Below are 57095 nucleotides of genomic sequence, written 5' to 3' on the forward strand. Positions count from 1 at the left end.
AGCATGACTTCCACCTGGGCAACGGCGGTCGCCTGACCCCGCGCTTCAGCGGCCAGTACCAGACCGACCAGTATCTGAGCGTGTTCAACCTGGGCGATGGCGACAAGCAGAAGGCGTATTTCCGCGGCGATCTCGCGCTGCGCTACACCGAGCCGCAGGACCGTTGGTGGGTGAATGCCTACGTGCAGAACTTCACCGATGGTCGCGTGCGTACCAGTGCGGGTCGCTTCCAGATCACGCCAGGCGTGTACCAGTACGTGTCGCAGTACCTCGCGCCGCTGACCTTCGGCGTGCAGCTCGGCGTCTGGTTCTGAAGATAGGGCGGCGTCCACCGGATACGCGCCGCTGACGGTTTGCCGTTCTATTGATCCTGCCCCGGGTGAGGGGCAGGATCTCCCTCCCCAGAATGGCATTTGGCCGGGTCCCGGTGGGGGACCCGGTCTCTTTCACGATCATGCGGTTCGCGGCAGCGGATGCCGCCATCACCGAGGGGTGCATCCATGTCGCGGCTGAAGAAAGTGCTCGTGGTCGGCGGCGGTACCGCCGGATGGTTGGCGGCCTGCTATCTCGCCAAGGCGATGAATGCGGTCGATCCCGAAGCGGTGCAGGTGCACCTGGTGGAATCGAGCAACATCGGCTTGCTGGGTGTCGGCGAGGCGACGTTTCCTTCCATCCGCGGCACGCTGTCGGCCATCGGTCTGGACGAGCGCCGCTTCCTGGTGGGCGCCACCGCCACCTACAAGCAAGGCATCCACTACCGTCACTGGGTACGCCCCCCGGGCACGCCTGGCAACGACCATTTCTTCCATCCTTTCAGCTTGCCGAGTCAGAAGCCCGGCAGCCCGGAACTGCTGCCGTACTGGTTGCTCGGCGAAGCGCCCCAGGGCATGGCGCTGGCCGATGCGGTGAGCATGCAGAGCCGCCTGGTGGACCTCAATCGCGGTCCCAAGCGCGTGACCGATCCCGATTACCAGGGGCCGATGAACCACGCGTTCCATTTCGACGCTGCCTGTTTCGCCCGGGTGTTGGCCGAGCATGGACAGGAAGCGCTCGGCGTGAAACGCCACGTCGCCACCGTCGAACGCACCGAGCTGGATGAGAACGGCGCCATCGCATGCGTGATCACCACGGAGCTGGGCGAACTGACGGCCGATCTGTATGTCGATTGCACCGGCCTGCGCGGCTCGCTGATCGGTAGCGTCATGCAGTCGCCGTTTCGCAGTCGACGTGATGTGCTGTTCGCCGACCGCGCCGTGGCCATGCAGGTGCCCTACGAGCAGCCGGATACACCGATCCCCTCGTATACGATTTCGACCGCGCAGGAGGCGGGCTGGATCTGGGACATCGGCCTGCAGAAGCGACGCGGCGTGGGTTATGTGTACTCCTCGCGGCACAGCGACGAAGTGCGCGCCGAGGAAGTCTTCCGCCGCTATCTCGGCCCCGCGGCGGACGAGCTCAAGCCCATGCACATCAAGTTCGAGACCGGCTATCGCCCGGAGCATTGGCGCAAGAACTGCGTGGCGGTTGGCCTTGCCGGCGGTTTCGTGGAGCCGCTGGAATCCACCGGCATTGCACTGATCGAACTGGCCACCTACCTCCTGACGCACCTGCTGCCCGCCGACACCGACGACATGGAACGTGCGGCGCGTCACTTCAACGAGATGATGGTGGCGCGCTACGACCGCATCATCGACTTCATCAAGATGCACTATTGCCTCAGCCAGCGCCGCGATTCGCCGTTCTGGATCGACAACTGCGACCCGGCCAGCATTCCGCAGACGCTGCAGGACAAGCTGGCGCTGTGGAAGCATCGCCCGCCGCACCGCCTGGACTTCGTGACCGACCTGGAGATGTTCATGGTCTCCAGCTGGCAATACGTGCTGTATGGCATGGAGTTCAAGACCGACCTGGAACCGATGCGCCACATGTATCCGCACGCCGCCGATGCGCGGCGCGAATTCGCGATGATCCAGCAGGTGGGCGAGCACGCGGCGAAGGACTTGCCCGGGCATCGCGCGCTGGTGGAACAGCTGTGCCGCGAATACCACGCGCGCGCGGGGAAGGCTGTGGTGGACAAGGTCATCGCCTGACACATCGCGGCTTGCTGTTGCCGTGATCCCGTTTCGCGACGGCTTGTGGCACGTGGCCGCAGGCCAGCCACATGCGCACGTGCTGGCTACAATGTCGCAGCAAACTGATTGCGATAGTCAGGCCACGTGTCCATGGATACCCATACCAACCGCATTGCGCCAGGGCCGATCGTTCGATCGACACAGAGCGGCGACGAAGCCACGTTCTGTGGCACCTGCGCGTTTTCCGAGGCCTGTCTCTCCAGCGGCTACGGCAAGCAGGACCTGGCGGCATTGCATTGTCTCGTGGAGCACGTGCAGACCCAGCGTGCGGGCGAACACGTGTTCCGACGTGGCGAGCCGTTCAAGGCGCTGTACGCGGTGCGCTCGGGCAGCGTGAAGACGTTGATGTTCAGTCGCGACGGACGCGAACAGGTGCTGGGTTTCTACCTGCCGGGTGAAATCATCGGCCTCAACGGCATTTATCCGGATCTCTATCCGTGCGATGCCATCACGCTCGAAAAGACCGAATTCTGCCGGTTTTCCTTCCCGGCGATGAGCAGCCTGGCTGCCGTGCTGCCCGTGGTGCAGCAGCATTTGTTCCGCCTGCTCAGCAAGGAGCTGGGCATGGTGAGCCTGCTTGCGGGCGAACATACGGCCGATGAGCGGGTGGCGGCGTTTCTGGTGGATTTCAGCGAGCGCCATGACAGGCGCGGACTGCAGTCCTCGCGTTTTCGCCTAAGCATGTCGCGCAGCGACATCGCCAGCTATCTGCGGCTCGCGCCGGAAACCGTCAGCCGCGTACTCACTCGTTTTCGCCAGCAGGGTTGGGTGGCGATCGAGGGGCGGCATGTCCAACTGATACGCATGGATGCGTTGCGTGAAACAGGCCTGGCCATGCGGCAGGCGATGCCCGCCGGCTGACTGCGCGTTCAGTGCGGCTCGCTTTCTTCCGCGGGCGCTGGAGGGGTGGGAACGTCGGGGCGCACCGGGTCTTCCTCCATCAGGGGAAGGACGCCCGGGCTGTCCAGGTCGTCGAACTGCTGGTGATTGACGGCCCAGAAGAAGATGCCGATCGCCACGATCACGATCAGCAGCGTCACGGGGATAAGTACCAGGATGATGTTCATGCGTGCAGCACCGGAGGCTGCTGGTCCTCGCGACCTATGCGCCAGGCATTGAGCACCACCGCCAGGGAACTGAGCGACATGCCGATCGCGGCAAGCCATGGCGGTAGCAGCCCGAGCGCGGCGAACGGAATGGCGCACAGGTTGTAGCCCAGTGACCAGCGCCGTCCTTGCGCGATCACCTGGCGGATCTGGCGCGATATCTCGCGCGCCTCGACCAGGCCATGCAACCGGCCATGCAACAACAGCAGGTCGGCGTGGGCCTGGGCCAGGTCGGTACCCGTGGCGATGGCTGCGGAGACATCGGCGCCGGCCAGTACGGGCGCGTCGTTGGTGCCGTCGCCTACGGCAAGGGTGACATGGCCATCATGGCGCGCCTGCTGCAATCGGGACAGCTTGTCCGCGGGTTTCTGTCGTGCATGCCACTCGACGATGTCCAGCATCTGCGCGATGCCGGCCACGCGTGTCGGCGCATCGCCGCTGGCCAGCACCGGCGTGATGCCATGCTGGCGCAGCGCATCCAGCGTTCGTGCGGCGTCGGCGCGAAGTTCTTCGCGAAGGCAGAAAGCTGCAAGAGCGCCATCGTCGTCGGCAAGCCATACGCGCTCATCGAATGCCATGCCGGCGGGCAGCGCGAATTCGACGCGTCCCAACCGAAGGTCGCGGCCGTCGAGCCGGCCACGCACTCCCTCGCCGGGCACGACGAGTACGCCATGCGCCTGCAGCCACGTGTGCGACACGGAGGCCTGCGCGATGGAGCGGGCAACAGGATGGGAGCTTTCGCGCGCCAGTGCTGCGGCCTCGGCGAGTCTCGTGACGGGGCTCGTGTCGCCAAACACTTCGACATCGGCCAGCGCAAGTTGGGACGTGGTCACGGTGCCGGTCTTGTCGAACACTGCCAAGTCCACCCGTTCGAGCCGTGTCAGCGCGGCACTGTCGGTGACGAGTACGCCGCGCTGCGCCAGCACGCCGAGCGCACGGGTGAGCGCGGCTGGTGCGGTGAGGGCGAAGGCGCACGGACATGCGATGACGAGCACGGCAACGGCCGACGCGAACGCCCGCGCAGGATCGACCAGCAACCAGCCGATCGCAGTGGCGAGGGTAAGCAGCAGCACGCGGGCAACGAACAGGCGCAGCTGCAAATCAGTGCCGGGCAGGACGGCGTCGCGGGCCTGGCGGGCACGTGTACTGAGCTCGCCGATGCGGGCGACTACGGTGTCATCGCCGAAATGCTCCACGCGCAACTGGCCCGGCCCGGTCAGCAGCACGCTGCCGGCCACCAGGCGTTCGCCTCGGCGCCGCGTGACGGGTAGCGATTCGCCGGTGAGCAGCGATTCGTCCACGTCCACCACGTCGCATTCGAGAACGCCGTCCGCGGGAACCACCGAGCCTTCGGCGATATGTACCCGGTCGCCGGCGAGCAGCTCGGCAGCGGGCACGGTTTCCAGCCGGCCGTCCGGCGCGCGGCGTTCTGCCAGCAGGGGTGTGCTGTCGATCACGGCATCGCCCAGGGACACGCTGCGATGCCGTGCGCGCAGCTCCACATAGCGTCCCGCCAGCAGCAGGAAGACGAACATGCTCACCGAGTCAAAATAGATCTCGCCAGCACCACGCAGCGTGCTGATGGTGCTGGCGATGAAGACCAGCCACACTGCCAGCGCCACCGGCAGGTTGATACCGAGCCGCCGTTCGCGCAGCTCGCGCACCGCGCCCATGGTGAACGGGTGGGCGGCGTAGAACACCACCGGCACGGTCGACAGCATGCTCAGCCAGCGGAAGAGTCCTCGCGTGGTGAAATCGACGAAGTCGACGACGCCGATGTAGATAACGAAGGCATACGTCATCACCTGCATCGCGAACATGCCCGCGACCAGCAGGCGCTTGAGCATGTCGTGGGCGTCGCGTGCGCGGGCGTCGATGGCACTGTCGCTGCGCAGTGGACGGGCATCGCAGCGCATCGATGCAAACGCCTTCAGCAGCGCGGGCAGGGACGTGCGGTTGCTGTCCCACACCACGCGAACGCGCTGCGCCGCTGCATCCACGCTGACCCGACGGACGCCAGGCAAGCCATGGATGGCCTGCTCCAGTCGCAATACATGCTGCGCACCCTGCAGTGAGCCGACGCGCACGGTCACCTCGCTCTGGCCGTCACGCCGGGTACGCAGCACCTGCGCCGCCAGGCGCGGATGCGCCCACGCGTCGTAACGGCTCATGGCGAGGGGCCGTGGCTGCTGTGCGAACTGGAGGGCACGCCGAAAACCGCGTGCGGCGCATCGACGGGTTCATCCGCATGCCGCGCACCAAGGACGATCATCCATACGCATCCGGCCAGCGAAGTCGCGAAGATGGCAGCCCCCAGCCAAAGTACCGGTTGTCGGTACCACGGCGAGGGGGCGGTTGCGGTTCTAGTTGCTGGCATGATCGGTGTGGGACAGGTGGTACACGTACGAGGCGAGCACCCTGATCTGGTCATCCGTCAGGCGTGGGCTCCATGCGGGCATGTGGCCCTGGCGTCCGTCGTGGATGCTGTGCTCGATATCAGCCGCGGTGCCGCCATGCAGCCAGGTGTTATCGGTGAGATTCGGCGCGCCAAGTGCAGGATTGCCCTTGCCATCGGGCCCGTGGCAGGCCGCGCACGTGGCAAACAGAGGCTTGGCGACCTGCGCCTGTTGCTCGTTGTGCGGAGCGCCGGAAAGGCTGAGCACGTACTGCACGAGGTTCTTCACGTTGTCCTCGCCCAGGCTGGCCCACGGCGGCATGACGCCGCTGCGTCCGTCGTGGATGGACGTATAGATGTCCTTGCCGTCGCCGCCGTACAACCAGTCGCTGTCGCTGAGATCGGGCGCGCCCAGCAACACGTTGCCCTTGGCGGCGCGCCCGTGGCAGGCGGCACAGTTGTCCTGGAACAGGCGATCGCCCAGCTGCTGGGCCGCGGGGTCATTGGACAGCTGCTCTATCGGGTACAGCGAGAAACGCTTCATCAGCTCGCCAAGCTTCGCCTCGTTGGCTGCGGTGGCCTCGGCCAGTTCTTCGTGCGAGGTCCATCCCAGCACGCCCTTGAAGGCGCCAAATCCCGGAAAGAGGGCGAGATAGGTGAAGCCGACGATGAACATGGCGGCGGACAACAGCACCCACCACAGCGGCAGCTTGCGCACGCCTTCGCGCAGCACGCCGTGAGCCCACACGTGACCACTGGTGCCGTCTTCCTGCACCGGGATCTTCGCGCGTGGCGCCCACAGGAAAAGGAACAGCGTGATGCCAAGGTTGAGCACCACCAGGAACATGATCCACACCGACCAGAACAGGCTCATGGCTGCGTGTCCTTTGCGTGGGTGTCCGCCGAATCGTGGTTACCCTCACTGTCGTCTTCCATCGGAAGCATGGCCATGCGGGAGAACGATCGCTTGTGACGACCGCTCCAGGCCCACGCCCAGATGCAGATGAAAGTGACCATCATGAATACGATGAGCACACCGGTCAGGTGGCCCCACAGTTCCTGCATCATGGCGCACCTCCGTCATTGGCTGGTGCGGCGTTGGCCTGTGCCGATGCCACGGGTTCGTTCTTGATGCCCAGGCCTTGCAGATAGGCGATCAGCGCGTCCATTTCGGTCTTGTCGTTGACGGCATCGGGTGCGCCTGCGATGTCCGCGTCCGTGTAGGGGTCGCCCAGCTTGCGCAGGCCGCGCATGCGCGCCTGGATATCGGCGGAGTCCAGCTTCTTCTCGGCCAACCAGCGGTAGCTCGGCATGTTCGACTGCGGCACGACCTGACGCGGATCCATCAGGTGCAGCAGATGCCACTGGTCGGAATACTTGCCGCCCACGCGGGCAAGGTCCGGGCCGGTGCGTTTGGAACCCCACTGGAACGGCCGGTCGTAGACGGATTCCTCGGCCACGGAGTAGTGGCCGTAGCGCTCGGTTTCCGCACGCAGCGCGCGGATCATCTGCGAGTGGCACAGGTAGCAGCCTTCGCGCACGTAGACGTCGCGGCCGGCCAGCCGCAGCGGGTCGTACGGTTTCACGTTCGCAGGCGCCTTTACGGCGTGGGCCTCCATGAACAGCGGGGTGATCTCGGCCAGTCCGCCGATGGACACCATCACGGCGGTGAGGATGCCCAGCAGGCCCGCGTGCTTTTCGATCGCTTCGAAATGACGATAGGACATGACGCGCTCCTCAACCGACCGCCGGGAGCGGAGCGGGAACCTGGTGCGGTTCGGGCTCGGGAATCGGCACGGGGATCGGCTTGATCAGGCGTGCACGCGCGTCCGCCGCGGTGTGCCACAGGTTCCAGGCCATCACCACCATGCCCGCCAGCACCAGCACGCCGCCAAGCCAGCGGATCAGGTACATCGGCTTGATGGCTATGAGGCTGTCCAGGAACGAATAGGTCAACGAACCGTCCGGCTTCGTGGCGCGCCACATCAGGCCTTCGGTGACGCCTGCAGTCCACATCGAACCCACGTACAGCAGCAGACCCATGGTGTGCAGCCAGAAGTGCACTTCCATGCCCATGCGCGAGTACATCGCCTGCTGGCCCAATGCACGAGGCGCCATGGCGTACAGCGAACCGATGGTGATCATCGCGACCCAGCCGATGGCGCCGGAGTGTACGTGGGCGATCGTCCAGTCGGTGTAGTGCGACAGCGAATTCACCGTCTTGATCGCCATCATCGAGCCTTCGAAGGTGGCCGCCGCATAGAACACCAGCGACAGCACCATGAACTTGGCGGCCGGATCGGTTTTGAGCTTGTGCCAGGAGCCGTTGAAGGTGAGCAGGCCGTTGGCGGCCGAGCCCCAGCTCGGCATCAGCAGGATCAGCGAGAACGCCATGCCCACCGATTGCACCCAGTCGGGCAGCGCCGTGTACATCAGGTGGTGCGAGCCCGCCCACATGTACACCGAGATCAGCGCCCAGAAATTCACGATGGAGAAGCGATAGCTCCACAGCGGCTGCTGCGCCTGGCGCGGCACGAAGTAGTACATCATGCCAAGGAAGCCGGCGGTCAGGAAAAACGCGACCGCGTTGTGGCCGTACCACCATTGCACCATGGCATCGACCACGCCGGAATAAACCGGATACGACTTGGTCAGGCTGATCGGCAGCGCGATGTTGTTGACGATGTGCAACAGGCCCACGGCGATGATGAACGCCCCGTAGTACCAGTTGGCCACGTAGATGTGGCGGATGCGCCGGCGCGCAAGGCTCGCAAAGAACACCACGCCGAAGGACACCCACACCACGGCAATCAAGATGTCGATGAACCACTCGGGCTCGGCGTATTCCTTGCTCTGGGTGATGCCCAGCGGCATCGTGGTCATGGCCAGCACGCAGATCAGCTGCCAGCCCCAGAAAGTGAGGCCTGCGAGCTTGGGCAGCGCAAGGCGTGTATGGCCGGTGCGCTGCACGACGTAATAGCAGGTGCCCATCAGGGCCGAGCCGCCGAAGGCGAAGATGACGCCGAATGTGTGATCGGGTCGGATACGGCTGAAGGTCAGCCAGGCCGTGTCGAAGTTCAGCGCGGGCCACATCAGCTCTGCGGCGGCATAGACGCCCACCGACATGCCGATGATGCCCCACACCGCGGCCGCCAGCAGGAACCGGCGGACGACCTTGTCGTCGTAATACTCGGTATTTGGCATACGGAAACCACCCTGGGAATGAAAGGATGTTGCCCTTCTGAAACGTCGCGCTTCGATGACGCAAGTCAAATTCTCCACGCGGCCTACCGTATTGCCGGCGTGGTGCATTGACGCAGATCAGATGCCCCATCCGGATGATGCGACTTTCCCAAGTAGGTTGCCACCGAGTTTCTACTGATGTGAGTCAGCGAGGCGGCTGTGGGAGACGGCCACACTACGCGGTCAGCGCAAGAGGTGTTGCATGGCCCACGTCGTCACCGAAAACTGCATCAACTGCAAGCACACCGATTGCGTCGAGGTCTGCCCCGTCGACTGCTTCCACGAAGGCCCGAACTTCCTGGTCATCGATCCGGACGAATGCATCGACTGCACGCTGTGCGTGGAGGAATGCCCTGTCGATGCGATCTATCCGGAAGGAGAGGTCCCCGCCGAGCAGAGCCTGTTCGTTCTGCTCAACGCCGAACTTGCGCGTCAATGGCCTGTAATTTCCGTCAAGATTCCCGCGCCCGATGACGCTGCACAGTGGGACGGCAAGCCGGGCAAACGCGACCTGTTGATCCGCTAGCACCGGCAGGAGAAGGTAGTCCGCTGTGTATCAGGGCAGGATGTGCAGCGGGCCCAGCACGCGCGACGGATGGTCCAGCGACAACCTGCCCAGGTTCATGCCCATGCTCAGCCCTTGCGCCACGCGCTCCGCCGAACCGATGAACAACTCCGCCGCGGGTGGCTCGAATACCTCGTGCGCGGTTTCGCGCCACAGCTCCAGCCAACGATGGAAGAGGGCCTGCGGAAAGGCGGGCAAAGCGCGATGCACGCCCATGGGATTGCCGTGATAACGCCGTGAACGCAGGACCATCGACGACCAGAAATTGCGCAATATGACCTTGTGCGCTGGCCAGTCATGGATGGCCATGTTGAACACTGGGCCGAGCTCGGCGTCCGCGCGCACCTTGTCGTAGAACCGGTCGACCAGCGTGGCGATGCCTACTTCGCTGGCCTGTTCAAAGATTGCCATGTACGGGGTTTCCTGGTTGCTGGCCGGGTCAGCCCGGCTTGCCGTCCTTGCGGGGCGTGAGATAAATCCAGGCCGCACGCACGACCCATGGCGCGAGCACCAGCAGCCACAACGCGGCCGCGGCGAGGTACCAGGGCCAGGGATGTCGCGTGGCGTCTGCCAGTACGCGGACCACGGCGGTGGCCTGCATGCCGATGAAGGCGATCCACGGTATCGCGCCCATGGCCAGCGGCCGACCGGAGTGCCCATGCGTCACGCGGGTCACCATTGCCACCAGCATGGAAGCGAAGAAACCGATGGTCAGCGCGTGCAGGGGCGCCCGCGCCCAGCCGCTGCTGCCGTGCCAGGCCAGCGCAATGCTGTCGGCGGCAAACAACGCGAACGAAAGCGGCAGCCAGGCCAGGGCGACATACAGCACGGACAGCAGGCCCGGGCGGCGTGCTTTCCACGGTTGCCAGGCGAGCCACTGCCACAACAGCAGGCAGGCCAGTGGGACATCGGCGATCCAGCGCCATGCGCTGGCGTCGCACAGGTCGAAGGCAAGATGAGCGAGCGTCAAAAGCCATACCCCCGCCAGCGAACCCAGCGGGCGCACCACGCGGTAGCCGGGCACCACGTTGCTTGAGAAGAACGGCACCATGCGGTGCGCGACGGTGAAGTAGACCGGCACCAGCAGGCCGAACGTACCCATCGAGATGGATGCCTGCATCCATCTCGCCGGTGCCCCGCAGGCGAAAGCCAGCGCAAGGACGAGCCCTGCCGCACCAAAAGCCAGCGCGGCGTAGGCCGATACGGCCCACCGATCCTTGCCGTGGTTCTGCAGCAAGCGCTGACCAAGCACCGTCATAGCGACCAGCCAGCCTGCCAGCATGGCGGCGAAACCGAAGGGCAGCAGGCGGGGCATGCCGCTGTGGGCGCCAAGCACGAGCAGGCCTCCGCCCAGCACGAGTGAGAAGACGGCGGCGTACACGGGCTTGGGGATGTCGCGGAGATTGAGCCAGCGCGGGAAGACGGTGAGCAGGAAGCCGAACACGAAAGGCGACAGCGTGGCGTACTGCATGAGGAAACCATGCGCCCACGCCGACGGCATCGGTTGCGGCGCGAACGGAAGGCCAAACCACGCGGCCGACAACACCCCGGTCCACCAGATCATGTTGGCCAGCAGGGCCAACGCGCCGATCAGGAACATGGCCCGGTGGGGCGCCGCCAGCAACATGCTCAGATCGGCGGCGCGTGGCTTGTCGGATGTAGCGGCATTCATGGGGAAAGACGGGGTCCGGGAGGCCGCAGGCGGGGCGCAGTCTGTCAGCGCTGTCCGTGCCACGACTATGATCTGGGTCAGAAATACCCTTCGCGACCCACACGATCACGCCATGTGGGCCGCGCTTGAGTGTACTCAGGGTGCTGGCTGTTGGATGAAACCGACCCTGGACGAGAATGCTTTGTTCCGGTGCCTCTTCCTTCAGCCAGTGGCCCGGGGCTTTGACGATTACGCTCGTCGCCGCGCCGGGCGTTTGCAATTACAACTGGCTCATGCCGCCGTCAGCCACGATTTCGGTACCGACGATGAAGGCGGACTCGGGCGCCGACAGATGCAGGACGGTGGAGGCGATCTCGGCCGGCTTGCCGAAACGGCCGAGCGGAACCTGCGACTGGATCTGCGCCGCGGTGGCTTCCAGGGTGGCCTGGTCCATGCCGAGCTTGCCGTAGAGCGGCGTCTCCACCGGGCCGGGGCTGAGCACGTTCACGCGGGCGCCCGCGGGCAGCAGTTCGGCGGACAACGTCTTCGCCAGGGAGATCACTGCGGCCTTGCTTGCGGCGTACACGGACGAGGCGGGCATGCCGATGTGGGCGTTGATCGAGCCGTTGATGACGATCGACGCACCCGCGTTGAGCAGTGGCGCCAGCGCCTGGATCTGGAAGTAGGGGCCTTTCACGTTGGTATTGAAGGTGAGGTCCCACAGCGACTCGTCCACGGCGTCGAGCGTCGCAAACTTGGCCACGCCGGCGTTGAGGAAGACGGCGTCGAGCTTGATGCCTTTGGCGGACAGCGCATTGGCCAGTTCCCGCGAGCCGGCGATCGAGGCGGCGTCGTTGCGAATGGCGAGCGCATCGGCGCCGAGCGACGACGCAGCTTGATCGAGCGCGGCCTGGTCGCGGCCCGTGACGATTACGCGGGCACCTTCCGCAGCGTACGCCAGGGCGGTTGCCAGGCCGATGCCGCTGGTGCCACCGGTGACGAGGACGTTCTTGTTCTGGAAGCGGTTCACGAGCTTTCTCCTGAGAGGTGTTTGGATCGATGGATGCATGCTGCGCTTTCATGGGTTCGCTGCCGTACCGCCTTTTTGGCGAACACGTTCGAAAGGTGCGAACGTGTTGAAGCGCGCATCAGCACCGCAGATGTGCAGGTTGCGTAGGCGTGGTGTCCACCCTGCGTGCAGAAAAAGTCCGAAGCAGGTGCAGAGCGCGTCCTGCCGTGGACGACATTGATGACCGCACGTGCAATGTCTGCGCATCGCGGTCACGGCATGCGGACCTTGCGTCGACATTTCGTCCCCTAGGTTCCCGTCACCGCCCAGGGAGATGTTCTGATGATTCGATGCACACCGTTCCGCCGCCGCGGCGCTTTTGGCGCACTTCTCGTTCTTGGTACAGCCTGCAGTGCTCCGGCATTCGCCGATACTTCGCCAGCGCTCGATCGTGCAAGTATCTGGATCGGCGGCTTCTACGCCGATACCGAAACGCGCATCGGCGCCAGCGACAAGAGTGGCCAATACGGCGGTTCGTTCGGCCTGGAAGACGACCTCGGGTTTCGCAAGCACAAGGCCGTGCCACGAGCGCGGCTGGACTTCCTCATCGGCGACCATCAGGGATTTTCGTTCGACTTCTTCGGCATCGACCGTACGCACAGCCGCTCGATCAGCCGCGCGATCGATTACGACGGCAACCACTTCGATGCCTCCGCCCGCGTCGACAGCAAGCTCAACTTCAACTTCGGCAGCGCCTCGTACCGCTGGTGGTTCGGCCAGAGCAATGACGTCTTCGGCGTGGGCATCGGTGCCGCGTATTACGGCGTAAAGGCGGGCATCGCGGGTGAGGCATCGCTGGACGGGGAGACGGCGCAAGCGTCGGCGCAGACCCATGAAACCGCGTGGGCGCCCGTGCTGCAACTTGGTTGGCGTCATGCCTTCACGCGCGATTTCCGCATGTACGTGGATGCCTATGGCGTGAAGAAGAACGGAGGCAATCTGGCGGGTCACATCTACAACGCCGCGGTGGGACTGGAGTGGTTTCCCATCGAAAATCTCGGCATCGGCGGCGAGTACGGCTACACGCGCATCAAGCTTGACCAGAACCGCACCAACTATCGCGCCGACCTCGACATGAAGCTGAAGGGCCCGTCGCTTTTCCTTCGGTTGCGCTTCTGATCGTCAGCACGCCCAGCATGAGCAGCCCAGCGCGCCCCACGGGGCGTGCCTGGCGCTGCCGCCGCAGTGCGCATGCGCCGTCGCCACGGCTGCGCTCGCGACCATCGCATCGGCGGCCTGCGGCGATTTCCAGTAACGGCTGCCGACGTGGATGGGCGACCAGTCGGGCATCGCCGGTGGTGGTGCCAGGTCGTGACGGCGGAAATCGCCATCGGCATAGACGATGCGACCATCAACGATGGTGAGTTCGGAAACGATCTGCCGTATCGATTCGTCCGGCACTTCAAAAAAGTCCTCGGACAGCACCGCCAGATCTGCGAGCTGGCCGATGTCCAGTTGCCCCTTGAGGCCTTCCTCGTTGGAGAACCAGGTGTTGGCGCGGGTATACAGGGCCAGCGCAGTGGCACGATCGAGCCGGTTGCTTTCGGGATAAAGCGAAAGCCCGCCCAGCGTCTTGCCGGTCGTCAGCCAGTAGAGCGCCGTCCAGGGATCGTAACTGGCGACGCGCGTGGCATCGGAACCAGCGCCCACGCGCACGCCCATGTCCAGCATGCGACGAATGGGCGGCGTACGCGCCGCGACATCGGCACCATACCGTTCGACGAAATATTCACCCTGGAAAGCCATGCGGTGCTGCACGGCGATGCCGCCACCGAGCTGCGCGATGCGCTCCAGGCTGCGGTCGGAAGCGGTTTCCGCATGATCGAAGAACCAAGGCAGGTTCTTCAGCGGTATGTCGCGATCGATGCTTTCGAACACGTCCAGCGCACGGCTGATGGTTTCGTCGTAGGTGGCATGCATGCGCCAGGGCCAGCGGCGCGAGGCCAGCAGCCGCACGACCTGTTCCAGATCGTGCTCCATGCCACGCGGAAGCTCGGGGCGGGGCTGTCGGAAATTCTCGAAGTCCGCCGCCGAATGCACCAGCATTTCACCAGCGCCGTTGAGGCGGTAGAACTCGTCGCCGGCACCGTAGCGGTTGGTGGACGACCAGTGCATGAAGTCCTGTAGTTCGTCGCCCGGCTTCTGGGCAAACAGGTTGTAGGCCACGCGCACGGTCAGCAGTCGATGAAGCTGCAATTCCTCGATGGCTCGATAGTCGTCGGGATAGTGCTGCAGGCCGCCGCCGGCATCGATCACGCTGGTGATGCCCATGCGGTTGAGCTCGCGCATGAAATGGCGCGTGGAGTTGATCTGGTATTCGTAGGGAAGCGTGGGGCCCAGCGCGAGAGTGGAATAGAGCAGGGCCGCGCTGGGCGCCGCCAGCAACAGTCCGGTGGGTGCGCCCGTGCTGTCCCATTCGATGTGGCCGCCGGGCGGATCGGGCGTATCGCGGGTGAAGCCGCACGCGCGCACCGCGGCCGCATTGAGCAATGCGCGGTCGTAGAGATGCAGCACGAACACGGGCGTTTCAGGCGCGACATGATTGAGCTCCTGCAGCGTCGGCAGCCGCTTCTCCGCGAACTGGTGCTCGGTGAACCCGCCAACCACGCGAACCCATTGTGGCGCCGGCGTGCGCGCCACCTGGTGCGCCAGCATGCGCATGGCATCGGCCAGCGAGGGCACCCCGTCCCAGCGCAGTTCGAGGTTGTAGCTGAGGCCGCCACGGATCATGTGGATGTGGGAATCAATCAGGCCGGGAATGACGCGTCGCCTGCCGGCATCGATGATCTTGGTGGCGGGGCCGGCCAGCGAGCGGATCTGCCCGTTGGTGCCCACGGCCGACACATGCCGGCCACTGATGGCGATGGCCTGTACCTCCGGTCGCTGGGCCACGCCGGTGTGGACCTTCGCGTTGTGGACGATGAGCGTGGGATGCGTGGTCATCGCGCTTGCCTCGCGTACCGGACCGTCCGGGCGGCATAGGTGTAAGTGGCAGCGCGTCGAGTTTTCGTGACTGCGTCTGGTGGCGCACGTCAAGCGATTCGCGCAGATCGTCTGGCGGCAGGGGGCATGTAAGGTCGGGTTTACACACGCGCGGCCATCCATCACGGCAGAGCGGGAATGTGCATATGCACAATCGTCATTTCCGGCTATGGGTGGTGTTGGCCAGCATCAGCAGGACTCGACCGGAGGCGGATGCATGATCGATCGGGACAGACGAGTGCGTTTACGTGGCGCCTGTTTCGCCGGTCTGCTGGCGCTGGGCCTGCCGGCCTGCGCTTTGGCCGCCGACTATGACATTTACAGCAACTGGCCGACCCACGTGACCGCATCGGACGGCACCGACTTCGGACTGGCGGTGCTGTACCAGTACGACATGAACCGGTTTTCCAACGACGCCGGCCGCCTTGAGGACGCAGGCACCAACCGCCGGCGTTACCTGGGCGCGTATCTGCGCAAGCCCGGCGTCTACGACGCCATCGCCCAGTACGACTACCAGGCCAGGCAGTGGACCGATGCGTTCCTGCGTTTCCGCACCAGCGGTGTCCTCGGCAAGGATCTTGGCAATCTCCGCTTCGGCTATTCCAAGACGCCCGTGGGCTTCGAGGGCGTGACCAGCTCATCGGCCACGACCTTCATCGAAGCTGCGCTGCCGACGCAGGCCATATGGGAAGGTCGGCGCGCGGGCGTCGATTGGGCCTGGATCCGGCCGCACTTCGTGGTGAACGTGGGCGACTATTTCTGGCGCAAGGATTTCGACGGCAACAACCCCGGCAGTACCTGGGCAGCGCGCGCGGCCTGGATGCCGCTGAACCAGCCTGGCAACGTGCTGCACCTGGGCGTGTCGGCGTCGCGCGAAAAGCTCGACTGGGCCGATGAAGGTACCGTGCCGCCGTCTGCGCGCATCCGCGCCAGGCCAGAGGCGGGGCTGACGCCGGTGCGACTGGTCGATTCGGGCACGCTCTCTTACAGCAAGCGCGTGGATCGGCAAGGCTTCGAAGCGCTGTGGATTGATGGTCCCTGGTCGGTGCAGGGTGAATACCTGCAGGCAAGGGTGGAGCGCTACAACGGCAAGCCCGACTACGACACCAGCGGGTTCTACCTCTTCACCAGCTGGACGCTCACCGGCGAGGCCCGCTACTACAGCGATGGCAATGTCGGTGACCGGCGCTACACCGGTCGCGACCAGCAGGCCATCCGTCCCACACATGCCTGGGGTGCCGTGGAAGTGGCCGTGCGCTACAGCGAGCTCGATCTCAACGATGGCGCCATCACCGGCGGCAAGGAGCACGACTGGACGGTGGGCGCCAACTGGTACATCGGCGAGCATCTCAAGCTGCAGCTCAATCACGTATGGGCATTTGCCGATCGTGGGACGCTGCAGGTAGATCCGCGCATCTTCGAGATGCGCGCGCAGCTGTATTTCTGACGCGGCCGGTCAGCGCGTATCGCGAGGCGCCTCCAGCAGCCATGCCTGCGCTGCCTGCAAGGCCGCGTCGCCCGGGCCATCGGAGGACGTGATCACGTCGGGCGCGATGGGACCGTCGTACCGGGTATGCGATCGATCGAGCTCGACACTGGTGGTAAGCGCGATGGCCGCGCCATCAGGCAACTCAAGGGTGCGATTGCCCGTGGGTACGCCTGCCGTAGGCGCGCCGAAGAAGCGCGTGTGGGGTCGTCCATGCAAGGCGATCACCACCGCTTCGCCCGCGCTGGCGGTATGCGGGCCGGTGAGCACGGCGAGTGGCACGGAGCCGAGGTTGGGGATCGGCGGGAGCACCGAGAGCGTCAATCCGGCCACCCAGGGTGCAGACAGGCCCTCGCGGCCCTTGAAATAACCCAGCGGGCCAGTGCCGAGAAAGGCTTTCAGTGCGCCGATCATCGGCCACATGTTGCCGCCGCTGTCGCCGCGCAGGTCGATGATCCACCCGTGTCGCACCTGTGGCTGGATCTGCAGCAAGGGACCCGTCACTTGCGCCACATAGGCATTCGCCGCCCGAGCATCGACGCTTCCGAAGGCAGGCAGCGCGATGTAGCCGATACCGTCCGGATGCAGCTGGACCGTGGCGGGCGTCCAGCGGTTTTCACCCGACCGGTTGGCGCGGTTCTCTTCGCGAGACACAAAATGGCTGTGGTGATCCTGCAGCGCGCCCAGCAATGATTTGATCGCCGGATAGGCTTCGCTGGCCCAGCCGTTTTCGCTCACGTGCGCACGCAGGCTGGGAACCAGCGTGTCCCAGTCCACCGTGGAGGCGCGCAGTGCCTGTTCTTTCACCAGCGTGATGGCCGCCTCCAGTTCCTGCGTGGCATTGCCTGCGCTGGCCGGGTCGATGGCGTCGCCGCGTTCGAGCACGATGTGCCGGAACGAAGCGTCGCCGTCGCCCTGGAGCAGTGCACCGAACACCAGCTTCGTGGCGTCGGGCGGCACGGCAATGCTCACTTCGCGCCGTTCGTCGGCGCGCGTTCCTCGCACATCGTTGGCTTGCGAGTTGGCAAAGGCGACCGGTCCGTGCTCGCCATCGGCGCGCAGCCAGAGGCCTGCACCGCCCGTGGTGTCGGTGGTATCGATGACAGCCGACAGGCGCACCGTGTGTCCACGGAAGTACTCGGCATCAGCGCTGGCCACCGAACTGCCGAACGGGCGTGCCGGCCTTCATGCGAAGCAAGGTGGGTCTGCGCGCCTTCCGAAGACAGTGAGTTGCCCGACGCGGAGAGGCTGTAGTCGTTGCCACCCCTGGACAGCGCCCAGCGGGACTGGGTTGGCGACGTCGCGTCCTGCGCATGCGAGCTGCCGATGGCGAGCGTGCAGGCGAACAGGCAGCGAAGGAGGGCGGCTTGCCCGCCGGTCGATCGGGTGATCCGTGAGGCGAATTGGTTCAAGGTCTGTTCCGTGGCCTTGCGACCGGGCGATGGTAGCGGGCCGCTGGGCATCCATGAAGCCGGCAAGAACTTGCCGGTATCACCTCGTGGCATGCAGGCCACGCGGGCTGCCGTGAACGCAACGAGAAATTTCCATCGTGCGAACGGAGCCAACGCCATGACGCCACCGTGCTGGCCTGGTGACAACTTATGGCGGAACATGCGGCGCGAGCGCCGAAGGTAGACGATCATGAACGTTGCGCAGGAGTTCGAGCCGCTGTATCGCGCCGCGCGATCATTGCCGCTAGGGCAGGGGCCATGCGCGGCCGCGCTGGTGACGATCACCCGCACGCGGGGTTCCACGTTTCGCCGCGCCGGTGCCAGCATGCTGGTACTGCCGGACGGCCATATGATTTGCGAGCTTTCCGGCGGCTGCCCGCAGCGCGACATCGTCCTGCGCGCAACGCAGGTGATCGAACATGGCCGTGCGGCGCTGGTCGGTTATGGCCGCGAGTCCAACTACGACGTGATGATCGAAACCGGCTGCGGCGGCGAGCTTGAAGTGCTCATCGAGCCTTGGCGCGAAACGTCCGACATCGATTTCCTGCATGCCATGGCCAAACTGCGCGCGCAGCGGCAAAGCGGTGCCATGGCGACGGTTTTTGCGACGGATGGCGTGGTCGATACGCCGCGACCGCGGCGGCTGGTTCGTGGAAGCGATGTTTGGTGGCACGACGCGGATGGAACGTCGATGCGCGGCGCGATGGAGTCCGCCATGGCGACGATGCGTGACGCCACGGCCGACACCCTGCGCCTGGACATCGATGGCCGCCTGCATGACGTGCTGCTCGAAGGCATCGAACCTCCGCACGCCCTGCTCGTGGTGGGCGATGGCCTGGGTGCGCGGTTGCTGTGCGACATCGCCGTGCGATTGGGCTGGCACGCCACGCTGTCAACTCCGGCGGCGACCAACATCACGCTGCCTGATGGCATTCGCCATGTCATCGCCACTCCCGGCGCGCTTGCCTCCAAAGTGGTGATCGACGCGATGACTTCGGTGGTGGTCATGACCCATCAGCTGGAACGCGATCTTCAATACCTGAAGGTCCTGCTGGATAGCCCCGCGCCTTACGTCGGCGTGATCGGTTCAAGGCAGCGCGCCGGAAAGATACGCAAGGCGTTTCCTGGCGCGCAGTCGCGACTGCGCGTTCCGGCAGGGCTCGACGTGGGCTCGGAAACACCGCAGGAGATCGCGCTGGCCGTGGCCGCGGAAATCCTGGCTCTGCGCAACGGCCGGCAAGGCGGGCCGCTGTCGCTCTCGCTTTCGTCCATACACGCATGAGCGTGTCTGTCGCGACCGTGGCTGCCGTGTTGCTTGCTGCGGGCGAAGCCAGTCGCTTTGGTGCAGCCAAGCAATGCTTGCCGATCGCTGGCGTTCCGATGGTTCGCCGCGTCGCGGAAATCGTCACGGCCGCTGGTGCGTGGCCTGTCGTCGTGGTCACCGGCGAGCACGCCGCTGACGTCATCCATGGCCTATCCGATTTGGACGTCCATATCCGTCACAACGACGAATGGGCGCAAGGCATGGGTCGTTCGCTGGCCGTCGGCACGACGGCCCTGGCGGGCCTTGCACCGGATGCGGCGATCATGGTGCTTCTGGCCGATCAACCGGCTGTGCGCATCGAAGATCTGCACCGTCTGCTGGAAGCGCATGCGCAGACACCGGAGCGGATCGTTGCGAGCCGCTATGAGGGACACCAGGGGCCTCCCTGTGTATTTCCCCGGGAGTTCGCCGCCGAGTTGCAGGCGTTATCCGGCAGGCAAGGCGCACTCCCGTTGCTGGAACGGCATGCTGACCGCGTGATGGCCATTGACATGCCGCGGGCCGCGATCGACATCGACACGCCCGCGGACTTCGCCGCCTGGCTTGCTGGTGAGGCGTCACGCGACGCCTGACGTTGATCGCGCTTCGGCGGTTTCAGTGCAGGCCGACCGTCCCCTGCGTGGCCGCGAAGATCTTCTGCGTGTCGTAGCCCACGCCCTGCTTGAACACCAGCGGCATGCGTTCGATCGCGCTCGCATCGTGCACCGGGTCACCGTCGATCACCACGATGTCGGCGCGCTTGCCCACGGCGAGGGTGCCGACATCCTTGTCGCGGCCGAGATACTTCGCGCCGTTGGCAGTCGCCACCTTGACGGCCTGCTCGAAGCTGAAGCCTTCCTCGACCAGCAGTTCGATTTCGCGCTTGGAGGAATAACCGGGCACCACGCCGCCGTATCCGGTCGGATCCGTACCCGCGAGCAGCAGGCCACCGGCATCGGAGAACTGTTTTTCGAGGCGCGAGATCTTGGCATAGGCCTCGGGCGTGAACGGGCCCGCCGCGTGCTGTGCCTTGTCCCAGCTGGCCTCGTATGCCTTGCGTACCTCGGGAAGCATCAGCTCCAGCGCGCCCTGCGGCGCCTTCGGCCGTCCGGCGACGAACGTCTCGAACACCGTCAGCGTGGAGGTGAGGGCCACGTGGTGGTCGACCATCAGCTTGATCAACGAAGTGACCTCGGGTGACGCGGGATCGAGCGACTGGAATGTCTTCGTGGCATTGCCGCGCGGACAGTCGTCCGGCTGCTTGTCGTCGCGGAAGTCAGTGGCCACGAAAAAGCCATGCTCGAGATTGTCGATGCCGAGGTGCACCGCTTCGCGATAGGTCACCGAGCACAAATGTCCCGTCACCTTCGCGTGATGTCGATGCGCCACGTCGATCACGCGCTGCAGTTCGGCACGCGTGATATTCATGTAGGCCTTGAAGGATGTCGCGCCTTCGTCGGCCCAGTAGTCGACCGTGCGTTCCGCATCGTCCACGCCGCTCAATGCGTGCACGCCCGGAATGGGCAGGCCCGGACCGTTGAGGTAAGGGCCGGTCGCGTCGATGTCGGGGCCAAGCACGTCGCCGCGGGCAATGGCGTCGCGCACATTGATGTCGGCATACGGCATCATCGAGCCCGCGGTGCGCATCGTGGTGGTGCCGCCAGCGAGATAGAGCCTGGGGAAGCTGTAGCTCATTTCGTTGTATTCGGCGCCGCCCGCCGGATAGAACATGTGCTCGTGCACCATCACGAAACCGGGCAGCAGCGTCTTGCCCTTCGCATCGATCACGGTGGCTTCGCCGGGCACCTTCACCCTGCTGGCTCGACCGAGCGCGACGATGCGGCCGGCGTCGATCACCAGGGTCTGGTCACGCGCTGCCTTGTTGCCCGTGCCATCGACCACGGTCGCGTGCGTGAACGCGATGACGGGTTGCCCGTAGGCAACGAATTCCTTGCCATTGGTCGACATGTCGGCGGCGAGCGCCGACGTCGACAGGATGCCCGCCAGAGCCACTGCCCATACCGATCGCTGCCGCGTCATGCGCCATCCCCTTGGAGTGTGGGCGGCATCCTAGCAAAGGCCTGCGGCGTCGGTTACCCGGCTTCGAGCAGGGCGACCGTGCCCTGGCCGCCATCGGCGCAGATGCTGACGATGGCGCGGGTGCCGGGCGGTTGCGCGGCAAGCTCCTTCACCGCCTGGCTGAGAATGCGTGCGCCGGTCGCACCAAAGGGATGGCCAATCGCCAGGCTGCCACCGTTCGGGTTGAGCCGATCGCGCGGGAAGGTACCGAAATCGCGCTCCACGCCGGCCTTGCGCGCGAGGAACTCCCGGCTCTGCAACGCCGCGATGTGCGCGAGTACCTGGGCGGCGAACGCTTCGTGGATTTCCCACAGGCCGATGTCCTGGTAATTCAGCCCGTGCCGTGCCAACAGGCGGGGAATGGCATAGGCGGGCGCCATCAACAGGCCTTCCGTGCGGAAATCGATCGCGGCGATTTCCCAGTCGACCAGTTTCACGCGGGGCACATGGCTGGGTAATCGCTCCAGGCCTTTCTGGGTGGAAACCCACAGGCTCGCGGCGCCATCGGTCAGCGGCGAAGAATTGCCGGCGGTCAGCGTGCCCTGTCCGCTGGTGCGATCGAATGCCGGCGGCAGCTTGGCCAGCTTTTCCAGCGACGTGTCCGCGCGCGCGATGCTGTCGCGGCGGAAGTCGCCGATGGGAATCACCAAGTCATCGAAGAAGCCGCGGTTCCACGCGTCCACCGTATGGCGATGGCTGTCATAGGCGATCTGGTCCTGATCCTCGCGCGTGAGCTTCCACTCCTTGGCAGTGATCTCGGTGTGCTCGCCCATGCTCAGGCCGCTGGTGCGGTTAACGATGCCGGGGATGTACAGGCTGATGTCGCCCAGCTTGAGCGAAAGCGCGTGCGATACCTTCTCGCCCACCGAGCGTGCCTTCTGGAAGCGGCGAATCCAGTCCGACAGGCGCTGGTTGAGACCGAGCTGGATGCGGCTGAGGCTGTCCACGCCACCGACAAGGGCAAGCTGCATGCTGTCATCGTCAAGCATGCCGGCCGCCTCGATCATGCCGATCATGCTGGTCGAACAGGCCATGATCGTCGAGAACGCGGGAATGGTGGCGGGCGCACCGGCGTCCATCAACACTTCACGCGCCAGGTTGCTCCAGGTGAGGTTGGGCACCACGGTGCCCCACACTGCGACATCGGGCGTCTTTCCGTCTGGAAGGCTGTCCAGCATGTGCCGCACCACGGGCACGGACAGCGCAATGGCGTCGTGCGAAGCCAGCGCGCCGTCGACCTTGGAAAAGGGCGTGCGCACGCCCGCCGCAAGCCACACCGGATGGCGATAACGCGAATGCAGGGTCATGGATGTCCCGTATCGTGGGTTGGAAACGTCAGGCGTCCAAGTGCCAGGGTGCGCCTTCGGGCGCGCCGCGTCCCAGCTTGTCGGGCAGCCGGTCAGTGGCAGCCACGAATTCGAGCGCTACCGAATTGATGCAGTAGCGCTGGTGCGTCGGCGGCGGGCCGTCGTCGAACACATGCCCCTGGTGGCTGCCGCAGCGTGCGCAACGGATCTCCGTGCGGACCATGCCGTAGCCGGTGTCGCGTACATACGTCAGGTGACGTTCGTCGAACGGTGCCGTGAAGCTCGGCCATCCGGTACGACTGTCGAACTTTGCGCCGGCAAGGAACAGTGGCAAGCCGCATAGCCGGCAGCCATACACGCCCGCGCGCTTCTCCGCCAGCAGCACGCCGCAAAACGGCGATTCGGTGCCGTGTTCGAGCAGCACGTCGCGCTCCTCCTGCGTCAGCGCGGAAACGAGCTGGTCAAACTGCAGCGGCGATGGTGGCGAAAGGTCGAACGGGGCAGGTGCACTCACGACATGCTCCTCGGCGATCCTGAAGGGGACGTCCGGCCGTGGCCGGCGACGTGCCCCGACATGGTGGCCTGCGAGGCGGATTCAAGGCGTCAGCTTGCGCTCGGCCGCCTGTTCTTCCTCCACGGTGAGGATGGCCTCGGGCGTGGCCTCCAGCCTTGCCTTGGGAATCGGCTTGCCACTGAGGTCGGACAAGCCGTAACTGCCATCGTCGATCTTCTGCAATGCCCGCTCGATATGGCTGATGCGCGTGGCATCAATATCGCGTTCGGCCTGGCGGATTTCCTCCTGGGCGGAGTCCTGCGCCTCTTCCTCAAATTCCCTGGCTTCGTCGCCGTGCTCTTCGGCGAACGAACGCCGCGCGGCCACGGAGGAAAGCTCGCCACCAAGGACCTGCTGCCGCAAGGCTTCCAGCCGCTTGTGCTGCTGCGCGATGAATTCCGGGCTGAGGTTGGCTTGCTCGGCGGGCATGGGGCGTCTCCGATGAGAGTGTCCGCTAGCTATGGCACACCCATCGTTTTGGTGTGGTGAAGGCGTGCGGCGCCATCCATGCACCGCACGCCGGTTGCGCCTTACCAGCGATACGCCACCTTGCCGTAGACATAGGCGCCGTTGAACCCGAACGGCGAGAACACCGAATAGGGCATGGTGCCGTTGTTGTCGTTGGCTGCGATCACCTTGTCCGGATAGGTGTTGAGCACGTTGTCGCCGCCCACCGTGAAGGTCCAGCGATCCACGTTGTAGTTCACCGCAAGATCCAGGATCCACTTGGCGTCGAAGTCCTGGTCCAGCGATGCCGTGGTGGAGTTGTACGACACGAAGCTGCCGTAGCGCGTCAGCGTGCCGCTGAAGCCCCAGTGACCGACGTTGTAGGCCTCATTGAGGATGAGCTTGCTGCGTGGCGTGGTATCGGCCAGCAGGCCGTATTGGTCGCGGCGGTCGATGCGCTTGAGGTTCACTCCCAGCTGGTTGAGGATCGCCGGGTTCGCCTTGATGTCGGTGACCTTGTTCTTGTTGTAGTTGTAGCTCAGCGTGCTCTGCAGCGTGCCGGCATTGCCAAAGTCGCTGAGGTAGCTGGCCACCAGGTCGACGCCGCGCGTGCGCGTATCCACCGCATTGGTGAAATAGGCGATGCCGCTGTAGTTGATGTTGGTAACGCCGTTCGCAGCCAGGTACGCCTGCACCGTCGGCGAAGTGGTGGCGAGGTTGCTGGACAGCGTGATGCGGTTGTCAATGTCGATCTGGTAGACATCGAGGCTCAGGTTCAGCGCATCGAGCGGATTCCACACCGCACCCAGCGTGTAGTTGTGCGACTTCTCCGGCTCCAGCGGTTGCGCGCCCAGCAACTTGCCTACCTGGCTGTCGACCGGCACCAGGCCTGTGTTGTAGATGCCGGGCGGAAGCCCCAGCGAGTTGCCTGCGCCGTAGTACAGCGACGAGGTGTACGCGTAGTGCTGCTGCGCCAGCGATGGTGCGCGGAAGCCGGTGGAGATGCTGCCGCGCAGGGCAAAGCTGCTGGTGAAGTCGAAGCGACCGGCCAGCGCACCCGAGGTGGTGTTGCCGAAGTCGGTGTAGTCCTCGTGGCGCAACGCCAGTGACGTGCCGAAGCGATCGGTGAGGTTGGTTTCCAGGCTGATGTACTCGGCCACGTCATGGCGACTGAACGAGCCCGCGTTCGATGGCTGGTAACCGCCGAAGCCCTGCGCGCCACCCGACACGCCGGACGTGCCGGTGTACCACGAGGGCAGGTCGCCGGCTTCGATCTTGTAGGTCTGGCGCAGGTATTCCGCGCCGAACGCCAGCGTCACTGGATTGGGCAGCCAGCTGGTGGACAGCTCCTTGGCGATGTCCACGTCGAACGACTGTTGCGAAGCGCTGAGGATGCCGTCGTGGAATGCCGTGGGGCTGTAGCCGAAGTCGTGCAGGAAAGCACGATTCACGCTGTTTTCCGTGGCATAGGACACGCGATTGCCGCCGTAATTGCCGCTGACGTCCCAGCGCCATCCTCCGGCGGTCTTGCCGCGCAGCCCGATCACCAGTGACTGGTCGGTGGAGTCGGCGTGCTCCAGCGGCAGGTATCCGTTGGGGTAGATCGACGGCACCGAGTTGCTGTTGGCGAGGTTGCGGAAGAACGCGGGCGATGTCGTGTCGCGATCGCTGTAGTGACCGAACGCATAGAACTGCACGCCGGGCGTGATGTCGTACTGCGCGTTGAGGAACAGGTTGTGATCCTTCACCGCCGGGTCGCCGTAACGCTGCGTGGTGCCTTCCCATGGGCGCGTGCGATTGGGCTGGGCCCGGTTGGTGTAATCCTGGTTGCCATCCTGCAGCGTGAAACGGATCCAGCCCTTGTCGTTGTTGAGCGGGATGCCGAAGTCGGCCGAGCCCTGCCATTGCCGGCCATCGCCCGCCGAATACTGTCCGCCGGTGACTTCGACATCGCCACCCTGCGCGCCTTTCTTCAGCACGATGTTGATGACGCCGGCGATGGCGTCCGAGCCATATTGCGCGGAAGCGCCATCACGCAGCACTTCGATGTGGTCGATCGCACCGATGGGAATGGTGTTGAGATCCACCGCCTGCGATCCGCGGCCCAGTACGCCGTTCGTGAGCAGGATCGCGCCAGGATGCCAGCGCTTGCCATCCACCAGCACCAATACCTGATCCGGCGAGAGGCCGCGCAGCTGCGCAGGCCGCTGAGAATCGGCGGTGTCCGCCGCGGACGGGCGCGGAAAGGTCAGCGAGGGAATGATGCGTGCGAGCGCGGTGGTGAGTTCGGTGGTGCCGGTCTGCTTGAGCGTGTCGGCAGAGACGACGTCGATCGGCGTGAGCGAGCTGCTTTCGGTGCGATTGTCAGCGCGCGTGCCGGTGACGATGACAGCACTGAGCTTCTTGGCGTTCTCCGGCGTCGACGTATTGGTGTCCTGGGCATGGGCGCTGGAGAAGGCGGCCAGTAGTGCAAGGGAGAGGAGGGTAGGCGTGGCCTTCAGGCCGTTGTGTTGTTTATGCATTTTTTGTATTCCCCACGTGGTTTGTGCGTTGCAACAATTGCAGGCTATACGCTGCCCTCGGAGGTAGTCAACAGCGGTATAGACGTCCAAACATGTCCAATGAGAAATGCTTCCTAGCTCATGACGATTCGTCATGACGGAGCCGGGCCCGAGGGTCCGGCGGGGAGGGTTCAAGCACGGAGGGCGGCGTAGGGACGATGAGGCTGCGCCACGGTGCGCCGCGTCAAGTGCAGGGAGTCGTGGGTTGGTCTTCACGCAGCGTTGATGCTGCGCTGAACCACCTTATGTGCCGTAGAGGTTCCGGGCATTGGCAAAACGCAGCTTGGTTTGCACCCGGGTTGAACGGCTTTTCTGGACAGGATCTTATGGCTCGGCAAAAAGCGCTTCAGATGTACCGCAACATTGGCATCATCGCTCACATCGACGCAGGCAAGACCACCACGACCGAGCGCGTGCTGTATTACACGGGTAAAAAGCACCAGATCGTCGACGTCCACGACACCAAGGAAGGCAAGGGCTCGACCACCACCGATTACCTCGAGCAGGAGCGCAAGCGCGGCATCACCATCCAGTCGGCGGCGGTGTCCACCGAGTGGCGGGGTTACCAGATTAATCTGATCGATACGCCGGGGCATGTCGATTTCACCATCGAGGTGAATCGCAGCCTGCGCGTGCTTGATGGCGCGGTCGTGGTGTTCGATGGCGTGGCCGGCGTGGAACCGCAGACCGAGACCAACTGGCGCCTCGCCGACCAGTACAACGTGCCGCGTCTGTGCTACATCAACAAGATGGACCGCATCGGCGCGAACTTCGCGCACTGCGTGAAGGGCATCCGCGAGCGCCTGGGCGCCAATGTATTGCTGTGCCAGGTGCCGCTGGGAAGCCACGACGAATTCATCGGCATGGCCGATCTCGTGGCTGGCGTCGGTTATCTGTGGAAGGGCGACGACAAGGACAGCCAGTGGGACACGGTGCCGCTCGATGAGATTGCCGGGCGCGTGAATTTCTCCTCCGCAGGCGACCAGGAATGGGTGGCCAACCTTGCCAAGCTGCGCGAAGAAACGCTGGAGCGCGCGTTGTCGATGGACGACGCCGCCTTCGAAAAGCTCATCGAGACCGGCGAGTACGACGCCAAGACCTTGAAGGACTGCATCCGCAAGGGCTGCGTGTCGGGCAAGCTCGTGCCGGTGTTTTGTGGTTCGTCCTATCGCAACAAGGGCGTGCAGCAGTTGCTTGATGGTGTCATCGACTACCTGCCGTATCCGGGCGAGAACGGCGGCATCGCGCTGGTGGATGAGGACGGGCATGTCATTGGCGACCAGGGCGTGGTCGATGAGGCGCCGGCACGCGCGCTGGCCTTCAAGGTGATCAACGATCAGTTCGGCACGCTCACTTTCTGTCGCGTGTATTCGGGAGTCATCAAGCGAGGCGATACCTTGCTCAACGTCACGCGCGGCAGGAAGGAGCGCGTAGGTCGCATCGTTGAAGTGCAGGCCAGCGCCACGCGCGAAATCGAGGAAGTGCGCGCGGGAGACATCTGCGCGTTCGTTTCCATGAAGGAGACGGAAACCGGCGATTCGCTAGCCGAGCCCGCGCATCCCGCGCTGCTAGAACGCATGCGATTCCCGGATCCGGTAATCAGCGTTTCGGTCGAACCCAAGCACCGCAATGACGTGGAAAAGCTTTCCTCCGCGCTCTACAAGATGGTGAAGGCCGATCCCTCGCTGCGCCTGGAGGTCGACAAGGAAACCGGGCAGACCGTGCTCAAGGGCATGGGCGAGCTGCATCTTGAAGTGACCATCGACCGCATGCGCACCGAGCTGGGTGTGGACGCCAACATGGGCAAGCCCAAGGTGAGCTTCCGCGAGGCATTCGGCCAGCCGGTGCAACATACCTACACGCACAAGAAGCAATCGGGTGGCTCGGGCCAGTTCGCCGAAGTGACCATGGTGTTCGAACCGCAGGCGTCCGGGACGGGCGTGGTGTTTGCCGACGAAATCGTGGGTGGTCGCGTGCCGCGCGAGTACATCCCGGCGGTGGAGCATGCCGTTACGGTGGAGTCGCGGGAAGGCCAGGTGGCCGGCTACGAAGTCGTCGATTTCAAGGCGCGACTCATCGACGGCAAGTTCCACGACGTCGATTCGTCCGCACTGGCCTTCGAGATCGCCTCGCGCCAGTGCTTCCGCGAAGCCCAGAGGCTCAGCAGGCCCAAGCTGTTGGAGCCGGTGATGCGGCTGGAAGTGGTGACCGAGGCCGACTACCTGGGCGATGTCATCGGTGATATCAATCGTCGACGTGGCACCGTGAGCGACCAGGGGCAACGTGGCACGCAGGCCTTCGTGCAGGGTTTCGTGCCGCTGGCGGAGATGTTCGGTTACATCAACTTCCTGCGCTCGGCCACCCGCGGGCGCGGCACTTTCACGATGGAATTCGACCACTACATGGAAGTGCCGCCCAACCTGGTGGACAAGCTGATGGAGAAGGAAACGAAGTAGCCCATGTGGCGAGAAGTGCCGTGAACGAAAAAAGCCCGGGCAAGGTTCGGGCTCTTCCAGGTAACGCGCGAGCCGGATCGTCATGTCGGTGTAACAGCGGACGAGATTTCGGCGAATAACTTTCAGGGCTCGTGGCTTGCCTCGCTGCACCTGCGTGGAGGCAACGAGGTTTTAGTGTGCGATGGGGGGATGGTTCACCTGGCAAATACCGACACCGGGGCATCGTTGATGGACGCGTGCCGCGGATGGCGATATGCCCGCCGCGGCCCTGGCCGATTTCAAGAAGTACTCAGTGGCGGCCTTGGGGCGTGAAGGCGGAATCGGCATGCGGATGCGATGGCCTCTGTCATGTCGCCTTGGTTTTCATCTTGGCTGGCCTTGCCGATTTTTGTACGGGCCATGCTTTTGTTTTCATCCGGCGCCGATGCGCTCTTCCAACCCCGCAGGAACATTCTCCATGAGCATGATTACTACGAAAGACGGGACGCAGATTTATTACAAGGATTTGGGTCAGGGCCAGCCGGTCGTGTTCTCGCACGGTTGGCCGCTGACGGCCGATGCGTGGGATGCGCAGATGATGTTCCTGAGTTCGCACGGCTATCGCACCATTGCGCACGATCGCCGCAGCCATGGCCGTTCGTCCCAGGCCTGGGACGGCAACGACATGGATACCTACGCTGATGACCTGGCGGCAGTGATCGAAAAACTCGACCTCAAGAATATCGTGCTGGTTGGCCATTCCACGGGTGGTGGCGAGGTGTCCCATTACATCGGTCGTCACGGCAACGCACGCGTGGCCAAGATCGTGCTGATCGGCGCGGTGCCGCCGATCATGCTGAAGACGGCGAACAACCCGGGCGGTCTGCCGATCGAGGTATTCGACGACATCCGCAAGAAGACCTTCGATGACCGTTCGCAGTTTTTCCTGGACCTGTCAGCGCCGTTCTACGGCGCCAATCGCCCCAACTCCAAGGCGACCCAGGGCATGCGTGACTCGTTCTGGGCGCAGGGCATGTCAGGCGGCCTGAAGGGCCAGTACGACTGCATCAAGCAGTTCTCGGAGGTGGACTACACCCCGGATCTGCGGAAGATCGAGGTGCCGGCGCTGGTGATCCATGGCGATGACGACCAGATCGTGCCGATCGATGCCGCGGGCCGCCTCTCGGCCAAGATCATCAAGAACGCCACGCTGAAGGTTTATCCGGGCGCACCGCACGGCCTCACGGCGACACATCAGGATCAGGTGAACCAGGATCTGCTGGAGTTCATCCGCTCCTGAACCGGCGCGCCGGCCGCATGACGTGGCCGGCGCTTCGATGGTGTGTCGCTCCTCACTTGCACATCGTCATGGCGGTTTTTACCGTGACGAACGATATTTCGGGCGAGCGGGTCTGGTCGCGACGTTTTCCGCTGGTCTTGCAGCACTGTAGCGAATCGGCGCACATCGTCTGTTTTCGCAAGAGTTCATCCCTGACATTCCGCCGGAGTCATCGCATGCGCATGTCCGCCAGGTTGTTTGTGCTCGCCATGGCCTGCGCCACCGAGGCAAGTGTGCAGGCATCGGCTGTGCAGGAGGTCGTCGTCGCCCCGGTTGTGGCGGTGGGCCCGCAATATGACACCACGCATGTCTATGTTGCTCCGGCCGACGTGGATCGTTTCGTTGAAAGTTTCCTGGCGACGTTCGGCGGACAAAGCACGAAGCAGGGCATCGCCACCGTTACGCCGACGCCCAGCAGCACCAGTACCCAGTTGCTGCAGACGCCGGCGGGCACCGTATCCCTGTTTGGCTTCCGCACGCCGATCCCTCATCCCTTCGGTGAGGAGCGCACGGGTTACCTGGTGAAGGATCTCGACGTGGCGATCAAGGCCGCCCGCGCGGCCGGCGCCGACGTCATCGTGCAGCCGTTCGCAGACCCCATCGGTCGCGACGCGGTGGTCCAGTGGCCGGGTGGCGTCAACATGCAGCTCTACTGGCACAACACGGCGCCGCAGTACGCGGCCTTGCAGACCATTCCCGAGAATCGCGTCTACGTGTCGCCAGATCGCGCAGAGGCATTCGTGAAAGCCTTCATCGCGTTTTCGCACGGCAAGGTGGTATCGGATGAAGCGCGGGCGCCGGGCGTGGAGATCGGCCGTCCCGGAGATGTGTTCCGTCGTATCCGCGTGGATTCCACGTTTGGCAAGATGGCCGTGTTTGTCACCGACGGCCACCTGCCATTTCCCTATGGCCACGAGATCACCGGATACGAAGTGGCTGATCTGTCCGCCACGCTTGACCGGGCCAGGGCGCATGGCGTGAAAGTGCTGGTCGAGCCACTCGTGAGCGAGGGGCGCACGTCGTCGGTGGTGGAGTTTCCGGGTGGCTATGTGGCGGAGATTCACGCCAATGGCGTTTACTGAGCGCGGGCTGGAAGTGCGCCATGGCGGCCCCGCCAGCGGCGAGGAGCGCTAACGCATGACCGAGAAACCCTGGCTGCCCACCATCCTCAGCGTGATGGCTGGCTATGTCGACACATCCGGCTTTCTTGCGCTGCACGGCCTGTTCACCGCCCACGTCACGGGCAACTTCGTCACTATCGGTGCGGCGCTGGTGTCCGGTACATCCGGCATCGTTGCCAAGCTGCTGGCATTGCCGGTGTTCTGTCTCTTTGTCATCGGCGCACGCCTGCTGCATTACCAGCTTGTCGATCATGGACAGCCCGTGGTTCGTTCGCTGCTGGCGATCAAGCTGGTGTTGCTCGTGCTGGCCATGGCGCTTGCCATCCGCTGCGGCCCGTTTCCGCAGGGGGATAGTTGGGCAGCGACGCTTACGGGCATGACCCTGGTGGGTGCCATGGCTATCCAGAACGCCTTGCATCGCGTGCACCTGGCCAGCGCGCCGCCGTCGACCCTGATGACCGGAACGACCACGCAGATCATGCTGGACGTGGCCGACCGCATGCGGGGTGTGCCCGATGAACAGAGGGCTCCCATCGACGCACGCCTGCGTCGCATGAGCGTCGCAGTGATGGCATTTGCCGTCGGCTGCGCCGCAGGTGCCTTGTTGTATGCCGTTGGTGGCATGTGGTGTTTTGCCGTGCCTCCGCTGCTGGCCGTGGCCGCACTCTGGCGCCATGCCGACGCGGCGGCGCCAGCGACATCGAAATGACATCTGACCGTCCATACTCACCGAGTCACCACCGGAGAAATTCCATGAGCAATGCAAGCAAGGCCAAGGGCGACACGAGCAAGGCCAAGACTCGTCAGAAGGCGGCAATCAACACGCCGTCCGCGCTGGGCGAGAAGGCCACGCGCGACATCTCCGCCGAACTCAACACGTTGCTGTCGGACATCCTGGCCCTGTATCTCAAGACCAAGAATTTCCACTGGCACATGTCCGGCCCGTATTTCCGCGATTACCACCTGCTGCTCGACGAGCAGTCGGATCAGATCTATGCCACGGTCGATCCCATTGCCGAACGTGTGCGCAAGCTCGGCGGCACCACGCTGCGCTCGCTGGGTCACGCCAAGCGGCTGGCGCGCCTGTCGGACAACGATGCCGATTTCGTGACGCCCGACGACATGCTTGCGGAGCTGCGCGAGGACAACCAGCGCGTGGCCGGCTATATGCGTGCCACGCATGAGCTGTGCGACGAATACGGCGACGTCGCCACCGCCAGCCTGCTGGAAAACTGGATCGACGAGGCCGAACGCCGCGTGTGGTTCCTGTTCGAGACGAGCCGCCGCACCTGAGGCATGGCGTTCAGTCACACTGGCGCGAGCTACGCCAGTGTGACGCGGGTTTGACCTGGTCTTGATGCTTGTCCATGCCTCCTCACATGGACAAAGCATGTCGCTTACGGGGCTTGCCGGACGATCACCATGACAACCGTCCGGCAGCGTTGCCCGTGCGGGGTGACGACGGAGAAGAGGCGCCATGTCCAGTAATGACCGCAAAGATGTCCAGCATGACCACGATCATCCGCAGCAAGACGCGAAGGAGACGCCCCAGCAACGGGAGCAGCGCAAGCGCAAGGAGAGCGAAAATCACGATGTGGCGCTGGAGGAAACCTTTCCGGCCAGCGATCCCGTGTCGCCCTTCATTCCTGCCAAGGCACCCTCGGATTGATGCGACTGCATAACCGGGCGCGGCCGGACAGGGACGCGATTAGCGGTAAGGACATGTCCGCATGATGGATATGCTTGGTCGGTTGTGGCTGCGCGATCCATGGACGCGGCTTGGCATGGCGGTGTTGGCTGCGCTGCTGGCGTCGCTGTGCCTGCGGACCGCGCTTTACGCCTTGCTGCGGCGGTTGACGCGTCATCGCCCGGTAATATCGGACATGCTGGCGCGCGCCCGCGATCCGGTGGACTGGTTGATTCCGTTGGCCCTTGTTTTCGTGGCGGTGCGCGTGCTGCCTGAAACGGAGGTGCTTCCCGCCTGGAAGTTGATGGAGCACGGCCTGGAAGTCGCCCTGCTGATCGTGGTGACGTGGCTGGCGCTACGCTGCCTGAGTGCGTTGGAGCGCGCAGCCATCCGGCGTTATCCGGTGGACATGGCCGACAACCTTGCATCCCGCCGGATGCTCACGCAGGTGCGCGTGCTGCGCAGGACGGCGGACGTCGTAGTGGTCGTGCTCGGCATCAGTGCCATGCTCCTCACCATTCCGGGTGTGCGCCAACTCGGCACGAGCCTGCTGGCATCGGCGGGTGTCGCCGGCCTGGCGTTGGGCCTTGCCGCCAAGCCCGTGTTGAGCAATCTCATCGCGGGCGTGCAGATCGCGCTGACGCAGCCCATCCGGCTGGACGACGTGGTCATCGTGCAGAACGAGTGGGGGCGCATCGAGGAGATCACCGGCAGCTATGTGGTCGTGCGCCTGTGGGACGAGCGCCGGCTTGTAGTGCCCCTCAACTGGTTCATGGAGAACCCGTTCCAGAACTGGACGCGCAGCAGTGCGCAGATTGTCGGCAGCGTGTTTGTCTGGCTCGATTACCGCATGCCGGTCCCGCCGCTGCGCGAGGAGCTGATGCGCCTTTGCAAGACGTCGCCGGAATGGGATGGCCGTGTCAGCGTGCTGCAGGTGGTCGATACCAGCGAGCGAGCCATGCAGGTACGCGCGCTCGTCAGTTCGTCCGATTCGGGCAGGAACTGGGACCTGCGCTGCCGCATTCGCGAAGGGCTGCTTGCCTACGTGCAGGCGAACTACCCGCAGGCCTTACCACGATGGCGCGCAGAGCTGGAAGGTGCTGCGCCCGAATGTTCCGCTTCAGCCCAGGCCACGCCAACGGGCGACCACTCCCACGCCAGCCGTGATGGTATTTGACAGCAGCCGCAGATCCAGCGGCATGGCTGGACGGCGCACGTCGAGCAGCAGGGCGATGCGCATGTGATCGCTGTGATTCCACACTTCATGCGGGTAGGTGTCGTCCCACAGCATGGATGCTCCGTTGGCCAGCCGATATTCCTTGCCGGCCAGCCATAACACGGTGCCCGGACGGCCATCCTCATCCGGCCGTACATCCAGGTTGAGCTGGTAGCGCAGGATGCCGCGGAAAGGGCCTTGATGCCGCGGGATGTGCTTGTGCGGCGCCAGGAACGACAGTGTTGCGGAAAGCGCTTCCGGCGTAGCGCGAAGCAACTCCTGCAGAAGAGGGCACAGCGCCAGGTTTGCGCGCAGCTCCTGTCCGTAGACCTTGAGCAGGAACATGCGCCAATCCTTGCCGTCCTGTGCCGAGATTTCCTCCTGCGAGGGCATGATTTCGTGGAATCGCGGAATGGATGGCGCGTCCCTCAGGACGGCAAGCGCTTCGCCACGAAGTCGGGTCCACGCCGATTCGAACCGCCGCCCGCCGGGAAAGCAGGCATCAATGTCCAGTACGGGTGGCGTATCCAGGCGAGCGTCGTAGATCCGGCGGATCGTGCGGGAAGACCACTCGTAAAGCGAATCCATCGGGCCACGTCTCCGCACGGTATGAGGTGGGGCGTCCGCCTGTCGGCGCCGGTCGCCATCCGTCGTGGCGAAGCACGGTAGTGGCTGGATGCTCCTTGGGGTGTGAATACCTGAGGCCAGCAGGTTGCCGGCCGGCGTATCCGCGACGCCTCAAGAAAAACCGCTGATTTACTGATTTCTCGGCCATTTTTCCGTTGCTATTTTATGTGACGTCACTTAAAATAGGCACCACTTCGACGGAGGAATCGCCATGGTTGACCCCCTTGATCCCGGTACGCTGGCTTTGCCTTTGACGTTCAAGCGCCCCCGGGGTCGCCCGCGCAAGGCGAATGCACTCACGTCGGCGGAGCGCGCACGCCGCTACCGGGCGCGAAAGAAAAGCCTGTCGCTGCATGTCGTCCCACTCGCGATTCACAACGAAGTGGTGCATGCGCGTGATGCCGCGCAGTCCGAAGTAAAGCGCCTGCACGCCGAGCTGCAGCAGTTGCTGCATCAGCTTCGCGGCTGAGTTCCCGCGGGGTGACTCACATCGCGCAAGTCATGCGCGGCGTGGTTTTGTCGTCAGCGGGAGTGCGGGATGGGCCTTTGCCGTTCGGGACCACGGTGAGGGCAGGAAACACCCGAGACCTCCGGCGACCAGTCCGATCGCGTCGGATATTCCATCGCTCGCGATGGACGGCCATTTCAGTCGCGCGGCCTGTGGCGCAGCGACGCCTGAAGACGCAGGGGGCGTCAGCTCACCAATGAGGGCGATTGGGCATCGCCCGATCGAGAATGCCGTGGCGCCGGCAAGGGCACCACGGCATGGCGCGTCACGCGCTGAGTTCGGATTTGAGCGCCTGTGCCTGTTTGGGGAACCAGGGGCCGTTGGTTTCCAGCGCATCGTCGGCGACTTTCTTCGCTTCGTCATTGCGATGCAGCGCCTTGAGCGCTTTCACGCGCTGCAGCGCTACGGCCAGGCGATTGGCGCCGTAGGCCTTGTCGGCCGCCTGCGAAAGATAGGGCAGGGCATCGGCCGGCTTGCCCGCCTTCACCAGGCTCGCGCCATAGCGATAGGCATAGACATAATCGTCGGGATAAGCGGCGATCAGCTCGCGCTGGTAGGCGTCGAATTCTTCCGTGCGACCGGCGCGCATCAGGTAGACGCGCAAGTTGTCGGCGAGGTTGCGGTCGCTGGCCGGCTTGCCGCCAAGCTTCTGGCGAGTGAGTGTGATGGCGCGATCGAGCACGGCCTTGGCAGCGGCGGGATCACCGAGTGCATCGTCGAGATTGGCCGTGCTCAGCACGGCGCTGCGCTGGTCGGCGCATGAGGGCGTGGTCACCAACACCTGGCTGTCCACATAGTCCTGCAGCGGTTTGCGTTGATCGGCGAGCAGCGTCTTTCGCTGCGCGGCAGGCAACTTGGCGCTTGCATCCAGCAGGTCGTCGAGCACGTAAGGTCGCTGGCAGCCGATGTCCTGCGCAAGCACCTTCTGCGCGCTGGCGATGATGGCGGCGTTGTCGTCGGCGTCCTTGGCCCTGGCCAGGGCCAACTGGTCGAGTGCGAGGCTGGCATGGGCATCCTTGCGCGCACCTTGTTGCAGCGGCGCAGGCAATGTAGCGAACCAGGCTAGTCCTTCGCCGCCTTCCGAACGTGCCGCATAGGCATCGAGCACGCGGCCCACATCGGCTACCGAGCCCTTTTGCGCCTTCTGCTTGAGCGACTCCAGCGAATTGCCAGTGGCGAGAATCTTGTCCAACTGTGGATAGAACTTCTCCCGCGGCTGTTCGGCGGTAACGCGGCCCAGTTCGTTGCCGTGCTCGTCGAGCACGACATAGCTGGGCAGGAACGAGGCCTTGAGCTTCTTCATCCAGGTCTGGCCGTCCGGCGAATCGGCGTCCGCTTCCACCACAATCGCCTTGTGCTGCACGGCTTCCCATTCCGCGCCGTTCAACACGTGGCTGGCCATGTAGTAGCAGGAGTAGCACCACACCGCCTGAAAATCGACCAGCACCGGCCGGTGTTGCTCGGCGGAGGCCTTGAGCGCATCGGCCACGGTGAGCGGTGCCTTGGACTCGGTGGCCTGTACGGCGCCGGCCTGGATGAGGCCGCCAAGCGCCAGCGCGGTGAGCAACAGGGGCGTGCGGTGAAGTCGGTTCATGCGATCGTCTCGTGTACTGATGCGTTGAACGTGCTGGGACGGCCAGACGTCCATACTTCCATATCGGAACGGTGCCGGGAAGGCCCGGCGCCGATGGGTGTGGTCAATAGTCGTAGGTGGCGCTCAGGCGGACATAGCGCGGCTGCTGCCGAACCACGGCCGAGCCGTAGAGCGGGTCCGGCGTACCCGGCGAGATCTGGTAGTACGGGTAGGCGTTGAGGATGGCCTGCGAGTTGAATACGTTGAATACGTTGAGCGCAAAACCGAGCTTGCCCGCGGCAAACGCCGGGCGGTAACTGGCGCCCAGGTCAAGCTGCTTGTTCCACGGCAGGCGATGAGTGCCTGGGGGCGACGGCTGGCCGCCGCACCAGTGGTAGTAGCTGCCGTAACCGTCAGGATCGGTCTGCCCAGGGCCGTAGTAGCCCAGGCAATTGCGCGGATTGCCCGAGACGATCGACAGGTTGCCCGACACCTGCCACTCCGGCGTGATCTGGTAGTAGCCGAACAGCTTGATCTGGTGCGTGTGGTCGTTGCTCTGCGCACCGTTGGCGGAGGACATCAGTGCCGGGAAATCCCAGTCGATGCTGGTCGATGCCGCGGTCTGCTGGATGTCCGAACGCAGCTGGCCTTCGGTGTTGCCGTAGCTGCGCGAAAATACATAGTCGACCCTGCCGTACCAGCGGCCGTCGAACGGATGTTCCAGGTAGGTTTCCAGCGCGTAGTACTTGCGCTTCAGCGAAGGAAAGCCCATTTCCGCATTGCTCAGTGCCACGTTGCGATAGGCGCCGGCATCGTCGATCACGGTGAAGGTGTTGGCGCGGCCCGGGTTGATCAGGTAGCAGCTGTTGGTGGCGCTTACCGTGTAGCCCAGCTGTGCGGCCTTGTTTTCGATGGCCGGCACGTCGCAGTAATCGTCAATGGCGGTGCGCAGGATGCGCTGGGTCAGCTTGGCACCATAGGTCCAGTTCGCACCCAGTGTCTTGTCGAAGCCCAGGATGAATTCGTCCTGGTATTCGGGCTTGATGTCCTGCGCCGTCACCGTCTTCGGATCGGGCAGCACGCCATAGGTGTTGTTGGGCGAGACGGGGTTGGAGAACGCCTGGAGTCCCATGGGCGTGCCATCGGCGGCGATGCCGCCATAAGTGAAGTACTGCTGGGTGGCCACGTAGGCGCCGGCGGCATTCAACGCCGGATTGAGCGGCAGGCCCAGGTAATAGCGTCCAGCGTTGCCGTACACCTTGAAGCTGGAGTCGCCGTTCACGTCCCAGGTAAAGCCAAGGCGTGGCGCCCACTGCGCGCTGCGCTGGCGGATGTAGGCATCGCCGTTCGCATTGAAATCGGTGAACTGGTCGTTGCGCAGGCCCAGCGACAGCAGCCAGCGATCGGTCAGCTGCCACTTGTCCTCGACGTACTGCGCGCGCTGAGCCGAGCGCACGCTGGCGATCGAGCTGTTGACGTACTGGATGGCGTAATAGCCGGACGCGCCGTTCGGGTAGCTGGCGGGAGCGCCGACGCCGAGATTGGGAATCAGTGCCACGTTCGGCGTGGTGGTGTAAGCGTACTGCCAGTAGTAGCCCGGGCCGGAATTCTGGCTGCCCTGGTCGATGGCTCGCGCGTTCTGGTTGTCGATGCCCGCCGACAGCGTGTGCTGGCCCCATTGGTAGCTCAGGTCGATACGCAGGTTGTTGCTGGTGTTGTGACGGTTGGGGTTGTACAGCGACTGCGTAACCTGGCTGTTGCCGATCGGGTTGCCGCCGTTGAGCGCGGGGTTCTGGTTCTGGATGTCGGTGAGGTAGGCAAGGCTGCCGTCGTAGTCGCCGGGCACGTCGTAGTTCACCGTGTTCATCTTGCCGTACGTCGCCGAGAAGGTCAGGCGGTCGGTGATGTAGCTGGTGAACTTGGCCGTATAGAGATCGCCGCCCGTCTTGATATTGTCGTCGGCGTTGATGTAACCGCCGCGCGACTGCGTGGCGTAGTCGTAGTCGTAGATCGAGCCGGAAGTGGAGCGCTTGTTGGAGGCGCCGGTGATCTCAAGGATGTTGCTGTCGGTGATGTTCCAGTCGAGCTTGGCGTACCACTTGGGTTGCGTATAGCGGTAGTCGACGTACGGCTTGGCGCTCGACACATTGTTTACCGTGTCGCCCTCCTGGCGCGATGCCTCGGCGGCGACGAACAGGAACAGCTTGTCCTTGATCAGCGGACCACCGACATAGGCGTCCACGGTGGTGGTCCACTGGCGGTTCCTGCTGTTGGGGTCATACAGCCCGCCGGCGATGGGTGAGGCGGGCAGGCCGTTGGTGTAGTAGGTGTCGCGTGCATCCGAGCGCGCGAATGACGGCTCCCACAGCACCTGGCCGCCGAAATGCCAGTCGTTGGTGCCGCGCTTGCCCACCATGTTGATCACGCCGCCATCGGAGCGGCCGTACTGCGCGCTGTAGCCGCCGGTATAGATCTCCTGCTGCTCGATGGCGCCGTAAGGTAGGGTGAGGCCGCCGAGGCCGCGCTGCGATTCGGTCGTGTTGAAACCGTTGATGTAGTACGCGTTCTCGCTGGCCGCCGAACCGCCGAAGCTCACCAGCTGCTGGCCGGTCGGGCTGGTGTAGCCGCCACTGTTGGCGGTGACGCCGGGTGCCAGCAGGGCGATGGCTTCCGCCGAGCGACCCAGCGGCAGGCGCGCGAGTTCCTGCGCGGTGATCACGGTGCGCGAGTCGACACTGGTCACGTCGATCGACGGCGCCGTGTTTGCCGAGACACTGACGCCGCCCAGTTCCTTCGCCGCGACAGGCTCGAACGACACCTCGGTGCCGGCGCCCACGCGCAGGTTGACGTCGTTGCGCGTATCCAGGGGCAGGCCGTCGCGCAGCAGCGTCACCGTGTATGTGCCCAGCGGCAGTTCCGATGCCACGTAGCGGCCGCGATCATCGACCGTGACGGTGCGCGACAGTCCGGTCGCGCTGCGGATCTGCACGGACACGCCGCTGCGGGTAGGCACCTGGCCAAAGATGCTGCCGGTGGTGGACTGCGCGAACGCCGGCGTGGCGCCCAGTGCGAGCAGGGTGGCGAGTGCGACGACAAGGGCGCGCGGCTGCGGAACGGTAGGCTTGTTCAAGTCTCTTCTCGGTATCGCGTGGAAAAAAGCTGCCGCCGGGCACATCCGTGCGCAGGCGTGAGTCTCGGACTCACGCACCGGCGGCAGCGTTCGGAGAACGGTTCCCCTATGGCCGGAATCAGGGACTTCCGGCGCGCGATAAATGCCGGCAATCGTGCCGGCATCGCGGGTTGACGTTATGAAAACCCGGGAGGCGAAGGATGAAAAGGGTTACGTAGATGAGCATTTCTCATCTGGCTAGAACCCTTGGGTTATAAGCCGCGCCGCGACTGGGCTGCGGGCCGTGCGCCGCGCAAAAAAAAACCGGCCCTGCAAGCCGTGAGGGGAGCGGCTGCGCAGGACCGGGCGTTGGAGCACGGATGTCAGGCGGCGACGGTTTCTTCCGTCGTCTCCTCCACCGGCAGGCGGATCAGGAAATCGAACGCACTCAGCGATGCCTTGGCGCCTTCACCCATGGCGATCACGATCTGCTTGTACGGCACGGTGGTGACGTCACCTGCCGCGAATACGCCGGGCACGGAGGTTTCGCCGCGCGCGTCCACTTCGATCTCGCCCCGCGGCGACAGTTGCACCGTGCCCTTCAGCCAATCGGTGTTGGGCAACAGGCCGATCTGCACGAACACGCCTTCCAGCGCGAGGTGGCGGGTCTCGCCGCTGCTGCGGTCGGTGTAGGCGAGCCCTGTGACCTTCTGGCTGTCGCCGTGCACCTCGGTGGTCTGCGCGCTGACGATCACGTCCACGTTGGGCAGGCTACGCAGCTTGCGTTGCAATACGTCGTCGGCACGCAGCTTGCTGTCGAACTCCAGCAGGGTGACATGGCCCACGATGCCTGCGAGATCAATGGCCGCTTCGACGCCCGAATTGCCGCCGCCGATCACCGCCACGCGCTTGCCCTTGAACAGCGGGCCGTCGCAGTGCGGGCAGTAGGTAACGCCCTTGTTGCGGTACTCCTGCTCTCCCGGCACGTTCATGTTGCGCCAGCGCGCGCCGGTGGAAAGGATGATCGTCTTGGCTTTCAGCGAGGCACCGTTGGCCAGCACGATTTCATGCAGGCCGCCTTCGCGGTCGGTAGGGACCAGTTTTTCGGCGCGCTGCAGGTTCATCACGTCCACGTCGTACTCGTGCACGTGCTGCTCCAGCGATGCCGCCAGCTGGGGGCCTTCGGTGTAGGACACGGAGATGAAGTTCTCGATCGCCACCGTGTCCAGCACCTGGCCACCGAAACGTTCGGCCGCCACGCCCGTGCGGATGCCTTTGCGCGCAGCGTAAATGGCTGCCGCGGCGCCGGCCGGGCCACCGCCCACCACCAGCACGTCAAACGCTGCCTTGCCGTTGAGTTTCTCGGCGACACGTTCGTCGGCGTTGGAGTCCAGGCGCGCAGCGATCTGTTCGATCGACATGCGGCCGGTGTCGAAGAATTCGCCGTTGAGATAAACGGTAGGCACCGCCATCACCTGACGCTCGTTCACCTCGTCCTGGAACAGCGCGCCGTCGACCGCCACATGCTTGATGTTGGGATTGAGCACGCTCATCAGGTTCAGCGCCTGCACGGTGTCCGGACAGCTGTGGCAAGAGAGCGACATGAAGGTCTCGAAGCGGAAGTCGCCATCGAGGCTGCGTACCTGCTCGATCACTTCCTGCGACACTTTCGGCGGATGGCCGCCGACCTGCAGCAGTGCCAGCACCAGTGAGGTGAACTCGTGGCCAAGCGGGATGCCCGCGAAACGGACGCTGACGTCCGTGCCGCTGCGGTTGATGGCGAACGACGGCTTGCGCGCATCGACGCCGTCCAGGCGCAGGGCGATCTTGTCCGACAGCGGCGCGATGTCTTCCAGCAGGCCCTTCAGCTCCTGCGAGCTTTCACTGTCATCGACGGAGGCCACCAGTTCGATCGGGTGCGCGACCTTTTCGAGGTAAGCCTGCAACTGGGATTTCAGATCGGCATCCAACATGGTGACTCCATCTCCATCGGTAGATTCGAGGTGAGCGCTGCCTGCCCCGGTCTTTGCCGGATATCGGGCGCGTTCTGGAATGCGGGGAAAGGACCCGGCAGCACGCCGGGTCCAGGGCGGCCCGATGCAGCGGGCCGCAGGATGCAACGGTGGACTTAGATCTTGCCAACCAGGCTGAGCGACGGCTTGAGCGTCTTCTCGCCTTCCTTCCACTTGGCCGGGCACACTTCGCCCGGATGGGAAGCCACGTACTGCGCGGCCTTCACCTTGCGCAACAGTTCGGAAGCGTCACGGCCGATACCGTTGTCATGGATTTCGCACAGCTTGATCTGGCCTTCCGGGTTGATCAGGAAGGTGCCGCGCAGGGCCAGGCCCTCTTCTTCGATCATCACTTCGAAGTTGCGCGTGATCGCGCCGGTCGGGTCGCCGATCATGGTGTACTGCACCTTCTTGATCGCGTCCGACGTGTCGTGCCAGGCCTTGTGAGCGAAGTGCGTGTCGGTCGACACGGCGTATATTTCCACGCCCAGCTTCTGGAACTGCTCGTAATGATCGGCCAGGTCCTCCAGCTCCGTCGGGCAGACGAAGGTGAAGTCGGCGGGGTAGAACACCACCACGGACCACTTGCCCTTCAGGGTGGCATCGGTCACATCGACAAACTGGCCGTTCTTGTATGCGGCGGCCTTGAACGGCTTGATTTCGGTATTGATCAACGACATCAGTATTTTCCCGTTGGTTGTGGTTGGTGAGGAGTAAAGGTTAAGGGTTTCGCATCAATAGAGCCAATTGATTGTTGGCATGAACATCATTGATCATGACTATGATGCTGCCTGCTAAGTCGCCATAGGCCCGGCGACCATACGCGATCGGTCCTCACGCCTGGATTTGGAGGCGCGACCTCATTTCCCCAACCCTGTGTGGCTTTGCGCCGCGTCGCATATGTGAACCAGCGCAAGCGCGCGAGCGGCCCGGCACCCGTTTGCGAGTCGGCGCGTGACGCCATGTCGCATGGGCGCGCAGCTGCCCTATGGCAGCCACTCGTGCGATCATCTCTGAAGCCTGCTCAAGGCTTGTATCGGGGAAGTCGTTGATCCGTCGTCGCACACCACCGCGTTTCGTCGCATGGCTGGCTTTTGCCGCCCTGTGGCTGCTGGCGGTTGCGCCCACGATTTCCCGCACACTGCCCGAAGTCCAGTGGTCGCCGGACCTTGGCGCCTGGTGTACCAGTCACGGCCTGGACACGCACCATCCGTCCACGCCTGACGATCCCGCTTCGCACACCGACAAGTGTGGCTACTGCGCGCTGCTCGGCCACAGTCCGCTGCTCGGTGCAGCGACCGCCGTGGCGGTTGTCGCCATTCCGCCGCTGCCGGCGACGCTGGCAGCGCATCGCGAGTTGCGCTGGCATGCGCAGCCGCTGCTGAGCGCCAATCCGCGCGGTCCGCCCGCGGCCTGACTGAACATCCGCACGGGCGTTCGCCCGTCTCCTCGATAGCTCCTGCCTGATGGCGGTTGCCCGGCGTCTTCGCATGCCGGCATCGCGCCCATGTGCAAGGTGCTCGCAGTCACGCCGGCAGCGCCAAGACGTTGTCGGTGACGAATGGATTTCATGTCATGCCTTCCTCATTCCTGCGCAGTGCGGCCCTGGGTCTGCCACTGACGCTGCTTGCCTCTTCAATCGCCCTCGCCCAGGGCGGGCCGGGGGCAGATTACTCCGTGCCGGACGATGCCCAGGTCACGAGTCTTGGCCCAGTCAAGGTGACGGCGGACATGCCGTCGCTTCCCGCACCCGGCTTCCCGGCCATGTTGTCCACCGTGTCCTCCGAACGCGTCCAGGCCACCGTCAACGCCGTCGATGTGGAAGACGCTGCGAAATACCTGCCCAGCGTATTCATCCGCAAGCGCAACTATGGCGATACCCAGCCCGTGCTGGCCACACGGACCTGGGGCGTGAATTCCAGCGCGCGCACCCTGGTCTATATCGACGACATCCCGGTATCGGCCCTGGTGGCCAACAACAACACGATCGGCGCGCCGCGCTGGGGCATGACCTCGCCGGAAGCCATCGACCACATCGACATGCTGTACGGCCCGTACTCTGCGGCGTACGCGGGCAACTCGATGGGTGGCGTCATGCGCATCGTCACGCGCATGCCTGACAAGACCGAGGTCAGCATCAAGCAAACCGAGGCCGTGCAGACCTTCGACCTGTATGGCACGCACGCCAACTACAGCACGAGCCAGACCAGTCTCACAGCCGGAGGTCGCAGCGGTGACCTGGGCTGGTTCTTCGGCGCCAACGCGGCGAACAGCTTCAGCCAGCCCTTGTCGGTCATCACCGGCGCCACCACGCCGGCCGGTACCAGCGGCACCGTTCCCGCGCTCAACAAGTTGGGGCAGGTGGCCAACGTCTATGGCGCCGGCGGCTTGCTGCACACGCGCATGCTCGACCTCAACGGCAGGCTCACCTACGACCTCTCGCCGCAGTGGCGCGCCACCTATCTCGTGGGCTACTGGAGCAACCACGGCCAGTCGGACACGGAGTCCTATCTCACCGACGCTGCCGGCAACCCGACCTACGGCAAGGCATCCGCCTTCGCCAGCAACACTTACCAGCTCAGCGCGCATCACCTGATGCAGGCGGTGTCGCTCAAGTCGGATACGAAGGGCGATTACGACGCGTCCTTCGTGCTCACGCACTACGACTTCCTCAAGGACAACCAGTGGTCACCGGCCGGCGTGACGTCGGGCACGGGTGTGAGCACCAACGGTCGCCTCGCCAGCTATGGCGGCACCCAATGGACGACGGCGGACGCCACCGTGTTCTGGCGCCCGCAGGGCGTCGGTGGCGCGCATGAAGTCTCCCTCGGTGCACACGCCGATCGCTACGAACTCGACAACACGACCGACAATCTCGCCAACTGGCAGGATCCGTCGAGCGTCACCTCGCCGTATTCGGCCGGCAGCGGCAAGACGCAGACGCAGGCGCTGTGGGTGCAGGATGCGTGGCAGCTCGCGCCGTCGTGGTTGTTGACGCTGGGCGGGCGTTACGAATGGTGGAAGGCCAGCGACGGCTTCAACTTCAGCGGCACCACCGCCGTCCACCAGCCGGTGGAGAAGGCTGATGCGTTTTCGCCCAAGGCCACGTTGCAGTGGAACGTGGCGCAGGACTGGCGCGTCACCGGATCGCTGGCGAGGGCCGTACGGTTTCCCACGGTGGGCGAGCTTTACCAGCTGGTTTCGACCGGTTCGACCTACAGCGTCCCCAATCCCGACCTCAAGCCGGAAACGGTGCGCAGTGGCGAACTGGCGGTCGAGCATGCGATCGACCAGGGGCTGCTGCGATTGTCGCTGTTCCAGGAGAACACCCGGCAGGCGTTGATCTCCCAGACATCGACGCTTCCCAGCGTGGCCGTGCCCGTAAGCTACGTTATGAACGTGGGCGAGCTTAGAAATCGCGGCGTGGAGCTGGTGGCGCAGAAGGACAATGTGCTCGTGCGAGGGCTTGAACTGTCCGGCAGCGTGACCTTCGTCGATTCGACCATCCTCTCGAACGACAGCTTCGCCAGCAGCACCGGGACGAGCTCCACCGGCAAGCACGCACCGTACGTGCCGCGTTGGCGGGCGACGGCCGTGGCGACCTATCGACCGAACGCCGCGTGGGCGTTCACGCTCGCCGGTCGCTACAGCGGGAAGCAGTACTCCACGCTGGACAACTCCGACACCACCTCGCACGTGTTCGGCGCATTCGACAGCTTCCGCGTGTTCGATCTGCGCGCGCATTACCAGATCAACGAGCACCTGGCCGCCTCGTTCGGCGTCGACAACTTCACCAACGAGAAGTACTTCCTGTACCACCCGTTCCCGCAGCGCACCTACGTGGCGGATCTGAAGCTCAATCTCTGAGCCAGGAAGTGGTTTGCGACTGCCCGTTTCCCGGCGTGGCAGTCGCTCCTGAGGCCGCCCGGGCCCGTCAGTCGAGCAGGATCGGCTCGTACAGGCCGGGCAGGTGGGTCGGGATGCCCTTTGCGGCCAGTGCGTCCTGCAGTGAGCGCATGCCGCGCTCGTATTCGCCATGGACGAGGAAGACCTTCCGCCGCGGATGCGTGCCTAGCCATGCCAGCAATTCGTTGCGCCCCGCGTGTGCGGAAAATCCGTTGATGGTCCATATCTTCGCGTTGACCGCGATGTCCTCGCCAAAGATCGCCACCCGGCGCGCGCCATTGACGATGCGACGCGCCAGCGTGCCCTCGGCGGCGTAGCCCACGAAGACGATGCTGCTCCTGTCGCGCCATAGGTTGTGGCGCAGGTGGTGGCGGATACGCCCGCCATTGCACATGCCCGAGCCAGCCATGATCACCGCGCCGCCCTCGATCCGGTTGATGGCCATGGACTCGGACGTCTCCCGCGAAAAGCGCAGGTTGGGCATCGTAAACGGATCGCCTTCGCGCAGGGCGGCGGCGAACTCGTCATCGAAGCATTCCGGATGCCGGCGAAATACGTCGGTGGCGGAAATCGCCATGGGCGAATCGAGGAACACCGGCGTGCGTGGCGCAAAGCGTTGCTGCTGCAGGCCCTGATGCAGGTAATAGAGGACTTCTTGGGCGCGCTCCAGTGCAAACGTGGGAATGACCACGTTGCCGCCGTGCTTCAGCGTGCTGTCCACGGCCTCGTAGAGCTCGCTGACGGAATCGGGCAGGGAGCGATGATCGCGATCGCCGTAGGTGCTCTCCATGACGACGAAGTCCGCCTCGGGCGCGGGCGTGGGGTCACGCAGGATAGGCCGGCCCGGGCTGCCCAGGTCACCGGAGAAGAGGATCGTTCGCTGCTGCTGGCCATTCTTGAGGACCAGCAGCACGCTTGCCGAGCCAAGGATGTGGCCGGCGTCGAGAAACGTCGCCTCGATACCCGGCACGACATTCACCGGCTCGCCATAGCCCACGGCCGTGGCAAAACGCTCCAGCGCATCGAAGGCGTCATCGAGCGTGCAGAGCGGTGGTGCGACGGGTTCATTGCGACGCCGGCTGCCACGTTCTGCACGCGCAGCGTCCTCTTCCTGCAGGCGCGCCGCGTCCAGCAAGACGATGCGCGCGAGATCGCGCGTGGCAGACGTGGCCAGTATGGGTCCCTGGAATCCCTCCCGCACCAGCCGCGGAATGCGTCCGCAATGGTCGAGGTGGGCGTGGGTCAGGATCAGTGCGTCGACGGAACGCGGGTCGAAGCCGAAGGGCTCGCTGTTGGCGCGTTCCTCGGCGCGCGAGCCCTGAAACATGCCGCAATCGATCAGCACCTGGTAGTCGCCGCATCGCACCAGATGGCAGGAGCCCGTGACCTGCTTGGCGGCGCCATGGCAGCTGTAGAACATCTGCGGATGCATAGTATCGTGTTTCCTTGGCCACCGGTCGGAGCGGATGATCGCCGGTGGCCGGTGAACATGGGGTAGGCGTTGCCACGTCGCCTGCCGGCGATCAGGAGCGCCAAGCCGCCAGATCAAGCGAGTGGATGACCTGCGTCGGGTCAAGCGGATCCAGCTGGCGCCGGAAACCAAAGTGTGCGGCCAGCGCCTGCATGGCACGGTTGCTGGCCGCATCCACCGACATCATGTGGCAGAAGCCTCGCCGCGCAGCTTCCTCGATGAGGTTGCGCATCAACAGGGTACCCAGGCCGCGATGCTGCCAGTCGTCCGCCACCGTGATCGCGCACTCGCAGGCCGACGCGTCGTCCGTGGCGCAATAGCGGCCTACGCCGATCTCGATCAGACGGTCGTCAACCGTGGCGAGCGCGATGAAGGCGTCGCGATGGTCGTGGTCGACATCCATCAATTGATCGATCAATGCTTCACTGGGCTGCTTGAAGTCGCACAGGAAGCGAAGTCGGCGCGAGCGGGGCGAGAGGCCGCGAAGAAAATCGATTTCCAGCTGCCGGTCGTCTGGCTGCAACGGGCGGATGATGATGGGCGTGCCATCGGCAAGCGATGCCTTGAGCGGGAACTCCCGTTGCGCCGTGTGCAGGAAACGGGCGCACAAATCGCGGGCGGCTTCGGACGGGCGGGGTGAAAGGGCCATGCGTGCTCCAGGGTTGGCGATCGCGGGCGTGGCGCCGGCGTCGCGGATCGGCGGGAATGACGTACGTCCTTGTACGCCTGGACCCCTGGAGCCTGGTTGACGTGAATCAGCGTGCCGCGGCGGCGATCAGTGGCAGACCAGCACGGGCACATCACTGCGCAGCAGCACCTTGTGCGTCTCGCTGCCCAGCAGCAGCCGAGTCATGCCACGCCAGCCATGCGAACCCATCACGATCAGGTCGCACTGGCGGTTCTTGGCAGCCTGCACGATGGTGTCGTAGGGCTGCTCACCAAATACCGCTTCGCTTTCGCAGGTGACGCCTGCCTCCTTGGCAAGTGCGCAGACATCGCCAAGGTAACGTTCGGCGTTGGCCTTGGCCTCATCGTTGTAGGCAAATTCGGTGGCGGCGAGGATGGCGCCCATGTACGCGATGGTCTGGAACGGCGCAATCACGTGGATCACCGACACCTTGCCCTGGGAAAGCCTGGCCAGTTCGATACCCTGTCGGGCGGCGCGCAGCGAAAGTTCGGAGCCGTCGATCGGAATGAGAATGTGCTGGAACATGGATGCCTCGCGAGCCGCGAACGCGGCGTAAGGGTTTGGGAGTCAGCGTCGCGCATGCGTCGTGCATTGCCTGTCACGACGGCGCGACTCCCAGATTAGGCCGGACGATTTTGATCGGAATGAGCTGGCGGCAATCTGCCGCACAACCACGATCGCGTCCTGCACGCGGCACAAACGGTCGTCGAGCGACACTGAGCACGTCGTGTCATGGGGGGCGATCATGTTCCAGCGCATTCTCTTGCCCGTTGATGGATCCGAGCACGCATTGAAGGCCGTGGACACCGGCATCGAACTGGCTAGCCGGCTGCAGGCGCGGGTTTATGGCGTGCACGTGGTGCCGCCATTGCCTGCGGTGTCGTACGTGGCCGAAATGATCCAGTCGCATGGTTCGTATACGTCTCTCGCGCAGGAGCGCGCGGGGGCCTTCCTGGCCGAGGTCGCCCGGCGTGCTGCCGTCGCCGGTGTTTCCTGCGAAACGGAGTTCGTGTTTGACCTGCGGCCCTACGTGGCGATTGTTGCAACCGCAGCCAAGCACCATTGCGACCTGATTGTCATGGCGTCGCGTGGCTATCAGGGTATCGAGCGTGTATTGCTGGGCAGCGTTACGCACAAGGTGATGCTGTGCTGCGACGTACCCGTGCTGGTATGCCACTGATTGCCGTGGTGGCGCGGCGCGTCAGATCTGGTCTGCGGGCGGGACGAGATGATGCTTTACCTGGATGGCGTCCAGGCGTTCGCAGACCCATGCGTGATCGTCCGGCGCAGCATTTTCCTGCACTGCATCGGCAAGCCTGTTGAATTCGCTCCAGAATTCGTCGGCATTCGGTTTGCTGCGTGCCAATCCGGGAACGAAGTCATCCAGCGCCTCGAGCATCTCGTTGAGTTCACTACGTGATTTGGCCATGTGCCGAGCCTACAGCGCCAGGCCATGAACGCGACGCGAAAGGCTTAGCCAAAGGGTCACGCTGGCTTAACGGCCCCGGGGGCAGCTTGAAGGTCCCCATCGGCGATGAAGCGGTGTACGTCATGGAAAGGGATCGCGAAAACGACTTGCTTTCCCGCGCGTGCGACGAGCTGCTTGAGCAGAATGCCTTGTTGCAGCAGGAGGTCGAGTTGCTTTGCGCCCAGCTTCGCCGGCATCCCTCTGGCGAGCTGCAGATTCGCGAGGCACGCCGCCAGATGGAGGAGTTGGTGGATGCCTCGCGTGGTCATGCGGGCTTTCCCTCGATGAGCAGTCTCGAGGCACGCGCGTTCTAGTCGACTTCAAGCACGATCTTCCCGATGTGCTGACCCGATTCCATCGTTCGATGGGCGTCTGCAGCCCGCGCGAGCGGATATGTGGCATGGATGATCGGCACGCAGCGGCGCTGCGAGAGCGCCGGCCACACGTGGGCCTGCAAGGCATCGGCAATGGCCGCCTTTTCCTGCGCCGTCCGGGTGCGCATGGTTGACCCCGTCACCACCGCACGCTTCTGCGCAATGGCGCGCAAATCCACGCGCTCGGCGATCGGTCCGCCGAGGAAGCCGATGACCAGCAGGCGGCCATCTCGTGCCAGCGTGGCGAGGTTGTCGTTGAAATAGTTGCCGCCCATGATGTCCAGGATCACATCCGCGCCATGCCGGTCGGTGCGCGCCAGCACGACATCGGCGAACGCCTCCCTGCGATAGTTGATCGCCTCGCCGCCAAGTTCACGGATGGCTGCGCATTTTTCTTCGCCGCCGGCGGTGGCGAAAGTGCGGATGCCGAATTCGCGGCATAGCATGAGCGCGGTCGTGCCGATGCCACTGGTGCCGCCGTGGATCAGGGCGATGTCGCCCTTGTGGGCGCGACCGATCTGGAACAGGTTGGCCCACACCGTGAAAAAAGTCTCCGGAATCGCCGCTGCTTGCACGAAGGAAAGACCCTGCGGAATCGGCAATGCCTGGCCCGCCGGCACGACGCAAAATTGCGCGTAGCCGCCGCCGTTGCTGAGCGCACACACGGCGTCGCCCGCGGCGAATCGAGTAACGCCCGCACCGATCGCCGCCACCGTGCCTGACACCTCCAGACCCGGCGCGGGATTGGCGCCGGGCGGTGGCGGATAGTTTCCCGCGCGCTGCAGCACGTCCGGACGATTTACTCCCGCCGCCCTGACGCGTATGAGGATCTCGCCCGGTGCAGGTGAGGGAACCTCGATGAGGTGAGGCTGCAAGGCATCCGGACCGCCATGGTGGGCGATCCGGACTTCGGTCATCGTGGCGGGAAGCGGCGGTAGGTTCATCGTGTCACCGCGGCCTCACTGCCGCATGGCCTCCGGTGGTGGAAACGGACGCCATGATGGCCCGTGCAGGCGTCTTCTCTGCGTGATTCAGCGCGGCGCCGCAGGCCAGGTGGACAGCATCGGCATGCCCGCGTCTACCCGCCCGTCATCCACGCGTGTCGAAAGCCAGTCACGGACAACATCAAGCGGACAGGTTGTGGCGCCATGGCACGGAGCCAACGCCAGCGCGTGTTGCACCAGTGCATCGTTGCCGCCGAAGTCGGCGTGGCGAAGCGCGTCGAGCGTGGGCATCAAGCTCGATACGCGCACCACCGGTTTTCCATGGTCACGCAGGAGATCGAACACCAGCGCGCCGCCCGGCGGGTAATCGTCGGGCTGGCGTTCGTCGTGCCAGTCCACATCGAGCAAGCCGCCGAGATTGGCGAGATTGGTGTCGTGGCCGACCAGCAGGATGGCGTGCATCCCTCTGCCTGCAAGCGGTGCCACCTCAGGCTTGCGGCCTACCGCCTGCTGCCAGCTCGCCATGATGTGCGCCACCAGGTTCGACGCGGCCTGGCTTGCGGCCGGCATGCTCCTCTTGGTCAGGCCGAACTGCAGGTTATGCAGGCTGATGAGCCGGCCGATGGTGGCGGCATCGCCGTGGCCCCAGGCGACGTCTTCCGCAGGGAAACCCTGGGCGTATTCGAGCATCAGGTTCTCGCTGAGGCTGCCCGCGGTCTTCAGTGTCTTCGCGCGTGCTGCAGCGTCGTCCTTCGTGGGATCGAACAATCGCCGAGTTGCATCTTTCGATTGCGCGACGCAGGTATCGTCGTTGCAATCAAGCAGCACGCGTTGCAGTTCCGCCAAGGCCTCCGAGGGCCATGCCCTGGAGGCCGCGGACGGCGGTGCGTCATCATCCTTGATGTCCTTGTTGCCAAAATGGAACAACGGATTGTTCTGGCTGGCATCGAGAGCCAGGTAATGCGCATCGCAGGCAGGCGCCAGGCCCTTCGCGAGCGCCGCTCCGCTGTCACGGTTGCGCGGTGTGCTGTCGGCGATCACGGTCACCTGTTCGAGCGTGCTGCAATCGCCGGACCACAGGTGGGATTCGATCAGCCATCGACGATAACGGTCGCCCAGCGCCTGCATGCCTTGTGCGCCATGCGGCGTCAACACGCCCGGAGCCACCGGCCACGCACGCCATGCGCGACGCGCATAGGGCGCCAGTTCCGCGGGAGCGCTGGTGGGCGAGCGAACACCATGGCGCAACACCACGATCCGCAACTGCAGGACAGGCGCGTCGCTCGCCGGAGCGAGCGCAGGTAACACGGCGAGCGTCAGGCCAACCAGGCCGCGGCAGGCTCGCCGAAGCAGGCGCAACGCGTGCGTACCGCGGGCCGTCACAGTTTCACCGACAGGTCGAGAAACACGCCACGCCCAGGCAGCCCGAAGAACAAGGGTGCGCCGCTTACCGACTGCGTGCCGGCATAGCCGGTGATCTTGTGGACGTTGAACAGGTTGTTGACGTCAACACTCACCGAATAGCCCTTCAGGCCCCACGGGCCGCGGTCGGTGCGATAGCCCAGCGCGGCATCGGTGGTGAAGTAGCCACCGATGCGCTGGTCGTTCTGGAAGACCACGTTGCCGTCGCTGTCGGTGGTGTTGTCCACGCCGTATTGCGCACCGGCGAACTTGCCCATGATCGAGCCGAAATAGCCCAGCGGACTGCTGTACAGCAAGCCAAGCGCCGCCGTGGTCTTGGGCGTGGCGGCGACTTGTACGTCGGTGTTCTTGTAATGGGCCTTGTTGTAGCTGGCGTTGCCGTAGAGGCTGAGCGTCTGCGTGAGCGCGTAGGTTGCCTCGACTTCGGCGCCCTTGTAGATGGCGCCGCCGGCATTGACGTATGCGCTCTCGTTGCCGGTGGAAGTCTTTACTTCCGTCTGCGCGATGTAGTTGCTGAAGTTGATGGCATAGATGTCGGCACCGAAGGTGAACTCACGCGTGGCGTAAGCCGTGCCGAGCTGGTAGCTGGTGGTCTGCTCCGGGTCCAGGCCGCGCGTGCCGTTGAGCTCGATCACGTCGATCGGCGGCGCAAGAAAGCCCTTGGCGGCCTGGGCATAGGCGCTCCACTCGTCGCTGAGCATCTCGTGCGCGCTGAGGGAGGGAAGGGTGGCTTGATAGGTGGCCTGTGCGTAGGAAGGCGTCGGTGGCGACACCTTGTTGAGTTCCGCATCGAGCTGGCGGGTGACCGAGGAATAGCGCAAGCCCGGACTCAGCGTGAAGGTGTCATTGATTTTCCAGTCGTATTGCACGAACGGCTGGAACGTGTCGGTGCGGTCGTCGAGCCGGTAGTTGTATTCGGGGCCGTACTTGGTGCCGTTGTGTTCGCCGGTCGTCATGTCGATGGGCAACTGGTAGCGCGCATCGAGGTTGCGTTCCAGCCACACGCCGGTCTGCAACTCGCCCGGGCCCAGCTCGCGGGCCAAGCGAAGCACATCGCCGAATGCGTGGAAACCGGAGTCGGAAAGCTTGCCCGGCACATCGGTCGCCGACTTGCCCAGCTTCTTGCCCTTGGCATCGTAGAAGGTCACGCCATTGTCGGCAGGATTATTGTCCGTGGCGTCGCTGGTCTTGCGAGCCCAGTGATCGAAGGTGTTGAGATACACCTTGTTGTCCACGTCCCAGTCACCCAGCCGGCTGGCGACGCCAAGATAGGTGAAGCTGGAGTAGTAGGCGGCGTTGTTGTAGCCCTTGTAGGACTGCAGCGTCGGATCGTCGGTGAGGCCGTAGCGCCAGCCGTATCGGGCTATTTCGTCCTTGGTGGCGCCCTGTACGGTGTTCTGGTGTTCGCGGTTGTAGCTGGTCACGAAGGTGAGCGTGGTGGCTTCGCCGAGCTCGGTGATCGTCTTCACGAAGATGTGTTCGCGACGGTCGTCCGTACCTTTCAGATAGGTGTCGCTTGCTTCCTTGGACAGGTCGGCGAACAGGCGTGTGTGCTCGCCCAACTGCTCGTCCGCAGTCAGCCCGCCGGCGCGCGTGTTCCAACTGCCCACCGTGAGGTAAGGCGTAATGCCCGGCACGTTGCTTGGATCGCGCGAGCGCAGCGCGACGGTGCCGCCGAACGTCGCGTTGCCGATGGTGGAGCCGCCGCCGGGGCCGCGGTCGATCTCGGCCTGGCCCAGCACGTGGTTGTTGAAGTAGGCCGAGGTGGTGTGATGCAGATCGCTCGCGTCGCCGAACGGAATGCCATCAAACGTGATGTTGAACTGGCCGTCCTGGAAGCCGCGGATGCTTATGCCTTCGTTCTTGCCAAGGCCGGGACCTTCGGGTGAGGTTACCGTCACGCTGGGTGCGTACTTGATGATGTCGTCGAAGTTGGCGTTGAAACGCAGGCCGTCGCGGATGAAACGCTCGTCGATCACCGAAGTGGGCTGCGATGCGTTCAACGGGGCGGCGCTGGGCGCCAGCGTGTCCACCGCATTCGCATGCACGCTGATCGGCGCCAGCTCGCGCGTACCGTCATTCGGGTTGACCGGCGGCAGGCCGCGCGATGCGCTGGCGGCTGCCGCTGCCCCGTTTCCCGCTGGGGAATCCCGTTCGATGGTGACAGTGGTAGGTGTCACGAAGCGAAAGCCCAGCCCCGTCCCCTTGAGCAATTGCGTCAACTGCTGGCGTGCATCGAGACCCGCAGCAGCGCCGCCGCTGCGCACGCTGTCGGCCACATCGGCGGCGTAGACCACCTGCAGTCCGCTGCTGCGGGAGAGCTGGTCAAGTGCCTGGGTGAGCGGCATCGGCGCAATGGCCGATGTTGCGGTGGCCTGCGCGAGGGCGTAGGACGGAACAGCGCTGCCGAGCAGCAGCGCGACATGGAGGGCAAGCAGTTTCCGCATGGTGCGTGGAACCTTTGATGGACGATGGTGGGGCGACGAACACGGAAGACGTGTCGTTGCTGCTTGCCCCACTACGAGTGCGCGGCGCGCAAGTCGGGTACCGCCATCTCCATGAATTTTTTCTTACAGCTGGTGCGTATCGTGCGATCCGCCCACTACCCGGATATCGCTCGCGCCGCGCACGACACGCACGCCCGGAAGTGTACGCAGGTAGGCAATGAAGGCCTCCATGTCGCGCGCGTGGAAACGTCCGGAGATGCGCGTGGCAGCGATGCCGGCATCGTCGATATGCAGGGGATGGATGCTGTATGCGTTGAAGCGCCGCGCCACTTCGGTGACCGTGGCCCGCTCAAAGCGGATATCGCTGGGCAGCCACGCGGTGCTGCTGGCGACATCTGCGTTGTGATCGATGAGATCGAGCGAGCCGTCGCCGTGCATGCTGGCCTGCTGGCCGGCAGCAAGGTCGGCGATCATGTGATCGTCTGCGGTAATACCCGGCAGAGCTTCGTTGCGGTTGTCGCGCTGCCATATCTTGACGCGACCACTGATCACGGTGACGTTGCCGCCGTCGTCCGACTGATGCGCGTCGAACACCGTACCGATGTCCTGCAGGATGTTGGATCCGAGGCGCACATGAAGCGGTCGTGCATCGCCGTGGCCGGCGTCGAACAGCGCGCCGCCATGCAGCACGTCGATCATTCGCCGGTCACGGTCAAAGCGCACGGCCAGGATGCTGCTTCGGTCCAGTTGCAGTTCGGTGCCATCGGCGAGCGCCACGCTGCGCAACTCATCGGAGCCCGAGGCATAGGCGGTCCATGCCTCGGGTGGCGGCGCGAGCCAGCTGGTCGCGCCGATTACGGCGATCACCACGGCAGCCGCAACCTGCGACAGCCAGTGGGCGCGCCGATGTCGTGTCGGTGCCGCGGCAATCGTCCGTGGTGCCTGCACGCCGAGTCGAAGCGGCACCACCGTGGCATCGCAGGCGGCCAGTTCGTCCAGCTGGTCGGCATGCAGTGGGTCGAGTGCGGCGGCGGCGGCGAGATCGCCGTGCATGCGCGCCATCGCGAGATATTCCTGCACGTGCAGTGGCGATTGGCGAAGCCAGGCCATGAACTGTGCCTGCCGGCTTTCATTCATGCCTTCGCGCTGATCGAGATACCAGCTGGCTGCCTGCTCGGCAGCGCGCTGCTGGCGATCGGCTCCTTGTCGGTGGCGTCGCAACTCACTCATAGCGCGCCATTCCCATGCGGCAGGTGGCCAGCGCTTTGACGATGTACTTCTTGACCATGTTCGGAGAGATGTTCAGGCGTTCACCAATGTCGCGATAACCCAGTTCGTCGCGGTAGTGCATGACCAGTACGGCGCGGCATTTGGGTGTCAGGCGGCCGATGATGTCGGTAAGTCGTTGTCGACGCAGTGCGCGATCCACGCCAGCTGCCGCATCACAGGGCGTGGCCAGCCGCTCGATCACTTCTTCCAGTTCATCGCTGCCCAAGGGGCTGCGATGGCGCCGGAGCGCGTGCTCCTTGACCAGGTTGGCTGCAATGGTGAACAGGTACGCCTCCGGATTCTGGATGCCGCCGGCACCGCCGCGGTCGGTGCGCAGCAGGCGAAGGTAGAGTTCCTGCACCAGATCCTGCGCATCCCAGGCATGCGCGGTGTGCTTGAGGAAATAGCGATTGAGCATGGCCTGTCGTTCATCGAACAACAGGGCCAGGCCGGGCGTCGGGTCGGCGGTCACGGGTACTCGCAACGCCGTCGCCGGCGTCAATTCATCCGGGCGCAACGCTAGTGGGTGTTTGTGACGGTTGCGTGAAACGATGGGATCGCTCTATCGCCACCGTGAAAATCCTGTGAGCAACGATGCGTCCGGCTACGCGAATCTGAGGATTGGTGATGGCTGGGGCCTGGCTGGCACTTACTGGCGTGGTTTCGGATCGGGCACAGTCCATGGCCCGGCGCGGTCTTCGTCATGGCATGCCGCCGGGATCTGTGTGTCCAACGCTACTCGGAATAGGGGATTGGCTATGGAGGGAAAACCCATGCAGCACGCATCGAATCGCCGTCGTGTCTTGACCGCGGGCCTGTTCGCGTTATGGCTGTCATCGGCGGGCGCGTTTGCCGCCGATGCCGCGCCATCGACCGGACTCGGCCAGGCGTGGCCCAACGCCGTGGATGTCAGTGCCAGTCCGCATTGGCATGTGTACGTCTTCGAGCGCAACGGCGTCCGTTATGTCCAGATCAATGATTTGAACGGCAAGGTGCGTGCGGCGATCGCGACGGCCGGTGGCAACTTCCTCGCATTGCCGATCGGCGCCGATGCGTCCCGCGTGGCGACGCCCCAGGAGCCGTTGGCCGCGCCGGCGAGCGCCAGTCCGGGCGAGATCGTCTATCAGGACGGTACGGTGAAGATGCTGG

General features: G+C 64.3%; 50 protein-coding genes and 1 pseudogene (1 of these 51 running past the window's edge). 21 read left to right on the plus strand and 30 right to left on the minus strand.

Features of this window, described 5'->3' with window-relative positions; all coding sequences use genetic code 11:
• From VFG49_RS18765 to VFG49_RS18775, 3 genes and pseudogenes are all read left to right on the plus strand, one after another.
• Positions 1–314: pseudogene (locus tag VFG49_RS18765) on the plus strand (TonB-dependent receptor); the annotation flags it as partial.
• A 186-nt stretch (positions 315–500) separates the two neighbouring features.
• A complete protein-coding gene (locus VFG49_RS18770) occupies positions 501–2090 on the plus strand; it encodes a tryptophan halogenase family protein (RefSeq protein WP_324863437.1) in 1590 nt (529 codons plus the stop codon).
• Positions 2091–2222: 132 nt separating this feature from the next.
• A complete protein-coding gene (locus VFG49_RS18775; protein ID WP_324863439.1) occupies positions 2223–2993 on the plus strand; it encodes a helix-turn-helix domain-containing protein in 771 nt (256 codons plus the stop codon).
• Positions 2994–3001: 8 nt separating this feature from the next.
• Here the strand turns inward: VFG49_RS18775 and ccoS are convergent, their stop codons facing one another.
• From ccoS to ccoN, 6 genes are all read right to left on the minus strand, one after another.
• A complete protein-coding gene (gene ccoS / locus VFG49_RS18780) occupies positions 3002–3199 on the minus strand; it encodes a cbb3-type cytochrome oxidase assembly protein CcoS (RefSeq protein WP_324863441.1) in 198 nt (65 codons plus the stop codon).
• On the minus strand, positions 3196–5409 hold the full coding sequence (locus VFG49_RS18785; RefSeq protein ID WP_324863443.1) for a cation-translocating P-type ATPase: 2214 nt from the start codon (positions 5407–5409) through the stop codon (positions 3196–3198). The genes ccoS and VFG49_RS18785 overlap by 4 nt, the downstream gene beginning before the upstream one ends.
• A 192-nt stretch (positions 5410–5601) precedes the next feature.
• On the minus strand, positions 5602–6507 hold the full coding sequence (gene ccoP, locus VFG49_RS18790) for a cytochrome-c oxidase, cbb3-type subunit III (protein ID WP_324863445.1): 906 nt from the start codon (positions 6505–6507) through the stop codon (positions 5602–5604).
• On the minus strand, positions 6504–6701 hold the full coding sequence (locus tag VFG49_RS18795; RefSeq protein ID WP_324863447.1) for a CcoQ/FixQ family Cbb3-type cytochrome c oxidase assembly chaperone: 198 nt from the start codon (positions 6699–6701) through the stop codon (positions 6504–6506). The genes ccoP and VFG49_RS18795 overlap by 4 nt, the downstream gene beginning before the upstream one ends.
• Positions 6698–7360: a cytochrome-c oxidase, cbb3-type subunit II gene (gene ccoO / locus VFG49_RS18800; RefSeq protein WP_324863449.1), complete on the minus strand. Its 663-nt coding sequence runs from the start codon at positions 7358–7360 to the stop codon at positions 6698–6700. The genes VFG49_RS18795 and ccoO overlap by 4 nt, the downstream gene beginning before the upstream one ends.
• A 10-nt stretch (positions 7361–7370) precedes the next feature.
• Positions 7371–8837 carry a cytochrome-c oxidase, cbb3-type subunit I gene (gene ccoN / locus VFG49_RS18805; RefSeq protein WP_324863451.1) on the minus strand — a complete coding sequence of 489 codons (1467 nt, stop codon included), beginning with the start codon at positions 8835–8837 and terminating at the stop codon, positions 7371–7373.
• Positions 8838–9078: 241 nt separating this feature from the next.
• Here ccoN and fdxA point away from each other — a divergent pair, with 241 nt between their 5' ends.
• Complete coding sequence (gene fdxA / locus VFG49_RS18810) at positions 9079–9402, plus strand: ferredoxin FdxA (protein ID WP_324863453.1); 324 nt, start codon at positions 9079–9081, stop codon at positions 9400–9402.
• Between the two features lie 30 nt (positions 9403–9432).
• Here the strand turns inward: fdxA and VFG49_RS18815 are convergent, their stop codons facing one another.
• The 3 genes from VFG49_RS18815 to VFG49_RS18825 all read right to left on the minus strand — a co-directional run bounded on the left by VFG49_RS18815 (position 9433) and on the right by VFG49_RS18825 (position 12122).
• Positions 9433–9852 (minus strand): group III truncated hemoglobin, encoded by a 420-nt coding sequence (locus tag VFG49_RS18815; RefSeq protein WP_324863455.1) that lies wholly within the window; start codon positions 9850–9852, stop codon positions 9433–9435.
• Between the two features lie 28 nt (positions 9853–9880).
• Entirely contained in the window at positions 9881–11113 is a 1233-nt protein-coding gene (locus VFG49_RS18820) for an NnrS family protein (protein WP_324863457.1), read from the minus strand.
• A gap of 259 nt (positions 11114–11372) precedes the next feature.
• Positions 11373–12122, minus strand: a complete 750-nt coding sequence (locus VFG49_RS18825; protein ID WP_324863459.1) for an SDR family oxidoreductase — start codon at positions 12120–12122, stop codon at positions 11373–11375.
• A gap of 321 nt (positions 12123–12443) precedes the next feature.
• Here VFG49_RS18825 and VFG49_RS18830 point away from each other — a divergent pair, with 321 nt between their 5' ends.
• Positions 12444–13280: a hypothetical protein gene (locus VFG49_RS18830; protein ID WP_324863461.1), complete on the plus strand. Its 837-nt coding sequence runs from the start codon at positions 12444–12446 to the stop codon at positions 13278–13280.
• A gap of 3 nt (positions 13281–13283) precedes the next feature.
• Here the strand turns inward: VFG49_RS18830 and VFG49_RS18835 are convergent, their stop codons facing one another.
• Positions 13284–15104 (minus strand): amidohydrolase, encoded by a 1821-nt coding sequence (locus tag VFG49_RS18835; RefSeq protein ID WP_324863463.1) that lies wholly within the window; start codon positions 15102–15104, stop codon positions 13284–13286.
• A 277-nt stretch (positions 15105–15381) separates the two neighbouring features.
• On the opposite strand from VFG49_RS18835, the gene VFG49_RS18840 reads away from it, so the two are divergent.
• Complete coding sequence (locus VFG49_RS18840) at positions 15382–16590, plus strand: OprO/OprP family phosphate-selective porin (protein WP_324863465.1); 1209 nt, start codon at positions 15382–15384, stop codon at positions 16588–16590.
• Positions 16591–16599: 9 nt separating this feature from the next.
• Here VFG49_RS18840 and VFG49_RS18845 read toward each other — a convergent pair whose 3' ends face one another.
• Complete coding sequence (locus VFG49_RS18845) at positions 16600–17787, minus strand: S41 family peptidase (RefSeq protein WP_324863467.1); 1188 nt, start codon at positions 17785–17787, stop codon at positions 16600–16602.
• 483 nt (positions 17788–18270) lie between these two features.
• On the opposite strand from VFG49_RS18845, the gene VFG49_RS18850 reads away from it, so the two are divergent.
• Together VFG49_RS18850 and VFG49_RS18855 are read left to right on the plus strand one after the other, a co-directional pair.
• The gene (locus VFG49_RS18850) at positions 18271–19362 is read left to right on the plus strand and encodes an XdhC family protein (protein ID WP_324863469.1); all 1092 of its coding nucleotides are present in this window, start codon (positions 18271–18273) and stop codon (positions 19360–19362) included.
• 26 nt (positions 19363–19388) lie between these two features.
• Entirely contained in the window at positions 19389–19976 is a 588-nt protein-coding gene (locus VFG49_RS18855; protein WP_324863471.1) for a nucleotidyltransferase family protein, read from the plus strand.
• 22 nt (positions 19977–19998) lie between these two features.
• Here VFG49_RS18855 and VFG49_RS18860 read toward each other — a convergent pair whose 3' ends face one another.
• From VFG49_RS18860 to VFG49_RS18880, 5 genes are all read right to left on the minus strand, one after another.
• The gene (locus VFG49_RS18860; protein WP_324863473.1) at positions 19999–21423 is read right to left on the minus strand and encodes an amidohydrolase family protein; all 1425 of its coding nucleotides are present in this window, start codon (positions 21421–21423) and stop codon (positions 19999–20001) included.
• Positions 21424–21476: 53 nt separating this feature from the next.
• Positions 21477–22769 carry an acetyl-CoA C-acyltransferase gene (locus tag VFG49_RS18865; RefSeq protein WP_324863476.1) on the minus strand — a complete coding sequence of 431 codons (1293 nt, stop codon included), beginning with the start codon at positions 22767–22769 and terminating at the stop codon, positions 21477–21479.
• Between the two features lie 28 nt (positions 22770–22797).
• Positions 22798–23283 carry a peptide-methionine (R)-S-oxide reductase MsrB gene (gene msrB / locus VFG49_RS18870; RefSeq protein ID WP_324863478.1) on the minus strand — a complete coding sequence of 162 codons (486 nt, stop codon included), beginning with the start codon at positions 23281–23283 and terminating at the stop codon, positions 22798–22800.
• An 81-nt stretch (positions 23284–23364) separates the two neighbouring features.
• Positions 23365–23751: a TraR/DksA family transcriptional regulator gene (locus VFG49_RS18875; RefSeq protein ID WP_324863480.1), complete on the minus strand. Its 387-nt coding sequence runs from the start codon at positions 23749–23751 to the stop codon at positions 23365–23367.
• Positions 23752–23852: 101 nt separating this feature from the next.
• A complete protein-coding gene (locus VFG49_RS18880) occupies positions 23853–26291 on the minus strand; it encodes a TonB-dependent receptor (RefSeq protein WP_324863482.1) in 2439 nt (812 codons plus the stop codon).
• Between the two features lie 365 nt (positions 26292–26656).
• Between VFG49_RS18880 and fusA the strand changes: the two genes are divergently transcribed.
• The 7 genes from fusA (at position 26657) to VFG49_RS18915 (ending at position 34089) form a co-directional block, all read left to right on the plus strand.
• Entirely contained in the window at positions 26657–28786 is a 2130-nt protein-coding gene (gene fusA / locus VFG49_RS18885) for an elongation factor G (protein WP_324863484.1), read from the plus strand.
• 457 nt (positions 28787–29243) lie between these two features.
• Positions 29244–30065, plus strand: coding sequence for an alpha/beta hydrolase (locus tag VFG49_RS18890; protein ID WP_324863486.1), 822 nt, complete (start codon positions 29244–29246; stop codon positions 30063–30065).
• Between the two features lie 215 nt (positions 30066–30280).
• On the plus strand, positions 30281–31186 hold the full coding sequence (locus VFG49_RS18895) for a glyoxalase (RefSeq protein WP_324863488.1): 906 nt from the start codon (positions 30281–30283) through the stop codon (positions 31184–31186).
• Positions 31187–31241: 55 nt separating this feature from the next.
• Positions 31242–31934, plus strand: a complete 693-nt coding sequence (locus VFG49_RS18900) for a YoaK family protein (RefSeq protein WP_324863490.1) — start codon at positions 31242–31244, stop codon at positions 31932–31934.
• Between the two features lie 44 nt (positions 31935–31978).
• Positions 31979–32518 carry a DNA starvation/stationary phase protection protein gene (locus tag VFG49_RS18905; RefSeq protein ID WP_324863492.1) on the plus strand — a complete coding sequence of 180 codons (540 nt, stop codon included), beginning with the start codon at positions 31979–31981 and terminating at the stop codon, positions 32516–32518.
• Positions 32519–32702: 184 nt separating this feature from the next.
• Positions 32703–32894: a hypothetical protein gene (locus VFG49_RS18910; protein ID WP_324863494.1), complete on the plus strand. Its 192-nt coding sequence runs from the start codon at positions 32703–32705 to the stop codon at positions 32892–32894.
• Positions 32895–32955: 61 nt separating this feature from the next.
• The gene (locus VFG49_RS18915) at positions 32956–34089 is read left to right on the plus strand and encodes a mechanosensitive ion channel family protein (protein ID WP_324863496.1); all 1134 of its coding nucleotides are present in this window, start codon (positions 32956–32958) and stop codon (positions 34087–34089) included.
• On the opposite strand, the gene VFG49_RS18920 is transcribed toward VFG49_RS18915, so the two are convergent.
• Positions 34033–34716, minus strand: a complete 684-nt coding sequence (locus VFG49_RS18920; RefSeq protein ID WP_324863498.1) for an aspartyl/asparaginyl beta-hydroxylase domain-containing protein — start codon at positions 34714–34716, stop codon at positions 34033–34035. The two genes, VFG49_RS18915 and VFG49_RS18920, sit on opposite strands and share 57 nt — an antisense overlap.
• Before the next feature lie 250 nt (positions 34717–34966).
• On the opposite strand from VFG49_RS18920, the gene VFG49_RS18925 reads away from it, so the two are divergent.
• Positions 34967–35224, plus strand: coding sequence for a hypothetical protein (locus VFG49_RS18925; RefSeq protein WP_324863501.1), 258 nt, complete (start codon positions 34967–34969; stop codon positions 35222–35224).
• Positions 35225–35528: 304 nt separating this feature from the next.
• Here VFG49_RS18925 and VFG49_RS18930 read toward each other — a convergent pair whose 3' ends face one another.
• From VFG49_RS18930 to ahpC, 4 genes are all read right to left on the minus strand, one after another.
• Complete coding sequence (locus tag VFG49_RS18930; protein ID WP_324863503.1) at positions 35529–36857, minus strand: thioredoxin family protein; 1329 nt, start codon at positions 36855–36857, stop codon at positions 35529–35531.
• A gap of 103 nt (positions 36858–36960) precedes the next feature.
• On the minus strand, positions 36961–40011 hold the full coding sequence (locus tag VFG49_RS18935; RefSeq protein ID WP_324863560.1) for a TonB-dependent receptor: 3051 nt from the start codon (positions 40009–40011) through the stop codon (positions 36961–36963).
• Between the two features lie 317 nt (positions 40012–40328).
• Positions 40329–41918 carry an alkyl hydroperoxide reductase subunit F gene (gene ahpF, locus VFG49_RS18940; protein WP_324863505.1) on the minus strand — a complete coding sequence of 530 codons (1590 nt, stop codon included), beginning with the start codon at positions 41916–41918 and terminating at the stop codon, positions 40329–40331.
• 155 nt (positions 41919–42073) lie between these two features.
• The gene (gene ahpC, locus VFG49_RS18945; protein WP_324863507.1) at positions 42074–42637 is read right to left on the minus strand and encodes an alkyl hydroperoxide reductase subunit C; all 564 of its coding nucleotides are present in this window, start codon (positions 42635–42637) and stop codon (positions 42074–42076) included.
• Between the two features lie 368 nt (positions 42638–43005).
• On the opposite strand from ahpC, the gene VFG49_RS18950 reads away from it, so the two are divergent.
• On the plus strand, positions 43006–43374 hold the full coding sequence (locus VFG49_RS18950) for a DUF2946 family protein (protein WP_324863509.1): 369 nt from the start codon (positions 43006–43008) through the stop codon (positions 43372–43374).
• Between the two features lie 158 nt (positions 43375–43532).
• On the plus strand, positions 43533–45824 hold the full coding sequence (locus VFG49_RS18955) for a TonB-dependent receptor (RefSeq protein ID WP_324863511.1): 2292 nt from the start codon (positions 43533–43535) through the stop codon (positions 45822–45824).
• Between the two features lie 67 nt (positions 45825–45891).
• Here VFG49_RS18955 and VFG49_RS18960 read toward each other — a convergent pair whose 3' ends face one another.
• The 3 genes from VFG49_RS18960 to VFG49_RS18970 all read right to left on the minus strand — a co-directional run bounded on the left by VFG49_RS18960 (position 45892) and on the right by VFG49_RS18970 (position 48547).
• The gene (locus tag VFG49_RS18960) at positions 45892–47295 is read right to left on the minus strand and encodes an MBL fold metallo-hydrolase (RefSeq protein ID WP_324863513.1); all 1404 of its coding nucleotides are present in this window, start codon (positions 47293–47295) and stop codon (positions 45892–45894) included.
• 91 nt (positions 47296–47386) lie between these two features.
• Positions 47387–47983 carry a GNAT family N-acetyltransferase gene (locus VFG49_RS18965; RefSeq protein ID WP_324863515.1) on the minus strand — a complete coding sequence of 199 codons (597 nt, stop codon included), beginning with the start codon at positions 47981–47983 and terminating at the stop codon, positions 47387–47389.
• 126 nt (positions 47984–48109) lie between these two features.
• A complete protein-coding gene (locus VFG49_RS18970; RefSeq protein ID WP_324863517.1) occupies positions 48110–48547 on the minus strand; it encodes a universal stress protein in 438 nt (145 codons plus the stop codon).
• Between the two features lie 220 nt (positions 48548–48767).
• On the opposite strand from VFG49_RS18970, the gene VFG49_RS18975 reads away from it, so the two are divergent.
• Positions 48768–49202 (plus strand): universal stress protein, encoded by a 435-nt coding sequence (locus tag VFG49_RS18975; protein WP_324863519.1) that lies wholly within the window; start codon positions 48768–48770, stop codon positions 49200–49202.
• Between the two features lie 21 nt (positions 49203–49223).
• Here VFG49_RS18975 and VFG49_RS18980 read toward each other — a convergent pair whose 3' ends face one another.
• A complete protein-coding gene (locus tag VFG49_RS18980; RefSeq protein ID WP_324863521.1) occupies positions 49224–49451 on the minus strand; it encodes a hypothetical protein in 228 nt (75 codons plus the stop codon).
• 86 nt (positions 49452–49537) lie between these two features.
• Here VFG49_RS18980 and VFG49_RS18985 point away from each other — a divergent pair, with 86 nt between their 5' ends.
• Positions 49538–49804 carry a hypothetical protein gene (locus VFG49_RS18985; RefSeq protein ID WP_324863523.1) on the plus strand — a complete coding sequence of 89 codons (267 nt, stop codon included), beginning with the start codon at positions 49538–49540 and terminating at the stop codon, positions 49802–49804.
• Here the strand turns inward: VFG49_RS18985 and VFG49_RS18990 are convergent.
• From VFG49_RS18990 to VFG49_RS19010, 5 genes are all read right to left on the minus strand, one after another.
• Positions 49801–50808 (minus strand): NAD(P)H-quinone oxidoreductase, encoded by a 1008-nt coding sequence (locus VFG49_RS18990; RefSeq protein WP_324863525.1) that lies wholly within the window; start codon positions 50806–50808, stop codon positions 49801–49803. The two genes, VFG49_RS18985 and VFG49_RS18990, sit on opposite strands and share 4 nt — an antisense overlap.
• Positions 50809–50895: 87 nt before the next feature.
• The gene (locus VFG49_RS18995; RefSeq protein WP_324863527.1) at positions 50896–52191 is read right to left on the minus strand and encodes a histidine-type phosphatase; all 1296 of its coding nucleotides are present in this window, start codon (positions 52189–52191) and stop codon (positions 50896–50898) included.
• A complete protein-coding gene (locus tag VFG49_RS19000) occupies positions 52188–54677 on the minus strand; it encodes a TonB-dependent receptor (RefSeq protein WP_324863530.1) in 2490 nt (829 codons plus the stop codon). Before VFG49_RS19000 ends, VFG49_RS18995 begins: the two co-directional genes overlap by 4 nt.
• A gap of 123 nt (positions 54678–54800) precedes the next feature.
• A complete protein-coding gene (locus VFG49_RS19005; RefSeq protein ID WP_324863532.1) occupies positions 54801–55907 on the minus strand; it encodes a FecR family protein in 1107 nt (368 codons plus the stop codon).
• Complete coding sequence (locus VFG49_RS19010) at positions 55900–56418, minus strand: sigma-70 family RNA polymerase sigma factor (RefSeq protein WP_324863534.1); 519 nt, start codon at positions 56416–56418, stop codon at positions 55900–55902. Before VFG49_RS19010 ends, VFG49_RS19005 begins: the two co-directional genes overlap by 8 nt.
• Positions 56419–56719: 301 nt before the next feature.
• Between VFG49_RS19010 and VFG49_RS19015 the strand changes: the two genes are divergently transcribed.
• A protein-coding gene (locus tag VFG49_RS19015; protein WP_324863536.1) for a hypothetical protein crosses the window boundary here: on the plus strand, positions 56720–57095 show its 5' portion. It continues 89 nt past the right edge of the window; only the first 376 of its 465 coding nucleotides appear in the window; the start codon lies at positions 56720–56722; the stop codon falls past the right edge of the window.

The organism is Dyella sp., from assembly GCF_035685885.1.
Taxonomy (GTDB): domain Bacteria; phylum Pseudomonadota; class Gammaproteobacteria; order Xanthomonadales; family Rhodanobacteraceae; genus Dyella.

Excerpts from the sequence above, each read along its gene's own strand:
- VFG49_RS18770 (WP_324863437.1), top strand. The coding sequence starts at position 501 with ATGTCGCGGCTGAAGAAAGTGCTCGTGGTCGGCGGCGGTACCGCCGGA.
- VFG49_RS18775 (WP_324863439.1), top strand. The coding sequence starts at position 2,223 with ATGGATACCCATACCAACCGCATTGCGCCAGGGCCGATCGTTCGATCG.
- ccoS (WP_324863441.1), bottom strand. The coding sequence starts at position 3,199 with ATGAACATCATCCTGGTACTTATCCCCGTGACGCTGCTGATCGTGATC.
- VFG49_RS18785 (WP_324863443.1), bottom strand. The coding sequence starts at position 5,409 with ATGAGCCGTTACGACGCGTGGGCGCATCCGCGCCTGGCGGCGCAGGTG.
- ccoP (WP_324863445.1), bottom strand. The coding sequence starts at position 6,507 with ATGAGCCTGTTCTGGTCGGTGTGGATCATGTTCCTGGTGGTGCTCAAC.
- VFG49_RS18795 (WP_324863447.1), bottom strand. The coding sequence starts at position 6,701 with ATGATGCAGGAACTGTGGGGCCACCTGACCGGTGTGCTCATCGTATTC.
- ccoO (WP_324863449.1), bottom strand. The coding sequence starts at position 7,360 with ATGTCCTATCGTCATTTCGAAGCGATCGAAAAGCACGCGGGCCTGCTG.
- ccoN (WP_324863451.1), bottom strand. The coding sequence starts at position 8,837 with ATGCCAAATACCGAGTATTACGACGACAAGGTCGTCCGCCGGTTCCTG.
- fdxA (WP_324863453.1), top strand. The coding sequence starts at position 9,079 with ATGGCCCACGTCGTCACCGAAAACTGCATCAACTGCAAGCACACCGAT.
- VFG49_RS18815 (WP_324863455.1), bottom strand. The coding sequence starts at position 9,852 with ATGGCAATCTTTGAACAGGCCAGCGAAGTAGGCATCGCCACGCTGGTC.
- VFG49_RS18820 (WP_324863457.1), bottom strand. The coding sequence starts at position 11,113 with ATGAATGCCGCTACATCCGACAAGCCACGCGCCGCCGATCTGAGCATG.
- VFG49_RS18830 (WP_324863461.1), top strand. The coding sequence starts at position 12,444 with ATGATTCGATGCACACCGTTCCGCCGCCGCGGCGCTTTTGGCGCACTT.
- VFG49_RS18835 (WP_324863463.1), bottom strand. The coding sequence starts at position 15,104 with ATGACCACGCATCCCACGCTCATCGTCCACAACGCGAAGGTCCACACC.
- VFG49_RS18850 (WP_324863469.1), top strand. The coding sequence starts at position 18,271 with ATGAACGTTGCGCAGGAGTTCGAGCCGCTGTATCGCGCCGCGCGATCA.
- VFG49_RS18860 (WP_324863473.1), bottom strand. The coding sequence starts at position 21,423 with ATGACGCGGCAGCGATCGGTATGGGCAGTGGCTCTGGCGGGCATCCTG.
- VFG49_RS18865 (WP_324863476.1), bottom strand. The coding sequence starts at position 22,769 with ATGACCCTGCATTCGCGTTATCGCCATCCGGTGTGGCTTGCGGCGGGC.
- VFG49_RS18875 (WP_324863480.1), bottom strand. The coding sequence starts at position 23,751 with ATGCCCGCCGAGCAAGCCAACCTCAGCCCGGAATTCATCGCGCAGCAG.
- VFG49_RS18880 (WP_324863482.1), bottom strand. The coding sequence starts at position 26,291 with ATGCATAAACAACACAACGGCCTGAAGGCCACGCCTACCCTCCTCTCC.
- fusA (WP_324863484.1), top strand. The coding sequence starts at position 26,657 with ATGGCTCGGCAAAAAGCGCTTCAGATGTACCGCAACATTGGCATCATC.
- VFG49_RS18890 (WP_324863486.1), top strand. The coding sequence starts at position 29,244 with ATGAGCATGATTACTACGAAAGACGGGACGCAGATTTATTACAAGGAT.
- VFG49_RS18895 (WP_324863488.1), top strand. The coding sequence starts at position 30,281 with ATGCGCATGTCCGCCAGGTTGTTTGTGCTCGCCATGGCCTGCGCCACC.
- VFG49_RS18900 (WP_324863490.1), top strand. The coding sequence starts at position 31,242 with ATGACCGAGAAACCCTGGCTGCCCACCATCCTCAGCGTGATGGCTGGC.
- VFG49_RS18905 (WP_324863492.1), top strand. The coding sequence starts at position 31,979 with ATGAGCAATGCAAGCAAGGCCAAGGGCGACACGAGCAAGGCCAAGACT.
- VFG49_RS18910 (WP_324863494.1), top strand. The coding sequence starts at position 32,703 with ATGTCCAGTAATGACCGCAAAGATGTCCAGCATGACCACGATCATCCG.
- VFG49_RS18915 (WP_324863496.1), top strand. The coding sequence starts at position 32,956 with ATGATGGATATGCTTGGTCGGTTGTGGCTGCGCGATCCATGGACGCGG.
- VFG49_RS18920 (WP_324863498.1), bottom strand. The coding sequence starts at position 34,716 with ATGGATTCGCTTTACGAGTGGTCTTCCCGCACGATCCGCCGGATCTAC.
- VFG49_RS18925 (WP_324863501.1), top strand. The coding sequence starts at position 34,967 with ATGGTTGACCCCCTTGATCCCGGTACGCTGGCTTTGCCTTTGACGTTC.
- VFG49_RS18930 (WP_324863503.1), bottom strand. The coding sequence starts at position 36,857 with ATGAACCGACTTCACCGCACGCCCCTGTTGCTCACCGCGCTGGCGCTT.
- VFG49_RS18935 (WP_324863560.1), bottom strand. The coding sequence starts at position 40,011 with ATGTGCCCGGCGGCAGCTTTTTTCCACGCGATACCGAGAAGAGACTTG.
- ahpF (WP_324863505.1), bottom strand. The coding sequence starts at position 41,918 with ATGTTGGATGCCGATCTGAAATCCCAGTTGCAGGCTTACCTCGAAAAG.
- ahpC (WP_324863507.1), bottom strand. The coding sequence starts at position 42,637 with ATGTCGTTGATCAATACCGAAATCAAGCCGTTCAAGGCCGCCGCATAC.
- VFG49_RS18955 (WP_324863511.1), top strand. The coding sequence starts at position 43,533 with ATGCCTTCCTCATTCCTGCGCAGTGCGGCCCTGGGTCTGCCACTGACG.
- VFG49_RS18960 (WP_324863513.1), bottom strand. The coding sequence starts at position 47,295 with ATGCATCCGCAGATGTTCTACAGCTGCCATGGCGCCGCCAAGCAGGTC.
- VFG49_RS18965 (WP_324863515.1), bottom strand. The coding sequence starts at position 47,983 with ATGGCCCTTTCACCCCGCCCGTCCGAAGCCGCCCGCGATTTGTGCGCC.
- VFG49_RS18970 (WP_324863517.1), bottom strand. The coding sequence starts at position 48,547 with ATGTTCCAGCACATTCTCATTCCGATCGACGGCTCCGAACTTTCGCTG.
- VFG49_RS18975 (WP_324863519.1), top strand. The coding sequence starts at position 48,768 with ATGTTCCAGCGCATTCTCTTGCCCGTTGATGGATCCGAGCACGCATTG.
- VFG49_RS18980 (WP_324863521.1), bottom strand. The coding sequence starts at position 49,451 with ATGGCCAAATCACGTAGTGAACTCAACGAGATGCTCGAGGCGCTGGAT.
- VFG49_RS18990 (WP_324863525.1), bottom strand. The coding sequence starts at position 50,808 with ATGAACCTACCGCCGCTTCCCGCCACGATGACCGAAGTCCGGATCGCC.
- VFG49_RS19000 (WP_324863530.1), bottom strand. The coding sequence starts at position 54,677 with ATGCGGAAACTGCTTGCCCTCCATGTCGCGCTGCTGCTCGGCAGCGCT.
- VFG49_RS19005 (WP_324863532.1), bottom strand. The coding sequence starts at position 55,907 with ATGAGTGAGTTGCGACGCCACCGACAAGGAGCCGATCGCCAGCAGCGC.